Raw genomic sequence first — 48,786 nt, 5'->3', positions numbered from 1 at the left:
CCCCCCCCCCCCCCCCCCCGGCCCCCGCCCCCGCCGCGGCCGCCGCCCGGCCCCCCCCCCCCCCCCCCCACCCCCCGCCCCACCCCCCCGCGCCCCCCCCCACTTTTCCGCGTGCGCTCAGGCGTAGAGCTTGACGAAATTCTCCAGGGACCGTTCGATGTCGCCGCGCAGCGCCTTGGCCACCGCCGATCCGATCGGCCCGAACAGCGGCGCGCCACCGAGATCGATGTCGACGCTCACCTTGGAACCGCTGCCCGCGGGCTCGACCAGCAGGCCGAGACCGAACTTGGTGCCGCCGATCCCGGCGCCGGTCAGCGCGAGCCGGCGCGGCGGTTCGGCCGTGCGCACGGTCCAGGTGACCTTGTTGCGGAACCCCTTCACGCGCGCGATCCCGACGAGCACGGTGCCCGGGGTCAGGTCGTCGGGCAGCTCGCCGCGCCACGCCTCGTGAATGGTCAGCCAGTCACCGAGTGCGGGCAGGTCGGCCGCGTGCGCCCACGCCTGGTCCGGCGGGACGGGGACATCGACGGAGAGCTTCAGTTTCGCCACGCCCGGATGGTATCCGGTACCCGTGGTTCCACGACGGGCGGTCCGGGCCCGGCGCGTCAGAATAGTGCATGGTCCAACCCATCCGGGCCGGAATTATGATGGCGGACAGGATGATCCACGACGAGGTCCGCGCGGTGCTGCTACTGTGTGCGAGTCGCAGGCAGCGGGGCATGTGAATCGGATATTCGCGCCCGCCTCGCGGTCGTGCGCACGCCTCCCCGGGCCGACCGGTGAGGGACCCACCGACCCAGCCGTGTGTGGTCGACGACGACGAAAGATCTGATGAACTCAGGAATCGCGGTGCTGTTACTCGTCATCGGAGCGCCGCTGTTGCTGCTCGCGCTGGCCGTGACGATCCTGGCCATGCGCAACGAACGCCAGCAACGGCGCCGCGCCGACGCGGCCATCCGCGAACGCATCGCGTGCGAGAACGCCCTGATCCAGCTGGCGAACACCACCCTGCCCGCGATCACCGACGCGGTCCGGCGCCACGACATCCCCGCCGTCGCGGTGGATGTGCCCGTGGAACTGCGGGACTCGCGCGTCGCCGAGGCGCTGCAGCACATCGCCACCGGCCACGCCGAGGACCTGCGCACGGTCACCGAGGAAACCAGGGCCATGGTCGAGCGCTACGGCGAGCAACGCCGCCTCGCCGAGGTGCAGGCCGCCGAAGAGGCGGCCAAGGCCGAGGTGGCGGCGTCCTCGCGGGCCGCGACCAGCGCCGCGGTGCGCTCGTTCGGCACCTCGGTGGTCAGCCTCGGCACCGACCTCGGCCAGGTGGTCAGCGCCGCCCTGCGCGAGCACCGCGACGACGCGATCTACGAGACGCTGACCCGCATCGACCACACCGTGCAGCAGATGATCCGCCAGGCGCAGTCCTACGTGATCGTCTCCGGCGGGTTGCCGGGCCGTCGCTGGCCGCAGCAGTCGCTCACCGACGTGGCGGGCGGCGCGACCGGACGTGTCAGGGAGTTCCTGCGGGTGCGGTCCGGGCAGTCGGATCGTGTGGTGATCAGTCGCGCGGTGGAACCGCTCGTGCACACCCTGGCCACCCTGCTGGACAACGCGTTGCGGTATTCGCCGCCGTCGTCGTTCGTCGAGGTGGGATTCCAGGAGGGGCACCACGGCGTCACCGTCATCATCGACGACGCGGGCATGCGGATGAGCCCGGAGCAGCTCGAGGACGCCCGCCAGGTGCTCAGCGGCGAACGCGCCGTCGACATCCACGATCTCGGCCCGGCGCCCAAGGTCGGGTTCCCCGGTATCGCGGCGCTGGCGCGCCGGTACGGGTTCTCCGTGCACGTGGACGGCCCCAACATCTTCGGTGGCATGCGCGCGATGGTCTATGTGCCCTCGGCCCTGCTCGTCAGCGGCGCCGCGCCGCGCCTGCCGGAGCCCGAACTCGCCGCGCCCGCCCATGTTCCGGTGCCCGTCCCGGTACCGGCCGAGAACGAGACACCGGGAGCGGAGATCCACGAGATCACCAGTGGGGGACTACCCAAGCGCCGCCGCAGGCCGGTCGCGCCGGATCGGGCGGGGGTGCCCGGCGAATCGGGGCAGCCGCGCCCGGAACTCGCCGCTGCCTGGCACAGCGGTTCCCGTAGCGGCCGCGCCGCGGCCGAGCGAACGACGGAAGGAACAGCCGATGAGCACACCGGTGGCCGATAGCACGAACCGATTGGCGTGGCTGCTCGAGGATCTGCAGATCCCCGGCGTCCGTTTCGCGGTGCTGCTGTCCGATGACGGACTGCGGATCGCGCACTCCCGTGGCGTCGCCAAGGACGACGCCGAACGGTTCGCGGCGGCGGCCTCCGGGCTCCGCTCGCTCGGCAAGGCGCTCGGCGAGTTCTGCGGCGGCCCGTCGAACGCGGTGCGCCAGAACATGACCGAGTACGACGAGGGCATGATCATGATCACCGCGGCGGGCGCGGGCGCCCTGCTCGGCGTGGCGACCACGGTCGACGTCGACGTCGCGCTGGTCGCGCACCGGATGAACGAACTGGCCTCCCGGGTCGGCCACGAGATCGGCAGCGCGCCCCGCAACGGTGGCCGGTAATGAGCCGGGGCAGGCGGGATCCCGACCTGGTCAGGTCGTATGTGCGCACCGGCGGCCGGGTTCGGGCCGCGCATGAACTGGATCTGGTGACCCTGGTCCGCGCCGTCGCCGACGCGCGCCCCGATCATCGCCCCGACGAGCGCCGGGTCCTCGCGCTGACCAGCCGACGTGGCGCGCTCTCGATCGCCGAGCTGTCGGCGTATCTGGACCTGCCCGCGTCGGTCGTGAAGATCATCGTGTCCGACCTGCTCGACAGCGGACATCTGCACTGCCCCACCCCGGCTCAGGTGAAGCCGGAACTCGCGTTGATCAAGGAGGTGCTGCATGGTCTCCGTGCCATCGCGGGCTGAGGTCGATTACGTCGCCGAGACCGTGACCCGGTCGGTGAAGATCCTCGTCGCCGGAAATTTCGGCGTCGGCAAGACGACCTTCGTCTGTGGGGTGTCGGAGATCCGGCCGCTGCGCACCGAGGAGACCATCACCGAGGCCAGCATCGGCGTCGACGACATGGCCGGGCTCGGCACCAAGGTGCAGACCACCGTCGCGCTCGACTTCGGCCGGATCACCCTGAATCCGCAACTGGCGCTGTACCTGTTCGGCACGCCGGGCCAGGAACGCTTCGCGCCGCTGTGGGAGGAGCTCGCGCGCGGCGCGCTCGGCGCGTTGGTGCTCGTCGACACCCGGCGCATCGAGAAGGCCGACGACGTGCTCGCCGCGCTGGAACTGCGCGGCGTGCCGTACGCGGTGGCGGTCAACGAGTTCGAGGGTTTCCGGCGCTATCCGCTCGAGGAGGTCCGCGAGGCACTGGACCTGGCGCCCGAGACCCCGGTGGTCGCGGTCGACGCCCGGCGCCGTGATCACGGCCTGCGCGCCCTGATCACGCTGGCGGAGTACCTGTTCCAGCGGCAGGAAGCGGCGGCGGTGTCATGACGCTCGACCTCGCGGTCGGTGCGCGGGTGCCCATGTACGCGCCCGAGTTCGCCGCGGACCCGCAGGCGGCTTACCGCGAGATGCGGCAGCGCTTCGGCGCCCTGGTACCGGTGGAGTTGTCGCCCGGCATCAGGGCCACGCTCGTGATCGGCTATCACACGGCGGTGCGGATCCTCAACGATCCCGAGCACTTCCCGGCCGATCCGCGCATGTGGCAGCGCAACATTCCGCAGGACTGCCCGGTGCTGCCGATGCTGCAGTTCCGCCCCGCCGCGTTGCGCACCACCGGCGCCGAACACACCAGGTATCGGCAGGCCAATGTCGCCGCGATCGCCGGGGTCGACCTCTACGCGATGCACAGCACGGTGGAGCGGTTCGCGATCCCGCTGATCAACAGCTTCTGCGCGACCGGATCGGCGGACCTGCTGAGCCAGTACGCGTTTCCCCTGGTGTTCCAGGCGCTCAACGCCATGCTCGGCTGCACGCCGCAGATCGGGCAGCGCGTCGCCACCGGGATGGCGCAGATCTTCGAGGGCAACGACGCCGAGGCGGGCAACGAGCTGCTCGCCACCGCGCTGGCGGACCTGGTGACACTGCGTCAGCGCGAGCCGGGTGACGACGTCGCCACCCGCCTGCTGACCCATCCGGCCGCCCTCACCGACGAGGAGCTGGTGCATCAGCTGCTGGTGCTCTACGGCGCCGGGATCGAGCCGATGCTGAATCTCGTGGTCAACACGCTGCGGCTGATGCTCACCGATCCGCGCTTCGCCGGCGATGTGCTCGGCGGCAGCAAGTCGACCCGTGACGCCCTCGACGAGGTGCTCTTCACCGATCCGCCGCTGGCCAACTTCTGCATGACCTACCCGCGCCAGCCCATCCTGGTGGACGACACCTGGTTGCCCGCGCACGAACCGGTCGTGATCAGCATGTCGGCGTGCAACAACGATCCCGCCATCGCCGGGCGCGACGTCGTCGACAACCGGGCACACCTGGCGTGGAGCGCCGGCCCACACGGCTGCCCCGCCAAGTCGGTGGCCTACCTGATCGTGCAGGACGCGATCGACCAGTTGCTCGACGCCCTCCCGGAAATGCGGCTCGCCGTGGACGCCGAGGAACTGGTATGGCGTCCCGGACCGTTCCACCGGTCACTGGCCGCACTGCCGGTCGAGTTCCCGAAGACCCCGCCGCTGCCGATGCCCTGACCTCGCCGTCAGGCGGTGCGCAGGGCCGGTCCGACGAACCGTTCGACCAGCAGGCGCTCGGCCGCGGCGTCGGGCAGCGGCCAGGTGAGCAGCGACAACACCACCCGGACGATCCAGGCCGCGGCCGCCTCGTCGGGGGCGATGTGGGTGAGTGCGGTCGCGATGCGGCCGAGTTCCGGTGCGCCCGCCAGCAGGTCATCGGTATCGGGGGAGCGGTGCCGGATCAGCCACTGCCGCAGGACCGGGTCGGCGCGAATCGCGGCGACGGCGGCCAGGATCGCCTCGACGGGCCTGCGCCGTTGCGGCACCCGCGCGACGGCGGCTTCGACGCGTGCGGCGACGCTCGCCGCCGCCCGGACCATCACCGCGCGCACCAGACGCGGCTTGCCGCCGACGTGCCGGTACAGCGTCGCGCGCGAGCAGCCCGCCGCAGCGGCGATGTCGTCGGTGGTGACCTGATCGATGCCGTGTTCGAGGAACAGTGCGAGAGCCGCCTGTTCGATGCGGTCGACCGCGACGGCGCCGCGGTCACCGCCGGTGAGCCAATCGGACGGCATTGCCCCTCTTTCTCGTGCTGAGACAGTTCGCGAGATATGTCTAGCGCACTTCGGCATGGCCACGGCCCCCTTTTTCCGCTCAGCCGGGTGGTCGTTCACGTGGGCATCGCTGTCTCGAACTGAGACAGGTGTTGCCGGGACGGCTCGCGCCGGGGACCGTGAGCGCCGACGAACCGACCAGGAAAGGCGGCGGCCATGACCACCGAACTCGCGGCGATGGACCCCTTCGACCCAGCGGTGCTCGATGACCCCTACCCGCTCTATCGCGCCCTGCGGGAGCACGTTCCGGTCCACCGGGTCCCAGGCACCGACTTCTTCCTCGTGTCCACGTGGGCCGCGGTCGCCGAGGCCACCGCCCGCCCGGCCGACTTCTCCTCACACCTGACCGGCGTGCTCGTCGCACGACCCGGCGCTGCGCCGACGACCTTCGACCTCGACGCCACCGGCCAGGCCGTGCATGTGCTCGCGACTGCCGATGCCGATGTGCACGCGGTGCATCGCGGCATCGTCGGTCCCGCGCTGGCCAAGCGGGTGCGGGGCATGGGCCCGACGGTCTCCGCGCTCGCCGAACAGCTGTGGGCGGAAGAACTCGACGGCGACCGGATCGACTGGGCGACCGGGATGGCGGATCGGCTGCCGCTGGCGCTGATCGCCGAACTCGTCGGCCTGCCCGGCGCCGATGTGCCCCGCCTGCTCGGGTGGGCCTACGACTCCACGGAGATGCTCGGCGGCATCGTGCCCGACGGCCGGATGACTGCGCTGATCACCTCGGCCGCCGAACTCGCGCACTACGCCCACGAGGCCGTCGGCGCTGCGAAAGCCCGGGGCGCCGCGACGGATTCGCCCGCGGCGCTGATCGATGTGCTCGCGGCGGCACTGGCGGCCGGTCGGATCGACGAGCAGCAGGCGGTGCTCATCCTGGTGCAGTTGATCGGTGCGGGCGGTGAGTCGACCGCGGGGCTGATCGCGGCGGCGGCCCGGCTGCTCGCCGAGGACCCGCGGCTGCAAGCGCGCGTGCGCGCCCGTCCGGACCTGCTGCCCGCGTTCCTGGAGGAGACGTTGCGGCTGGAGTCGCCCTTCCGCGGCCACCACCGGCACGTTGTCGCCGATACCGAGTTGTGTGGAATCGACCTGCCGGCGGGCAGCCACCTGCTGTTGCTCTGGGGCGCGGCCAACCGCGACCCCGCGCGTTTCGCCGAGCCGGATCAGGTCGACCTGGCGCGCCCCCGTGGCCGGGCGCACGCGGCCTTCGGCGCGGGCGCGCACTTCTGTGTCGGCTCGGCGCTGGCCCGGCTGGAAGCCACCGCCGCTCTCGGCCTGCTGCTCGAACGCAGCACCCAGTTCAGCCTGATCGAGGATGCCCCGCCCCGCTGGGTCCCGAGCCTGTTCGTCCGCCGCCACGCCGCGCTGCCGCTGCGGATCACCCGCTGAGCCACCCGGCACCGGTGGCCGAGCCGCCACGCCGCGCGGGTGACGTCGTGGCGTGCGCCGGATCAATTCCGCCGGCGCCGCGCAACATTCGCAGCCCGTCGACAGGCGGGCGCGGGTGCGCTGACTCATCGCGGCCCGCCGCGCGACTCGGGATTCCCGCCATTTTCCGGCAACCGGCCGCGCGGCCGTGAGCTGGTGGATTAGCTGAACGCTTGCCCGCGGATCGAACCGGTCGGGTTGAAACACGGATGCTTCGCAACTTCGCAGACGGCTGCAAATTGTTGCGTCGTACTCGCCGGTAGTCGAATTCGTCGTCGGAGAACTCCTTGACGGGTTCATCGGGCCGCCCTACCGTTCCCCATCACAGTTCGATATCGAAGTGTTCTGCAGCGTCACCCGAAAATGGTTTTCCCGGACGGTATGTCGGCCCCTGCCGTCCATCCGAGTGCATTTCAAGGAGTACTGAGAGTGCGAAATCGAATTCTGTCCGTCGCCGGTGTCATGGCCTTGGCGCCCCTGGCGAGTCTGCTCGCTCCCGCGGCCGAGGCCGGGGCGCACGGCTGGGTCACCGGACCGGCCAGCAGGCAGGAACAATGTGCCAAGGGGCTCGTCCCGTGCGGTGCGGTGAAATACGAACCGCAGAGTGTCGAAGGGCCGAAAGGCCTCACCAATTGCAGCGCGAACAAATATCCCGAACTCGACGACGACAGTCTCGGCTGGGTGTCGCAGAAGGTGTCCGGCCGCACGACGTTCACCTGGAAGAACACCGCCAATCACCGCACCCTCAATTGGGAGTATTTCCTCGGCGACACCCGTATCGCGGTGATCGACGGCGGGAACGAACAGCCCACGATGGAAGTCACGCACACCATTGATCTGTCGAATTATTCGGGACGCCAGAAACTGCGCGCGGTCTGGAACATCGGCGACACCGCGGCGGCCTTCTACAGCTGTGTCGACCTGGAGATCGGCGGCTCCGGTAGCGGCACGACCACGCCGAGACCGACCACCACGAAACCGACAACCACGAAACCCACAACCACCACGGCGCCCACGCCGACCACCACACCCCCGGCCACCACCCCGGCGCCGACGACCACCCATCACCACCCCACGACGACCACCGCCCCCGCGTCGACAGCCTGGCGCCACGGCGCGACCTACGCCGTCGGCGACAAGGTCACCTACCAGGGGCGGACCTATACCTGCAGGCAGGCTCACACCGTCCACGATCCGAATTGGACCCCGCCCAACACGCCGGCCCTCTGGTCCCCGGCGTAGCGATTCGTTCGTGTGTTCTCCCGACATCGGTCCCGCGATGGGGTGAGGATGGGGGTCGACTCGCCGGCCTCGCGTTCGGCCGGCCCCCGCAGCACAAGGACGTGAGATATGAGTGACCGGAAATTCGCCTTCGCCGTCGCGGCCGCCGGGACAGCGTTGCTGGCCGTGACCCTCGGTTCCCCCTCGGCCGGTGCGGCGGTCTCGCAGCTGACCGTCGATCCCGGCCTCAGCGTCGGGAGCGCAACCAATTACGGCACCGGGTGCACCCATCACCTGGTGGCCCGGCTCAGCGTCGGCATCGAGCCCGTCTCGTTCTACGACAACGGCACGCTGCTGGCGGTGGTCACCCCGACCGACGGCATCGCCGACCTGACCTGGGTGCCCGCGAGCACCGGCACGCACACCCTCGCCGCGCTGCAGGGCGGAGTGGGCCGCGGCGCCGACGTCCATGTCGGCCGTGGCTACCGGTTCGGGGAGTCCTGCGTGGTCACCGGCGGCTGAGACAACACCGCGATGGCCCGGTTCGGCGGAACCGGGCCATCGTCGTCGTGGCGCTACTTCTTCGCCGCGACCTTCTTGTCCTCGCCCTTCTTCTTGGTCTGCTTCTTCACCGATTTCGGCGCCGCGCCGTTGGTGTCGGCTTTGCCGCCGGTCGGCGCGACCGCGGTGACGACCAGATCGTCGTCGGCGGTGTCGACCCGGACCGTCGCCCCCGGTTCCAGCCCGCCGTCGAGCAGCAGCCGCGACACCCGGTTGTCGAGTTCACGCTGCACCGTGCGCCGCAACGGCCTGGCGCCGAACTCGGGCTGGAACCCGCGCTCGCCCAGCCAGTCCACCGCGGAGTCGCTGATGTCGAGCTCGATGTCCTGGGCGGCCAGCAGGCGGCGGGTCTTGTCCAGGATCAGGTTCACGATCCGCTCCAGCTGCGTCTTGTCGAGGCGGTGGAACACGATCTGCTCGTCGATGCGGTTGAGGAATTCCGGCCGGAAGTGCTGGCGCAGGCGCTCTTCCAGCTGGGGCACGACCGCATCCAGGTCGCCTTCGGGCGCGGCCAGGATCAGATCCGAGCCGATGTTGGAGGTCATGATGACGATCGTGTTCTTGAAATCGACGGTGCGGCCCTTGGAATCGGTGACCCGGCCGTCGTCGAGCAGCTGCAACAGCACGTTGAACACGTCCGGGTGCGCCTTCTCCACCTCGTCGAACAGGATCACCGAGTACGGCTGCCTGCGCACCTTGTCGGTGAGCTGGGCGGCATCGTCGTAGCCGACGTATCCGGGCGGCGCGCCGACGAGCCGGGAGACCGTGTGCTTCTCCTGGAACTCGCTCATGTCGAACCGGATCAGCCGGTCCTCGTCGCCGAACACCGCCTCCGCCAGCGCCTTCGCCAGTTCGGTCTTGCCGACGCCGGTGGGGCCGAGGAACAGGAACGAGCCGATCGGCCGGTTCGGATCCTTGAGCCCGGCCCGCGCGCGGCGCACCGCCTCGGCCACCGCGACGATGGCCTCGTCCTGTCCGATGACGCGTTTGTGCAGCACGTCCTCGAGCGCGAGCAGGCGCTGCTTCTCCTCGGCCGTCAGGTCGGCGACCGGAATGCCGGTCTGCCGCGAGATGACCTCGGCGATGGCGAGCACGTCGACCTCGGGCTCGGCCGCAAGCTCACCGGACTCCTCGAATTCCTCCTCCTTGGCCGCGATCTCGGCCTTGAGCGCGGTGGCCTTCTCGTAGTCCTCGTTGTTGACGGCGGCGTCCTTCTCCCGGTACAGCCGCGCGATCTCCTCGCCCCTGGCCTTGGCCTCCGGGTCGGGGGTGCCCGATCGCAGCCGGACCCGCGCGCCCGCCTGATCGATCAGGTCGATCGCCTTGTCGGGCATGAACCGGTCGGTGATGTAGCGATCCGACAGCTGGGCCGCGGCCACCAGTGATTCGTCGGAGTAGCGCACCTGATGATGCTCTTCGTAGACATCGGCGAGCCCGCGCAGGATCTCGATCGTGTCCTCGACCGACGGTTCCGACACCAGCACCGGCTGGAAGCGACGCTCGAGCGCGGCGTCCTTCTCGATGTGCTTGCGGTACTCGTCGATCGTGGTCGCGCCGACCACGTGCAGGTCGCCGCGGGCGAGCGCGGGCTTGAGCAGATTGCCCGCGTCCATCGAGCCCTCGCCTCCGCCCCCGGCGCCGACGATGGTGTGCAACTCGTCGATGAACACGATCTGCTCGTCCTTGTGGGCGCGCACCTCGTCGAGGATCTTGGTCAGCCGCTCCTCGAACTCCCCGCGATACTTGCTGCCCGCCACCAGCGAGCCGATGTCGAGCGCGATGACCCGCCGGTCGGCGAGTGTGGCGGGCACGTCGTCGTTGACGATGCGCTGCGCGAGCCCCTCGACGATGGCGGTCTTCCCGACGCCGGGATCGCCGATGAGCACCGGATTGTTCTTGCGCCGCCGCGAGAGGATCTCGATGGTCTGCTCGATCTCCTCGGCCCGGCCGACGACCGGGTCGACCAGCCCTTCGCGGGCCTCGGCGGTGAGATCGCGGCCGTACTCGTCCAGCGTCGGCGTGTCCGACTTGCGCTGCCGCTTGGCCGGCGCGGCCGCGCCCGGGGTCGCCGGGCCGGAGGAGTTGCCGCTCTGGGTGGCCGCGATGCCGGCCATCAGCGCCTGGGCGGCGACGCTGTCCGGGGCCGACGCGATACCGAGCAGAATGTGTTCGGGGCCGATGTAGCTGCTGCCCGCCTGCGCGGCCTGGCGCTGGGCAGCGCGCAACGCCATCTTCGTGGCGGGGCTGAGTGTGATGTCGGACAGCTCGTCCGCACTGGGCGCGCCGGTGTCGAGATGGTCCTGCATCTGTTCGGCAACCTGGTCGGGGTCGAGGCTGAGCTCGGCCACGATGCTGCGGCCCGGCTCGGCTTCCGTGGCCGCGTAGAGCAGATGCTCCGGGGTGATCTCCGGATTTCCCCACTCCTGGGCGGCCTCGCGCGCCGTGGCGATCAGCGCCTTGGCGTTGTCGGTCATGAGTCTGCCCAGGTCGATCCGTTGCACCGGCGGTTTCGCCGACATCCCCGGCCCGAAGAATCGCTGGAAGATGTCGTCGAAGGAATTCATCGAACTACCCGGCCAGCTCGCTGTCATGTCCCACCTCTTCGCTCGTCGTGCCGCGTCGCGGCGACTTCCTGCAGATCGGGTTGGTACTGCTGGCAATACTTCGGCATCCCCCGGCGGGGTGCAAGGAGTTGGACAGTTTCACATCGGCAACATCGCGGGGTATGGCGCACGAACCAAATTCCGGTGGAACCCGTCCCAAACCACCGGTTTTGTCCGATTCTTGATCGTGGAGCGGCACGGCGAGGTAGCGTGACGAGCCCGACCGAGCTGGTCGAACAGGTCGACGGGAAGAGCACGGAGTTTGGTCACCGACGTCATCGATGTCACCGCGGATTTCACCATCGCGCGGCAAGCCCTGTGGAATGTGCTGCTGGATCCGCAGAGCTATCCACGGATGTTCACCGGCATCGGCAGTTGCGAACAGGTGGAGGGACCCGACGGCGCGGTCCTCTGGCAGGTGCGGATCGGATCGGCCGCGGCCGGAATCGAGAACCACGATTTCATCCTGGAGATCGGGCGCTGGTACGAGAGTTTCGAACTGCGCTGTTCGGCCCTGGGCAGCTTCGTGGCGGTCCGGCTGCGTGGGGACGAGCGGCGCACCCGGCTCGACATCACCCTCTTCGCCGCCGCCAACGTGCACCCCGCCCTCGCCGAGTGCGGCAATTCCGCGGTCACCGACTGGGTCAAGGCGGGGTTGCGCCGCACCGCCGATGTCATCGCGGGCACCCGCTCCTCGGTGGTGATCAACGCCGAACGCTCGCCGCTGCGCCGCAACGCCGGGGTGGCGCGCAGCATCGCCGCCACCGGACTGGTGCGCGCCGAACCGCGGTCGATGGTGCGCCAGCTGCGCTCGCTGACCAAGTGGGGGTTCAACCTCGCCGGCGGCTATGCCGCGGGCGCCGCCCACGCCCCGGACCGGCTCGCGCTGATCGACCCGCACGGCACGCGCACCTTCGCCGACATCGACGCCGACTCCACCGCGCTGGCGGCGGCGATGTACGCGCAGGGCCTGCGCGCCGGTGATGCCATCGGCCTGCTGGCGCGCAACCACGCAGGAATGGTCGAAACCATGGTCGCGGCGGGCAAACTCGGCGTCGACGTGGCCCTGCTCAACGCCGGGCTGTCCGGTCGGCGGATCGAGGAGATCGTGCAGCGCCACCGGCTCAGCGCGGTCTACGTCGACGGGCGGCTGGAGACGCTGATCCGCTACCTGCACAGCGCGGTGCCCCGCATCACCACCGACGCCGAGCCGCCCGATCCCGAACGCACCACGATCGCGGGCATGATCGCGGCGGCGGCCACCGACTTCCCGGTGCCCGCGCATCCCGGCCGGCTGATCGTGTTGACCTCCGGCACGAGCGGGTCACCGAAGGGCGCGCGCCGCCCGCACGCCAAGGGTTTCGGCACCATCGCCGCGCTGCTGTCCCGGATCCCGCTGCGGGTGGAGGAGGTGATGCTCATCCCGGCGCCGCTGTTCCACACCTGGGGTCTGGCCGGATTGCAGCTGAGCACCGCGCTGCGCGCCACCGTCGTGCTGAGCGACGGTTTCGACGCGCTCGACTGTCTGCGTGCCATCGCCCGGCACCGGATCACCACCCTGATCGTGGTGCCCACCATGGTCGAGCGCCTGCTCGACGTGCCCGAGGCGGTGCGCGCGGACATCGACCTGTCCAGCCTGCGCCACGTCGTCAGCTGCGGCGCGCCGCTGGCGGGCGCCACCGTGCTGCGCTTCCTCGACTCCTTCGGCGACGTGCTCTACAACGTGTACGGGTCCACCGAAGTGTCATGGGCCAGCGTCGCCACCCCCGCCGACCTGCGTGTCTCACCGACCACCGCGGGCCGCCCGCCGCTGGGGACCAGGGTGGCCGTGCTCGGCCCCGACCTGCGACCGGTGCCGGTCGGCGTCACCGGGCACATCTTCGTGGCCAATCACATGCTCTTCGACGGCTACGTCAACGCGGCGCCGCCGGAGGAGGCCGACGGCATGCTCGACACCGGCGATCTCGGCTACCTGGACGCCGCGGGCCGGTTGTTCGTGGCGGGCCGCGACGACGAGATGATCATCTCCGGCGGCGAGAACGTCTTCCCGCGGCCGGTGGAGGAGGCGCTGGCGCATCTGCCGCAGATCTCCGAGGTGGCCGTCGTCGGCGTCCCCGATCGCGAGTTCGGCCAGCGACTGGCCGCGTTCGTGGTGAAACGCGAAGGGGCGGGTCTGGATTCGGACATGGTGCGCACCTACATCCGCAACCGGCTCAGCCGCTTCTCCGTCCCGCGCGATGTCACCTTCCTCAACGCCCTGCCCCGCGGGGAGACCGGCAAGATCCTCAAACGCGTCCTGGTGCCGACGGAGTCAGCGCTGAGCGAGTAGCAGCCGCAGCGCCCGCTCGAGCGCGGCCGTGGCCGCCTCGCCGGACAGGCCGCGCCGGTCCTGCAGATGGTGCCGCGCGGGCCAGGCCAGCGCGCCGTCGACCAGGTCGAGCAGTTCGTCGTCGCCGCCGAGTTCGGGGGCGAACAGCGCGGCCAGTGTCGCGCGGATGCGGTCGTCGGTGCGGCGCATCCGCGCGTCGATGGCGGCGACCGTGCGCGATTCCTGCAGACCGGGCAGCCGGGGTGTGCGCTGCAGGTCGAAGATCGCGCCGCTCTGGCGCGCCGCGAGCGCGATCCGTTCGGCCAGCGGCAACGCGGGATCGGGCTCGACCAGACACGCCTCGACCATCTCGGACTGCCGCTCGACGGCGGCGATCAGCAGGGCCTCGCGATCGGGAAAGTGCACGAAGACACTGCGTTCGGAAGCCCCTGCCCGCGCGGCGATCGTGCGGGCGGTCGGCGCGAAATCACCGTCGGTGATCGCGGCGAGCAGCCCGTCGATGATGGCTTCCCTGGTCTTCTCCGGATCGCGGCGCCGCCGCGGCGGACGTGCCTGCTGCTCGTCCGCCGCGTCGGTCCCGTGCCCTGATCTCATCGCCCCATCACAGCACAGACCGGGCGGGACCGGTCTACTCGCTCGGCTGGGGCGCCGTCCGGTTCATCACCGAATGGGTGCGGGAGTAACCGAAATACACGATCAGGCCCACCACCAGCCAGGCCAGGAACCGCAGCCAGGTCTGCCACGGCAGCGAGTAGATGAGGTAGGCGGAGAAGCCGATGCCGATCAGCGGGATCACCGGCATGAGCGGCAGCCGGAAGGAGCGCGGTGCGTCGGGCCTGGTGCGGCGCAACACGATCACCGCGACACAGACCACGATGAAGGCCATCAGGATGCCGATGTTGGTGAGCTCGGCGACGGTGTTGATGGGCAGCACGCCGGCCAGGATCGCCGCGCCGATACCGACGATCCAGGTGACCCGGGTCGGCACCTTGCGGGTGGGGTGGGTCTTGGCGAACCACTCCGGCAGCAGCCCGTCTCGGCTCATCGCGAACCAGACTCGGGTGACGCCGAGCATGAACGTCAGCACCACGGTGATGATGCCGACGATCGCGCCGATCGCGATGATGTTGGCGACGCCCGGCATCCCGACCGCTTCGAACGCGGTGGAGAAGCCGCTGGTCGGGCTGATCTCGGTGTATTTCTGCATGCCGGTGAGCACCAGCGTGGCCAGCACGTACAGCACCATCGCGATGGCCAGCGAATAGATGATCGCCTTGGGCAGGTGTTTGCGCCCGTCGACGGATTCCTCGGCCGCGGTGCTCATCGCGTCGTAGCCGAAGACCGCGAAGAACACCGTGGCCGCGCCCGTCCAGACCGCGCCCGCGCCGAACGGGAAGTACGGGTCGTAGTTGGCGCTGTCGATGTGGAACACCCCGAGCGCCACGATCAGCACCACCAGCGCGACCTTGATCCCGACCGCGACCGTCTCGAACCGGCCGACACTGCCGATGCCCCGCGAGAGGATCCACGCGGTGCCGAGGCAGAACAGCACGGCGAACAGGTCGATGACCCGCCCCTCGCCGGTGTCGGGCGCGCCGAGCATCCACTCCGGCAGCGTCAGGCCGACCTGGTCGAGCAGGAACCCGAAATACCCGGACACCCCGATCGCGACCACCGCCGCCACCGCGATGTACTCGAGCAGCAGATCCCAGCCGATGAACCAGCCCGCCAGCTCGCCGAGCGAGACGTAGCCGTAGGTGTAGGCCGAGCCCGCCTTCGGGACCATGCCGGCGAATTCGGCGTAACACAGCGCCGCCGCGGCGCTGGCCACACCGGCGATGAGGAACGACAGCAGCACCGCCGGCCCGGTCACCGAATGGGCGACCGACCCGGCGAGGGTGAAGATCCCCGCGCCGATGATGCCGCCGACGCCGATGGCGGTGAGCTGCCACAGGCCGAGCGATTTGGCGAGCCGTTCATCGCTCGGAATCTCGTCCTCCACCTCGACGAGCGGTTTGCGGCGCATCATCTGGGCGCGCAACTCTGCGAATGACATTCGCGTTCCTTCCGTCGGCACGCATCGCCGCTGCGCGATGCACGCACCCGAGTACACCGCCATCGTTCGACCGCGGGCACCGAGAGTGAATATTGTTCAGCGCCCACCGGCGAGTGCGCGCAGGAAGAACCCGAGGTTGGCGGGCCGTTCGGCCAGCCTGCGCATGAAATACCCGTACCACTGCTCACCGTAGGGGATGTACACGCGGACATGGTTTCCCGCGTCGGCGAGTCGCTGCTGTTCGTCGGCGCGGATGCCGAACAGCATCTGGTACTCGTACTCCTCGGTCTTGCGTTGCGCCGACACCACGGCCACACCCGCGGCCGCGAGCACCGCCGGATCGTGCGAGGCGATCATCGGATATCCGGATCCGGCGGTGAGGATCGCCAGGCAGCGCAGATACGAGGCGTCGACCTCGGCGCGGTCCCGGAACGCGACCGCCGCCGGCTCGTCGTAGGCGCCCTTGCACAACCGGATTCGCGATCCCGGCCCGGCCAGGGCGCGGCAGTCGTCCTCGGTGCGGCGCAGGTAGGCCTGCAGGACGGTGCCCAGCCACGGGTAGTCCACGCGCAGTTCCCGCACGATCGCCAGCGTCGAGTCGGTGGTGGTGTGGTCCTCGGCGTCGACAGTGACCCAGACGCCCGCGGCTTCCGCGGCGGCGCAGATCTGGCGGGCGTGCTCGCGGGCGATCGCGTGCCCGTCACCCGGGAGCGCCTGTCCGAGGGCGGACAGTTTCACCGAGACCTCCAGCGGCCGAACGGCGCCCGGCGCCACTTCGGCCCGCGAGAGCCGGCCGAGCGCGGCGATCAGCTCGCGGTACTGCGCCACGGTCGCCTCGGCCGTGGCCAGGTCGGTGGTGTCCTCGCCGAGATAGTCGACGCTCACGAAACGGCCGGAGCGCAGCAGGGTCTCGGCCGCGCGCACCGCGTCGGCGGTGGTGGTGCCCGCGACGAACCGCGACACCACCGACCTGCTGACGGGCAGCCGGGTGATCGCGCGCTCGAGCCGCGGTGAGCGGGCGGCCGCGAGCAGCGGCGAACGCAGCAGGGTCGACATCACCGGACCTCCGTCTCGGGTGCCTGATGGGGATAGCGGTGCTCGGTGGGTGGGGTGAAGGTCTCCTTGATCGTGCGCGCGGAGGTCCAGCGCAGCAGGTTCTGCGCGGACCCGGCCTTGTCGTTGGTGCCCGAGGCGCGGGCGCCGCCGAAGGGCTGCTGGCCGACCACCGCGCCGGACGGCTTGTCGTTGATGTAGAAGTTGCCCGCCGCGAAGGTGAGTCGCTCGGTCGCCGCGGTGATCGCGGTCCGGTCCTCGGCGATGATCGAGCCGGTCAGCCCGTAGGCGCTGCCGCGGTCGACGAGGTCCATGGCGTCGTCGAAGCCGGTGGGGCCGCTGTCGTCGTAGACGTGCACCGCCAGGATCGGGCCGAAGTACTCGGTGCGGAAGACCTCGTCGGCGGGATCGTCGCCGACGACGATGGTGGGCTCGACGAACCAACCGACGCTGTCGTCGCCGTGCCCGCCGGCGACCACGGTCAGCCCCTGGGTGGCCTTGGCCCGCTCCAGCGCGGCCGTATTGCGCTCGAACGCGCGCCGATCGATCAGGGCCCCACCGAAATTGGTGAGGTCGGTGACATCGCCGTAGCGCAATTCGGCGGTCTTCCCGATCAGATCCTCCGACATCCGTGCCCACACCGAGCGCGGGATGAACGCCCGCGAGGCCGCCGAACACTTCTGGCCCTGGTAGTCGAACGCGCCGCGCAGCAGCGCGGTGGTGAGCACCGCCGGGTCGGCCGAGGGGTGCGCGAGCACGAAATCCTTACCGCCGGTCTCGCCGACCAGCCGGGGATAGCCGCGATAGCTGTCCAGACGGCGCGCGACCTCGCGCCACAGGTGCTGGAAGGTGGCGGTGGAGCCGGTGAAATGCACACCGGCCAGGCGCGGATCGCCCAGCACCACCTCGGAGATCTCCGGGCCTGGACCGTGCACGAGGTTGATCACTCCGGGCGGCAATCCGGCTGCCTCGAGCAGTCGCATCGTCAGATAGGCCGCGACGGCCTGGGTCCTGGCCGGTTTCCACACGACCGTGTTGCCCATCAGCGCGGGCGCGGTGGGCAGATTGCCCGCGATCGCGGTGAAGTTGAACGGGGTCACCGCGTAGACGAAACCCTCGAGCGACCGGTACTGCATCCGGTTCCACACGCCGGGAGAGGAGATCGGCTGCTCGGCCAGGATCTGGCGGGCGAAGGAGACATTGAAGCGCCAGAAATCGACCAGCTCGCACGGTGCGTCGATCTCGGCCTGATAGGCGGACTTGGACTGCCCGAGCATGGTCGCCGCGGCGAGGGTCGCCCGCCACGGTCCGGCGAGCAGGTCGGCCGCGCGCAGGAAGATCGCGGCGCGGTCGTCGAAGGACATGGCCCGCCAGGCCGGTGCCGCGGCGGTGGCCGCCTCGACCGCCGCCGCGGCCTCGGTGGTGCTCGCGTCGTGCAGGGTGCCCAGCACCGCGGCATGGCGGTGCGGCTGCACCACATCGAAGCGGGGACCGTCGCCGCGCCGGTGGCGGCCGCCGATCACGTGGTGGATCTCGGTCGGCGTCGCCGACAGGTCGGCGAGCGCGGTGCGCAGCCGGGTGCGTTCGGGGGTTCCCGGGGCGAAGGTGCCGACCGGCTCGTTGACCGGCGGCGGGGTGGTCGCGATGGCGTCCATGACGGCGGCTCCTGCGTCTGTGGGTGGCGGGATGTGACGTAGTCAACACCGGTACTGGGCGGTCATAATCGTCTGATCGGATGAAGAACCAGTCGAATGTTCGTCCGATCGGACAAAGGAGGGCGGCATGCCGGAGGCGGCCACCACGCTCGGCGAACTGCTCGCCGCGCTCGACCACACGGTCGCGACCCTGGTCGACGCACCGGCGGGGCCGGCGGTCGCGGTGCGTACGGTCGCGCTGGCCGAACCCGCCGATCTCCCCGAGCAGCTCGAGACCTCCGGTCCGCTGCCGCAGGTGTACCTGCTCGCCGGAGTCGACGCCCTGGCCACCGCGGGCTGGCTCCGCGCGGTCGCCGCGCGCGAGCCCGAGCACCGGCCGCGCGTCCTGATGACCAAGGGCGCCAACGACTCTCCCGAGGTCCGCGCGGCGGCCGCCGAGGCGGGCATCGCGCTGGTCCATGTGCACCGGCAGGCACGGTGGGATCAGGTGTTCGGGCTGGTGCGCCGGATGCTGACCCGCCCGCCCGGCCTGCGCGCCACCGACGACGAGCCCGACCTGCTCGCGGCCGATACCGACCTGTTCGGGCTGGCTCAGGTCGTCGCCAGGGAAACCGGGGGCATGGTCTCCATCGAGGACCCGCAGTCCCACGTGCTGGCCTACTCGGCCTCCGACGCCTCCGCCGACCAGCTGCGCATCCGGTCCATCCTGGGGCGCGAGGGCCCGGCCGACTATCTGCGGATCCTGCGCGACTGGGGCGTGTTCGACCGGGTCCGCGGTGGCGACGAGGTCGTCGACGTCCCCGAACATCCCGAACTCGACATCCGCCGCAGGCTCGTCGTCGGCATCCGCCGGGGGACACCGGCCCGCATGCTCGGCACCATCTGGCTGCAGCAGGGCGACCGGCCGCTGCGGCCCGACGCCGCCGAGGTCCTGCGCGGCGCCTCGGCGGTGGCCGCGCGGATCATCGCCCGCAGCCTGGACGCGCCGTCGACGGAGGCGCTGCTGGTGCGTCGGCTGTTCGGCGCGCACGGCGAGGGTGTCGACGTACCGTCGGTGGCCGCCGCGCTGCACCTGCCCAGCGCCGGGCCCGCGGCCGTGATCGGCATCGCGGCGCTCGGTCCGGTCGCCGAGCTGGCCGCATCGAGCGGGCTGATCCGCCTGCACGCCAGTGCTTTTCGCGAGGACTCGGTGACCGAGGCGATCGGTGACCGGGTCTACGTGCTGCTGCCCGCCTATCACTCCGAGCGGGCCGTCGGTTCGTGGGTGCGGCGCCTGGTGACCCAGTTGGAGCAGGCGCGCGGGCTGGTCGTGCGCGCCGCCGTGGCCGCCCCGGTGGCGGGACTGACCGCGGTGGCCGGGGCCCGCGCGGAGGTCGACCGCGTGCTGGACAGTCCGGCGACCGGCGGTGACCGCGTCAGCACCCTGGCCGAGGCGCGCACGGCGGTGCTGCTGGCCGAGATCATCGGGCTGATCCGGGACCGTCCGGAACTGCACGACCCCCGCGTTGCCGCGCTCGATGCCTACGACCGGGAGCACTCGACGGAATTGCGCACGTCGGTAGGCGCGTATCTGCGGGCGAACGGCGAGGTGAGCGCGGCCGCCACGGCGCTGCGCGTGCATCCGAACACGCTTCGCTACCGGCTGCGCCGCGCCGAAGCCGTCCTCGGGCTCGACCTGGCCGACCCGGACGATCGGCTGCTGCTCGAGATCCAGCTGGCCGCTCTGCCGATTGCTCGGACCTAACCACGCTATTGCAGTTATGCTGCAATAGCGACGCGGGTCGCACCGCCGGTGACGGCGGCCGATGATCGTCTGAATGAGGTTGTGCAGTGGTGGATGGTGCGCACGGGGACCGGTTCGCGGTGTCGCGGCGGGGACTGCTCGGGGTCGGGGCGGGTGCCGCCGCCGCGGTCGCCGTCGGCTTGACCGCGACCGGATGCGCCGACGAGGCGGCCGGTATCTCGCCGTCGACGACGCAGACCGACCCGACCGAGGCCATCGCCGAGGCCCATCGCGCGCTTGCCGACACATTGCCCTTCGGCGACACCGCCGACTTCGCCGACGCCGATCGCGGCTGGATCGCCTCCCTCGAACCGGGCACCGTCACCGACGCGTCGGGAAAGGTGGTGTGGGACAACGAGTCCTACGACTTCCTCGCCGGATCCTGTCCGCAGTCGGTGAATCCGAGCCTGTGGCGGCAGGCCCAGCTCGCGGTGAAGCAGGGCCTCTACGAGATCGCGCCGGGCTTCTATCAGATCCGCGGCCTCGATCTGTCGAACATGACCCTGATCGAGGGCGACACCGGGGTGATCGTCATCGACCCGCTCATCTCGGCGGAAACCGCGGCGGCCGGGCTCGCCCTCTACCGCGAGCACCGCGGCGACCGGCCGGTGACGGGCCTGATCTATTCGCATTCCCACGTCGACCATTTCGGTGGCAGCTACGGCGTGATCACCCCGCAGGACGTGGCCGCAGGCCGCTGCCCGGTGATCGCGCCGTCCGGGTTCCTCGAGCACGCCGTCGCCGAGAACGTCTACACCGGCACCGCGATGGCGCGCCGCTCTGCCTACATGTACGGCGCCGCCCTGCCGCGTGGCCCGAAGGGCCAGGTCAGCGCCGGGCTCGGGCAGACCACCTCGACCGGAACGATCAGCCTCGTCCCGCCGACCGTGCACGTCACCCGCACCGATCAGGAGGAGATCGTCGACGGGGTGCGCATGGTCTTCCAGCTCACCCCCGGCACCGAGGCGCCCTCGGAGATGAACTTCTACTTCCCCGACCGCCGCATTCTGTGCATGGCCGAGAACGCCACCCACACCATGCACAACATCGTCACGCTGCGCGGCGCGCTCGTCCGCGATCCGCACGTGTGGGCGAAGTACCTCACCGAATCGATCAATCGCTACGGACGCGTGTCGGATCTGGTGTTCTCCTCCCATCACTGGCCGATCTGGGGCACCGAGCGGATCGTGGAGTTCCTCGGGCTCCAGCGCGACATGTACGCCTATCTCCACGACCAGACCCTGCGGCTGCTGAACCAGGGGTACGTCGGCGCCGAGATCGCCGAGATGATCACCATGCCGCCCGCACTCACGCGGTCGTGGTCGACGCGCGGCTACTACGGCTCGGTCAGTCACAACGTCAAGGCCGTCTACCAGCGGTACATGGGCTGGTTCGACGGGAATCCCGCCCACCTGTGGGAGCATCCTCCGGTCGAGAACGCCCGTCGCCACGTCGCCGCCATGGGCGGGGCCGCCGCCGCGCTGCAGCAGGCGCAGCGGGCCTACGACGACGCCGACTACCGGTGGGTCGTGCAACTGGTGAACTACGTGATCTTCGACGACCCGGCCAACGAGACCGCGAAAGCCTTGCAGGCCAGCGCTTTCGAACAGCTGGCCTACGGCGCGGAGAACGCCACCTGGCGCAATTTCTACCTCAGCGGCGCGCACGAACTGCGCCACGGCCCGTTCGGCACGCCGACCACGGCGAACTCCGCCTCCCTGGCGGCGGCGCTGAGCGTGGAGCAGGTGTTCGACGCGATGGCGCTGCGCCTCGACGGTCCCAAGGCCTGGGAGGTGCGGATGAGCACGGACTGGCGGATCAGCGACGAACGCGACCGGGTCCACCGCGTGGAACTGCGCAACGGTGTGCTCGTGCACCACGACCGGTTCCCCGGCGACCGGCTGCCCGCGCCGGACGCGACGCTCACCCTCACTCGCGCGGTACTGATCCGGGCCCTGCTGGGACGCGGCGACCTGAAGAAGGAGGTGGCCGACGGCGCCATCGTCATCGACGGCGATGCCACCGCGCTCGCGAAGCTGCCCGCCCTGATCGACAAGCCGGACCCGGACTTCGCCATCGTCACGCCATAGGTGTCGCACGCGCCGGAGCCCTCGCACCGGCGCGTGCCGCCCCGCGGAGATCAGGACCCGGTGGGCACCTCGCCCACGGCCTTGGCCGGATCGATGATGCCGAAGACCTCGCCCTGCGGCGCCTGCAGAATGCCCATGCGGCCGAACGGGCTGTCGTCGGGGCCCATGATCACCGACGCGCCGAGTTCGGTGGCCTTGGCCAGCGCGCCGTCGGTGTCGTCGACCTGGATCCAGGTGAGCCAAGAGGTCGGCGTGCTCAGGGCGGAGGCGTCCATCATTCCGCCGACCTCCTCGCCGCCGCTGGGCAGCTTGAAGGTGGAGTAGGTGAAGTTCTCGCCGTCGCCGATCTCGGTGTAGCTCCAGCCGAACACGGCACGGTAGAAGTCGTGGGCCTGCTCGTAGCCGCTGGTGTGCAGCTCGTTCCAGCAGTAGGCGCCGGGCTGATTGAAGATCCCGGCACCCGTATGGGCCTTGGCTTCCCAGACGCCGAATACCCCGCCGGTGGGGTCGGCCCCGATGAACATGCGCCCGACATCGAGCACGTCGAACGGCGGCATGAACACCTGCCCGCCCGCCTCGCTCACCTTCTCCGCGATCTCGTCGGCGCGCTCGGCGGCGAAGTAGGTGGTCCAGGTGGACGGCATCATCCGCATGTTGTCGGGTTTGGGGCCGATGCCCGCGGCCGGTCGGCCCTCGAGCGTCGCCATCAGGTACCCACCGGCGTCGGCGGGCCCGTCCTGAACGGTCCAGCCGAACAGGGCGCTGTAGAAATCACGGGCGGCTGCGGTGTCGTCGACCTGACAGTCGATCCAGCAGGGCGTGCCCTGCGGCCAGGCTTCGTCACGTGTCGGCATGTCGAACGTCCTCCTCGGCGATGGGATGGGAAACCGGCCGGAACCGCTCCGGCATGGGCTCAGTCAACCACCAGCCACCGACACCGCGCGGGCGTTCGCGCCCGACCCGCAGGCCGCTGAACTGGAACAACGCGTAGTCACTGCGACAGTCCGAGCGGGCCGAGGCTGACGGCGTGCGGTCGTTAGCGCTGTTACAGTTTCCGCGCTGATCCTGCGGTGCTTCAGGTCAAACGGTGCAGACGAACCGGTCGGGGAGCGACACAATGGCGGGTAGAGGTTCGGAACGCGGGTTCGTCCGGATGGCGGTGACGATGCTCGCGCTGATAGTCGTGCTGGGGTGTGGTGGTGGTCCGGCGGCGGGTCAAGCGCCGGAGACGCCCGCCGCGCGCTGGACCGCGCAACACGACGGACCCGGCGCCTACCCGGAGGTCCGGGTGGAGCGCGGCGTCGAGATCGCCATGAGCGACGGCGTCGTGCTCAAGGCCGATGTCTACCGTCCCGCCGACGCGGCGGGCGTGATCGAGACGCGACCGCTGCCGACGATCGTCAGCCTCACGCCCTACTCGAAACTGATGACCGGCCTGATCGAGTCGGCCGCGGCGGTGCCCGGTCTGCAGGCCACCGCCGTCGACATCGTGCGCAGGCTCAATCTGTCGACCACGCCGATCAGCGGGTTCGGCGATCTGATGCAGGCCCTCGACGGCGGCATGATCCAGACCATGCTCGGCGTCGACCGCAAGCTCATCAGCAGCGGCTACACCGTCGTCGTCGCCGATGTGCGCGGAACCGGTCTGTCGCAGGGCAAGTGGGACACCCTCGGCGCCAGGGAGCAGCTCGACACCCGCGAGGTGATCGAATGGGCCGCGCACCAGCCGTGGTCGAACGGGCGGATCGGGATGAGCGGGGGCTCCTACTCCGGGATCAACCAGCTGCGCGCCGCGGAGAACGCGCCCGCCCCGCTGCAGGCGATCTTCCCGGTGGAACCGGGCAGCGACCTGATGCGCGACGTGGTCGCGCCCGGCGGCGGCGTCGGGACCACGTTCCTGCCGCTGTGGCTGAACTCGGTGAACCAGCTCAAGCTCGTCCCCGATGTCGCGTCGATGGCCGACGGCAGCTTCGACTGGACCTGGTTCCACGACCGGCTCGCCGATCCGACCACCAACTTCGATCTGCTCGCGCAGTCGCTGCTCACGCCGTCCCTGGACGAGATGCCCTCGGCCCTCGACGGCGCCCTCGACGACACCTCGGCCTTCCGCGAGGCGATCATGGGGCACCCCGAGCAGGTGACCGTGCCGACCTTCGTCTACGGCGGCTGGCACGACATCTTCGCCAACAGCGCGACCAAACTGTACGAGCAGATCCCGCTGCCCGCCGGCCGCAAACAACTCGTCGTCGGCGACACCTATCACGCGAATCCCGGTGCGGGAACGGGTGTTCCGGGCGCGCCGCCGCGGCTGGACGTGCTGCAGCGCGCCTGGTTCGACAAGTGGCTCAAGGACATCGACAGCGGTATCGAATCCTTCGGGCCGGTGACCGTGAAACAGCAGGGCGGCAGCTGGGTGACGCTGCCCGAGTTCCCGATGCCCGGCGTGACGCACCGGCGGGTCTACCTCTCGGCGGCGCCGAGCGGCAGCACCGAGGACAGCCGCCACGACGGATCGCTGAGCGCCACCGGCCCGACTGCCGTCGAGAACCTCACCGTCGCACCGGGTCTGAGCACCATCTGCTCGCGGGACGCGGCGCAGGGCTCGGCCGGCATGACCGCGGCGCTCGACATCTGCGCCAAGGACTCCCGGATCGCCGAGCGCAACGCGCTCACCTTCACCAGTGCGCCGATCACCGAGCAGACGGTGATCTCGGGCCCGATCAATGTGCGGCTCAACACCGTCCACGACACGGCCGACGGATTCTGGAACGTCACCGTCAACGATGTCGCCCCGGACGGCACGTCGACGGTGCTCACCACGGGTCAGCTGACCTCCTCGATGCGCGCCATCGACGAACGGCGCAGCGCGCGCTCGGTCAACGGCGACCTCACCGCCCCGTTCAATCCGCTGACCGTCGACCGCCTGCTCCCGGTGGAGCCGGGCGCGCCGACCGACCTGGACGTGGCGGTCATCCCGACCCAGGCGGTGCTGGCGCCGGGGCACCGACTGCGGATCGATGTCTACGCGGGCAACGCGCCCAAGGCGCTGCCGTTCCGGCCGATGCTCAACGCCACCGAGCTGGCGCCCCAGCACGTCCGGCTGGATCCGGCCGCGCCGAGTTTCGTGAACCTGCCCACGGACCGGCCGATTCCCTGATCGGCGCGTACGTCGTGCGTGGGCACGTACGGTGGGGTGAGCCGTTCGCCTGGAGGAGGTCGCCGTGGTTCAACCCGTGATCGTGGTGATGGGCGTGTCCGGGTGCGGGAAGACGACGGTCGGCGCGCTCACCGCGCAGCGGCTCGAGGTGCCCTACGCCGAGGGCGACGATTTCCACCCCGTCGAGAACATCGAGAAGATGGCGGCGGGGATCCCGCTCACCGACGAGGACCGCTGGCCCTGGCTCGACACCGTCGCGACCTGGCTCGGCGAGCACGAGGGCACCGGTGGTGTCGCGTCGTGCTCGGCCTTGCGCCGCTCCTACCGCGACCGCCTACGCGCCGGTGCCCCGCACACCTATTTCGTGCACCTGGCCGCGACCAGGGAAGAGCTGCTGCGCCGGATGACCGGCAGGCTCGGCCACTTCATGCCGACGATCCTGCTCGACTCCCAGCTCGACACCCTCGAGCCGCTGGAAGCCGACGAGGCCGGGGTCAGTCTCAACGCCCTGGCCCCGCCGAACATCCTGGTCACCGAGGCGATCGAGGCCTGGCGCGCCGCTCACCGCTGAAGCAGCGGGTGCAGCTGTTCGACCGGCGCGAGCAGCAGGCCACCGCCGACGACCAGCGCGGCCAGGCACAGCACGGCGAAGAACAGCACCCACAACAGCGCGGGCAGATGGGTGAGCCGCGCCAGCTGGTCGGCGTCGGAGTCGGTGCGGCCCGGCTGCCTGCGCCTGCCGCGTTGCAGCTCGATCACCGGCCGCACCGCCGCGGCCAGCAGGAACCAGGCCGCCAGATACGCGAACGCCCCCTGCAGCTGGTCGGTGCCGAACCACGAGACGCCGAAGACGAGCGCGCCGAGCACGGCGACGGTGAGCAGGCCGTAGATGTTGCGCACCTTGATCAGGACCGCCGCCAGCATCAGCAGTGTCGCCCAGAGCATCAGCGTCACCCGGCCCGAGCCGAGCAGCGCCGCGTAGCCGAGGCCGAGCGCCGCGGGTGCGGGATAGCCGGCCGCGGCGGTCAGGATCATGCCGAGACCGGTCGGCTTACCGCTGGACACGGTGAGCCCGGAGGTGTCGGTGTGCAGGGTGATCGCGTGCAGCCTGCGGCCGGTGAGCAGGGCGACCAGCGCGTGCCCGCCCTCGTGGACCACGGTCACCGCCGCCCTGGTGAGCCGCCACAGCGGCCGGTATCCGACCAGGATCAGCGCGGCCGCGGCGGTGACGAGCACCAGCCACCAGGCGGGCGCGGGTTGGGTGGCGAGGAGACGGTCGAGCAACGAGCTGGCGGATCCGGTGGGCACCGCCGCACTTTAGCTGTCCACGGCGTCGGGCGGGCGCTCGCGCGAAACCTGCGAGGGCAGCGGATGATCGGGCTCGAGGGCAGGCAGGCCGTCGATGCTGGCGGAGTTGTCGCCCGTGATCCGGCGGGCGAAGTCCGCGTCGGTGCGGCGGGCGTGCGCCTCGTCGAGGACGGCGCGCTCCTCGACGAACTCGAGGGCGGGCACCGACCAGCCGCACGAGTCGGCGATCCGGTCCACCGAAATCGACACGATCGCACGGATTCCGGGATGCTCGGTGCCGAAACGGTCACGCAGCGCGGCGAATTCGGCCGAGTCGGGACGCACCATCCGGCCGGTGCCGAACAGGCGCACGATACGGGCCGGGCGGGTGAACGAGCAGAACATGACGGTGATCCGGCCGTTGTCACGCAGGTGCGCGATCGTCTCCACGCCGCTGCCGAACAGGTCGAGGTAGGCGACGGTGTGGTCGTCGATCACCGCGAAGGTGTCGCGATATCCCTTGGGCGAGACGTTGACATGGCCGCCCGCCGACGGCGCGGTGCCGACGAAGAACATCGGCTGTTCGGCCAGGAAGGCCCGGAGTTTGTCGTCGATCCGGTCGAACACCTTGGCCATCGCATACTCCCACTCCCGCCGGTTTCCCGCGTCCATCGTATCGGCGGGCCGTTCCCCGCTCGAGCGGGCTCAGCCGTTGATCGCCTTGCGGGTCAGTTCGAGAGACCGGATGCGGGCGTCGATGTCGTAGACGAGGGTGTTGAGCATGAGTTCGTCGGGAGCGGTCTCGGCGAGCAGCTGCGCGGCCTGCGCGCGCACCGTCTCGGGCGAGCCCTGGAGCTGACCGGCCTTGCGCTGCGCGGCGAAGCGGCGCTCGGCCTCACTGCCGGGGAACGCCGCGGCCTGCTCCGGGGTGGCCAGCGCCTGCGGCCTGCCCGAGCGCAGCTGGGCGAAGGCGAGATCGCGGGGCGCGGCCAACCGATCGGCGGCCTCGTCGGTGTCGGCGCAGATCGCCGACGCTGCGACGATCGTGTACGGCTCACGCAGGGTCTCGGAGGGCCGGAAGTTGTCCCGGTAGAGCGCCAGCGCGGCGGTGGTGTTGTCCGGGGCGATGTGATGGGCGAAGGCGAAGGGCAGCCCGAGGACCGCCGCGACTTGCGCGCTGTAGCCGCTCGAGCCGAGCAGCCACACCTGCGGCTCGGCGTCGCGACCGGGGCTGGCGACGATCCCGTGCGGATCGGCACCACGGAAGAAGCCGATCAGGGCGGTGAGCTCACGGGGGAACTCCTCGCCGCCGAGGCCGTCGGCGTTGCGGCGCAGCGCTCGCGCGGTCACCGGATCGGTGCCGGGCGCACGACCGATGCCGAGATCGATGCGGCCGGGATGCAGGGATTCGAGGGTGCCGAACTGTTCGGCGACCACCAGTGGCGGATGGTTCGGCAGCATCACGCCACCCGAACCCACCCGGATCCGCGAGGTCGAGGCGGCCAGGTGCGCCAGCACCACCGCGGGCGCGGCGCTGGCGATGCCGGGCATGTTGTGGTGTTCGGCGACCCAGAAACGGCGAAAGCCCAGTTCCTCGGCATGCCGGGCCAGGCGCGTGGTCGCGTGCAGCGCGTCCCCGGCGGTCGCGTCCGCCTGGACCGGCGCGAGATCCAGAACCGACAGCGTGACCGTGCTCATGAGCCTCCTCGACAGTGAACGTCCCCACCGCAACCAACCCGCGCCGAGCTGCCGGTATTTCCGGCCGGTGGTGCTGGTGACCGGAGCCACGATTGCCAGGCGGTAGCGTGCAGGACTGATCGATGCGAAGGAAGGACACCATCCATGTCAGCTGACGGCCCCGGCCTCACCACCGAAGCCGTCTCGGCGCCCGCCCCGGCGGCCGACTCGGAGGGGTACGCACGCGGGCTGAGCCCGCGCACCATCCAGATGATCGCCATCGGCGGTGCGATCGGCACCGGCCTCTTCTACGGCGCCGGCGCGGCGATCGAACAGGCCGGACCCTCGCTGATCCTGGCCTATCTGGCCGCGGGTCTGGCGATCTTCGTGATCATGCGCGCGCTGGGGGAGCTGCTCACCTACCGGCCGGTGTCGGGCAGTTTCGCGGAGTACGCGCACGAATTCCTCGGGCGTTTCGCCGGATTCGCGACCGGCTGGTCGTACTGGGCGGTGTGGGTCTCCACCTGCATGGCCGAGATCACCGTGGCGGGCAAGTACGTGAAGTACTGGTTCGACATCCCGGAGTGGGTGACCGCGCTGGTGGTGCTGGCCGTGCTGTTCGCGGCGAACCTGATCTCGGTGCGGATCTTCGGTGAGGGCGAGTTCTGGTTCTCGGCGATCAAGGTGACCGCGATCCTGGCGATGATCATGATCGGCATCGGCGTGCTGGTGTTCGGTTTCGGGCACGCCGCGGACCCGACGGTGACCAACCTGTGGGCCGACGGCGGCGTGTTCCCGCACGGCTTCGGCCAGACACTGCTGGTGCTGCAGATCGTGGTGTTCGCCTACGTGGGTGTGGAACTGGTCGGCGTGACCGCGGGCGAGGCACGCGACCCGAAGACCACCCTGCGCAAGGCCATCAACACCCTGCCGTTCCGGATCGGTCTGTTCTATGTCGGCGCGCTGGTGGTGATCATGTCGGTGGCCAGCTGGCGCAGTTTCCACGCGGGCCGCAGCCCCTTCGTGGAGGTGTTCGAGCAGATCGGCATCCCGGCGGCCGCGGGCATCATCAACTTCGTGCTGCTCACCGCGGCGTTGTCCTCGTGCAACTCCGGCATCTACTCCACCGGGCGGATGCTGCGCAGCCTCGCCCTGCGCGACGAGGCGCCCGCGAAGTTCGCGGCCCTGAGCAAGCAGTCGGTGCCCTTCACCGGTATCTGCGCCTCGGCGGCGGCGATGGTGATCGGCGTCGTGGTGAATGTGGTGTCCCCGGACAAGGCCTTCGCCTACATCACCTCGGTGAGCACGGTCGGCATCATCGTGGTGTGGAGCGTGATCCTGGTGTGCCACCTCAAATATCGCGCCAAGGTCAGGGCAGGTGAGCTGCCCGCCAGCGACTACCGGCTGCCCGGCGCGCCCGTGACCACCTGGGCGGCACTGGGTTTCCTCGGCCTGGTCGTGGTGTTGCTGCTGTGGACCGAGGGCGGCCGGACCGCGTTGCTGGTCGGCGCGGTGTGGGCGGCGCTGGTGTGCGCGGGCTACTACGCCTTCGGCCGCCGCGGCGCGTCGCACACCGCCTGAGCCGGCCCCCCGTTTGCTGGAAAGCCGCTGGCAGACAAGCGTTTTCTGTCATACCCCACCGGTATCGTCGAAGGGTCACACAACGAGCCCGGCGGCGAGTGTGGCCGGGCGGTGCGAGAACGGGGGCACGGGGATGAGTGACGACGACCGTGGCGAACTGCAGCCACCGAGCAGGCATGGCACCACCTGGCGCGAATCGGAATACCGGGTGCTGGCCGACGACCTGCGCGCCGGGGCCGACCTGGCGCGCACGGCGCGGACGGTGGGGCGCACCGAATCCGCGGTGCGCGCCGCCCTGCGCAATTTCGTGCCACCGGAGGAGCGGGTGCCCACCGCCGAGCGCGAACACTGGATCCGGCGGCGCCTGGTCGCCGAACCGGAATGGGACTGGTGGGCGGTGGTGGTCGAGCACCATCGGCGCTCCCGCAGCGGACTGTGGTTCACCCGCCACGAACACTGCGCCCGGATCGGCTGGCGCCGCCGCACGCCGATGACGGCGCTCGCCCAGGAACTGGGCACCTCCGAGCTGTCGGTCGCCGAGCTGCTACGCGCGCTCGGCCTGGTCGAGAGCATCGAGGAGGCGGCCGAGCGGCTCGGCGCCACCCCGGGACTCGCCCTGGCCAAACGCGTGGCGGCCCGCCGCGACGACGCGGTGGGCGCCCGCTGGATCCTCGTCATCGACGGCGCCGCGGGCACCACGCGGTCCCGCCACGCGCCGGTCCGCCGCCAGGTCTCCCTGCACGAGACCAGGGCCGCCGCCGAGAGCGAACGCGACCGGGTGCTGGCCTGGCACGCCCGCGTCGGCGCGGATTCCCCGGCGGCGTCGGTGTGGTGGACCATCGCCGAACGCGGCCTCGGCGCCACCACCGGGCCCACCCGCTGCGGAGTCTTCGACCCCGCGGAACCGCCGGGCGGCCCGGTGCGGGCCGAGGCGCTGACGGTGGGCGACGTGATCCGCGTCGCCGTGCCCGACGGCGGCTTCCTGCAGGACCGGATCACCGCGATCACGCAGGCCGGTGCCGGAGCGCCGATCGTCGTCGATCTCGCGCCGGTCGCCAACTCCCGGGTCCGCCGGGTGGTGGAGTTCGCGCCCGGCGAGGTGGTCGACGTGGTGCGCGGCCTGGCGGAACGCGCGAGCTGACCGCCGCCGGACGTCGGGGCGGTCGTGCGATCGCCTCGAGGTCCTGGTGCGCCGGGTCAGGACCGCCGGGAACCGGTGACCCACACGGGCCCGGTGAGCAACCAGATCACGGTGATCACCCCGAGGGTGCCGAACACGCCCGAGAGCTGTTCGCGCTGCTCGGCATCGGCCACCGTGTAGCCGAGGGCGAGGGTGAGCGCGCCCGCGATGGCGGCCGCGCCGAGCCAGCGCAGGAAGTCGGCCCACTCCTTGCGGGTGCGTTCCGGCCCGTACTTCGGGACCGGCACCGGCGCGGGCCCACCCGCGAAACGGTAGGCGAAGCGCTCGTCGAGCCACTGGATCATCCGGTGCCCGAACATCACCGTGCAGCCCAGATAGATCCCGGCCAGCCGGTGCGCGAATCCCACCTCGCCGCCGCGGTGCAGGTCGATCGCGACCGCGATCACCAGGACCACGTCCAGCACCGGCACCAGTGCCAGGGTGACCATGCCCGCTCGCCGCAGCCGTGCGACGTAGCGCAGCAGCAGACCGCCCACCACCAGCACCCAGAAACCGACCTCGCACGCGGCGATCGTCAGCAGCACGGGGTTGTTCAGTTCGTCCATTCCTCTACTCTGCGTGGCACACCGCGGCGCGGTCGTCCCGCTGGGGGACCCCACGCCGTCCGTCCTTCGGGGGACCCGGCGGCCGGACCCGGTGTGCTGGAATGAAGCTATGCCGCTGCCGTCCCGCCTGTCCCCGAGCAGGCTCGCGGTCGTCGCCGACAGCTCGACCGCGGCCGCGGTCGGCGTCTTCCTGGTCGGCCTGCTGCTGTGGGCCGCCGGCGGCTGGGCGATCGTCGCCGACCGCGACACCTATCCCGCGGCGCTGAAACTGGCGTTGCTGTGCGCGGCGTTCGCGATCCAGATCAGCGCGCAGTTCCGGCCGGGGCTCGCCTTCGCGCTGATGATCGCCCTGCTGGCCCTCGATTTCGGGTTCAGCCCGTCGCTGCCGCTGTGGATCGCGCTGACCGATGTGATCTTCCTGGCCGTCAGCACCGGCTCGGACCGGCTCGGCACCCTGGTCAGCTGGTTCGCGCTGCTGGTTCCGGTGCTCGGCGCGATGGTGGCGCTGGCCCTCGGCGGCGTGCGGGCGGGCCTGTATGTCGGCCTGATCGGGATCGCGCTCACCTGGTCACCGCTCGGCTACGCGCGTGCGGTCCGGGCCTCCCACCGCGCCGTCGACGTCGAACGACGCGCGGCCAGGGCCGATCTCGCCGCGCGCGACGCCGAGCGTGCCGCCGCCCTCGGCGAGGAGCGCCGACGGCTGGCCAGGGACCTGCACGACACGGTCGCCGGGCACCTGTCCGCCGTCGCGATCCTCGCGGAAGTGGCGCAGAAGGATCCGGGCAACCTCGCGGTCCTGCGCTCGATCCGCTCGGGCAGCCTGGCCGCCCTCGACGAGATGCGCGCGACGATCGACCTGCTGACCGCCCCCGACGACACCACCGTCACCGCTCGGCTGTCCTCCCTCGACGGGCTGATCGACGCGGCGCACGCGGCGGGCGGCACGGTGACTCTGCGCCGCGAAGCCGATCTGCCGCTGCCCACCACCGTCGAGGCCGTGATCACCCGCATCCTCGGTGAGACCATCGCCAACGCCACCAAGCACGCGCCGGGCGCGCCCCTGGACATCGACGTCCGTCGGGACGGCGACCGGGTGGTGGTGACCGCGACGAATCCGATCACGCCAGGCACCACGGAAGGAGAGGGAAACGGAGTGCGTAACATGATGTTTCGCGCCGAGTCGGTGGAGGGAACCCTCACCGCGGGCCGTGCGGACGGCCGCTGGCGGGTGCGGGCCAGGATTCCGCTGGTGCAGCGATGACGGTGACGGTGGTGGTGGCCGACGATCACGCCACGATCCGGGCAGGCATCACCATGCTGCTCGAGTCCTCCGGGCAGGTCAGGGTGATCGGGGAGGCGGCCGACGGGCTCGCGGCCCTGCGCCAGGCCCGCGCGCTCCAGCCCGATGTGGTCCTGATGGACGTGCGCATGCCGCGCGTCGACGGTCTAGAGGCCACCGCGGCGGTGATCGCCGAGACGACCGCGAAGGTACTGGTACTCACCACCTTCGCCATCGACGACTACGTTCTCGGCGCGCTCGCGGCGGGCGCGAGCGGCTTCCTGCTCAAGTCCGTCGGCGGCGACGAGCTGGTGCGTGCCGTGCTCGCGGTGGCCGGGGGCGACGCGGTCCTCGACCCGAAGGTGACCCGCGCGGTGATCGCCGCTCTGCCCCGGCCGACGGTCGCGGAGCCACCCGACTTGTCGGCCCTGACCGAGCGCGAGCGTCAGGTGCTCGCCGGGGTGGGCGCGGGCCTGTCCAACCACCAGATCGGGACCTACCTGCGCATCGGTGAGGCCACGGTGAAAACCCATGTCTCCCGGGTGCTGACCAAACTGGGCGTGCAGTCCCGGGTGCAGGCCGCGGTGCTCGCGACCCAGGCCGGTCTCACGCTGCTCTGACCGTTACCCCAGCACCGCCCGGATCACCTCGGTGCGCAGCGGATAGTCGAACTCACCCGTGGCGGTTTCCGGCCGGGTGCGCAGGTAGTCCCCGATCCGGCCGAGCAGCGCGGCCCGCTCGTCGGCGGGGATCACCACGGTGTGCGAGTGCGTCCCGATGGTCTCCACCAGCGAAGCCGCGGTGCGCCGCTGTGCGTGCGCGAACTCGGTCTTCTCGAAGGCGGTGAACAGCGGATGGCCGGGAAGCGGTTCGTCCGCGGGCGGCGGCGGCATCGAAGCCTCCGAACGCGCCACCCGCTGCAACCCCGCGACCCACTCGACCCCGCCGTCCTCGATGTTCCAGAACGCGGCGAACACCCCGTGGGGTCGCAGTACGCGCGCGATCTCGGGGAACGCGCGCGCCTGGTCGAACCAGTGGAACGCCTGTCCCGCGACGACCGCGTCGACCGCGTCGTCCGGCAGCGGAATCGCTTCCGCGGTGCCCGCGAGCGCCGGCACCGACGGGCATCGGCGGACGAACTCGGCGCGCATCGCGGCATCGGGCTCCACGGCGACGGCCTCGGCGCCGAGCGCGCGCAGCCCGGCGGTCAGCTTGCCGGTGCCCGCCCCCAGATCGAGCACGGTGGGGACCTCGATGGCGCGGATCGGTTCGAGTGCCCACCGGATGGCCGCGGCCGCGTAGTCCGGCCGGTGCTCGGCGTAGGTGGCCGCCTGCGCCCCGAACGATGTCGCCCGCCGCGCCCAGCGCTCCCGGTCCGCCGAATCCCCGTTTCCCCGCACAGTCCGACGATACCGCTGTGGGCGCGCACGTGGCGCAGTCGTGGTCTCGCCGGAAGTGACCGGCGGCCGGGCAGGGTTCGCTCGGCGGTCGGCGCGGAAACCGATTGCTCGGCAGCAGGTTTCGTGTCAGCCCGCGGTGTCTGCCGGCCCGGCGGGTTGCCTCGCGCCCGGCATCGTCGCCGCCGCCGCGAACAGCAGGACGGCCATGGCCAGCAGGGTGACGAACACCAGGTGGACGGCGTGCGCGAGCTCGGTGGGGTCGGGCCGGTCGACGGCGTCGACCTGGGAGTTGACGATCGCGCCGAACACCGCCACGCCGACCGCGCTGCCGATGGACCGAGCGAACATGGTCGCGGAGGTGACCACGCCGCGCTCCGACCACGCCGCGCTGGTCTGGGCGGCGATCAGGGTCGGGTTGGCGATCAGGCCCATGCCGGCGCCGATCACGAAGCAGGTGCCCGCGATCTGCCACGGGCTCGACCCCACGCCGATCGGCACCAGGGCCGCACACCCGAGCAGCGCGATCGCGCCGCCGATCAGCGCCGTGGCCCGGAAGCCGATCCGCAGGTACAGCGTGCCCGCCTGCGAGGCGGTGATCGGCCAGCCGATGGTGAGCGCGCCGACGGTGAGCCCGGCGATCGTGGCGCTGGTGCCGAGCACGCCCTGCGCGAAGGTCGGCACATACGAGGTGAGACCGAGCACGATCGCACCGATCAGCAGTGACACCGCGCTGGCCGCCACCACGACGCGCCGGGTGAAGATCCACAGCGGCAGAATCGGATTCACCGCCCCGCGCTCCACGAATCCGAAGGTCACCAGCACGATCGCGCTGCCGGCGAAGAGGCCGACGCTCACCGGCGATCCCCATGCCCAGGCCTGGCCGCCCTCGAGCAGCGCGAGAATCACCGCACCGGCGCCGAGGGTGAGCAGTGTGGCCCCGAGATAGTCGACCCGCTGACGTGGTCCGCGTGGCGCGGTCTCGGTGAACTTGCGCAGCAACATGAATCCCGCGATGCCCGCCAGCGGGAGATTGACCAGGAAGATCCACCGCCAGCTCGCGAAATCCGCGAACGCGCCGCCGAGCAACGGCCCGAGCACCGCCGATCCCGCCCACACCCCGGCCAGATACCCCTGCACCTTCGCCCGCTCCGGCAGCGTGTAGATGTCGCTGGCGATCACCATCGTCATCGGCTGCACGGCGCCGGCGCCGATACCCTGGATCGCCCGGAACACGATGAGCGCCACCATGTTCGTCGCCAGCCCGCACAGCAGTGAGCCGAGCGCGAACACCGCGATCCCGAACAGGATCACCGGCTTGCGCCCGACGGTGTCGGCGACCTTCCCGTAGATCGGCACGGTCACGGCCTGGGTGAGCAGATAGATCGAGAACAGCCACGGGAACAGCGCGAACCCACCGAGATCGGTGGTGATGGTGAGGACCCCGGTAGCGATGATCGTCGAGTCCAGCGCCACCAGACTGGTCGACATCATCAGGGCCCCGAGAATCGCCCCGCGTTCGGAGCGCAGTCCGACGGTCGAGCGCGCGGTATCGATCGCCATCCCACTCCTTCCCTTACCTCAGCTAATGATTGCGACGCTAACGGTCGGTGACCGGCGTCGGGGGCGGAACGGGGGAGGTGTGACGGGATCGGGGCCGCTCACTCCGCGGCGGCGAAGGTCGCGGCGATCTCGGCCGCGGTCACCTTCGCCAGTTCGACGAAGAACGGCACCCGCTCGTCGATCATCAGCGTCACCGGTCCGCGCAGGCCGAGGGCGAAGCGGCAGTGCCCCCGCGGATCGAGGATGGGCAGGCCGATGGTGCGGAAGCCGGGATCCAGTTCGCGGTCGTTGAACGCGTAGCCGCGTGCGCGCGTGGCGACGAGTTCGGCCCGCAGTTCCTCGGCGCTCGACACCGATCGTTCGGTGCCCTCTTCGTAAGGGAGCGAACGCAATTCGTCGTCGCTCACCTCGGACCAGGCGAGCAGCGCCTTGCCCAGCGCACTGGCGTGCAGCGGGAGCCGCACGCCCTGCAGTTCGTGGCCGTCGGTCTCGCGCCAGCGGCTGGTGCCGAGCAGGACGGCGTGGATGCCGTGCCGGGTCGCCACCGAGCCGGTGGCGCCGGTGGTCGCCGCGAGCTGCTCGAGCGCGGGCTCGGCGAGATAGATCTTGTGCTGGCGATAGGCGATCTGGCCGTATTCGGCGAGGGCGCCGCCCATCCGGTAGCGGCTCGACGCGGCGTCCTTCTCCAGGAACCCCGCCTGCACGAGCGCGCCGAGCAGACGATGGGTGGTGCTCACGGCGAGCCCCTGCGCCCGCGCGACCTCCGAGACACCCCGCTCCTCACCGCCGCGGAAGCAGTCGAGGACCGACAGGGCTCGCGTCACGGTCTGCACGCTGGTGTTCTCCACGAACCCGACGGTAACACAGCGGTTCGCCGCAACCCTGTCGGTCATTCCGCTATTCGGAAAGGGTGGGCGTGGTAGTTCGGGAAACACGCCATAAAGCGCAGGATCGACGCCTGTCAAGCTTTCCAATCTGCGGAATGGCATCCCTCGTTCGGCGCCATCGCCGCTTCTACGCTGCCAAGGCATCACCCGCTGATCCCCGAACAGGAGCCCCGATGTCCCGCAGGCTGCCGGCCTTCACGCGAATCGCGCTCGCGATCGCCCCCGTCGTCGCCCTCGTCGCGGCGTGTGGCTCCGGTTCCACACCCGAGAACGCCGCCGAGGCGTCCTTCGTGCTCGAGATCGCCGATCCGGGCAACTCCGGACCGCTCGCCGTCGGCAAGCGCGACGGCACCTTCGACGCCGCACTGGCCCCGCTGGGCGCCAAGGTCCGATGGGTCACCACCACACCGGGTTTCAGCTCCATGCTGAAGCTGTTCAACACCGGGGAACTCGATGTCTCCGGCGCTGCGTTCAGCCCGGTGGTCGGTGCGCTGTCCAAGGACGTCGGGGTGAAGATCGTCGCCGTGGCCGACCCGGCCGGGCAGGACCAGAGCGGCATCATCGTCGGCCCCGAGTCGGGCGTGACCTCGGTGGCCGGACTCGTCGGCAAACGGATCGCGGTGAACCCGGCGGGCAAGGGCGAATACATCACGCTGAAAGCGCTGGCGCAGGCCGGGATTCCCGCCGACAAGGTGACCAGGGTCCCGCTCCAGCAGAAGGACGCGGCCTCGGCCTTCGCCACCGGCAAGGTCGATGCGTGGGCGTCGTTCCTGGTGCCCTACCAGGAGGCCAAGGCCGCGGGAGGGCGCGAGATCGCCACCGAGAAATCGATCGGCTCCACCGACAACACCGTCGTCGTGTTCCGCACCGAGGTACTCGAACAGCGCCCCGATGTCGCCGCGAAGTATCTGGAAGTGCTGCGCGACCTCACGGCGAAGCAGAAGGCCGCGCCCGCCGATTTCGAGAACGTCTTCGAGAAGACCGGGCCGCGCGCGCTGACCGGGGATCGGCTCGCCGACGCACTGCGTGTCGGCGCCGAGGTGTCCGTGCCGCGCCTGCCCGTCGAGTCCGACGCGGCCGATCTCGCCGATGTCGTGAACACCTTCGCCGACAACGGCGTCATCAGCCGCCGGATCACCGCCGCCGACATCTTCTACGACCTGCGCGCCGAGCTCAGCCCGGAGCAACTGGCCGCGCTGAAGGACAAGTGACATGACCACGCTCGAACTCGCCGCGCCACGGGCCAGTGTGCCCAGGCGGCGCCCGCGATGGCTCTCCCTCGCGCTGCGCGCCGCCCTGCCCGCGGCCCTCGTCCTCGCCTGGTGGGTGGGGTCGGCGACCGGTGCCCTGTCCCCGCGCGTGCTCGCCGGGCCCGCCGCGGTCTGGTCGGCCCTGCTGGAGCTGGCCGAGAGCGGCCAGCTGCTCGACTTCGCCCTGGCCTCGTTCGGCAGGGCCGCCGCGGGCGTCGCGCTCGGCGTCGGCGTAGGCCTGGTGTTCGGGCTGCTGTCGGGCCTGTCCAGCCTGGGCGAGGAACTGGTCGACTCGACGATGCAGATCGTGCGCGCTGTGCCCTTCCTCGCGCTGGTGCCGCTGTTCATCTCCTGGTTCGGCATCGACGAGCTCTACAAGGTGCTGCTGATCGCCGTGGCGACCACCGCCCCGATGTACGCCTACACCTACCTCGGCGTCCGCAATGTCGACCGCAAGATGGTCGAGGCCGCCCGCGGATTCGGCCTCACCGGCACCCGGCTCGTGGTCGAGGTGATCGTGCCCGCGGCGCTACCCGGCATCCTGATGGCGTTGCGGGTGTGCCTGTCGATCAGCATCACCGGCCTGATCGCGGCCGAGCAGGTGGGCACCCAGCAGGGCGTCGGCTATCTGGTGACGCTGGCCCAGGAATACAACCGCACCGACTACATGGTGCTGTGCGTGGTGCTCTACGCGCTGCTCGGTCTGGTGTTCGACGCACTCGTACGGCTCGCGGAACGCTACGCGATGCCCTGGCGCGCTCAGGTGGCGATCCGATGACCACGACCACAGCCGCACCCGTCACCCCCACCGCGGACCGGCGCGAACCGGTCGCGGTCTCGATCACGGGGCTGCGCAAGACCTTCGGGACCAAGACCGTCCTCGACGGCATCGACCTGACCATCCGGCGCGGCGAGTTCGTCGTCCTGCTCGGTCCGAGCGGCACCGGCAAGACCACGCTGCTGCGCCTGCTCACCGGGCTGGAGACGCCCGACGCGGGCGAGGTGCTGGTGCCCGCCCGCCGCACCACCGTCTACCAGGAGCCCCGGCTCATCCCGTCCAAGCGGGTGCTGGCCAATGTGCTCGTCGGTCTGCGCCGCGGCCGGACCCAGCGCGAGGCCGGCCTGCGCGCCCTGCGCGAGGTACACCTCGACGGCAAGGCCGGGCAGTGGCCCGCCACCCTGTCCGGTGGCGAGGCCCAGCGCGCCGCGCTGGCCAGGGCGCTGGTCCGGGAACCGGAACTGCTGCTGCTCGACGAGCCGTTCGCGGCGCTGGACGCCCTCACCCGGCTGCGGATGCAGGACCTGGTCGGCGATCTCGTCGCCCGGCACCGGCCCGCCGTGCTCATGGTCACCCACGATGTCGACGAGGCGATCCGGCTGGCCGACCGGGTGATCATCCTCGACCACGGCCGCTTCGCCGTCGACGACGTGATCGACCTACCGCACCCGCGTGATCACGCGGCCACCGAAACCCTGCGCTACCGCACGCGATTCCTCGCCCACCTCGGCGTCGGACCAGAATCAAGGAGCACGTCATGACCGAAACCCTGTGGTACACCCGCTGCCCGGTGCCGACCGCGAGCGGCCTCGCGCACAGCCTCGGCTGGCTCGGCGCGACCGCGGCGGACGCTGGCCTGGAATTCGGCGTCCTGCAGGACGCGGGTCCCGAACTGGCCGGCCACCACTTCCTGCACGAGCTGCCCGGGCTGATCCGCGAGGGCGGCAATGTGCCCGCGCTGGCGGCGCGCGCCCAGGGGTCGCCGACCCGGTTGATCGGTCTCACCTGGATCGACGAGGCACAGGCGATCCTGGTGGGGCCGGATTCGCCCGTGCGCGGCGCCGCCGGACTGGCCGGGCTGCGGGTCGGCGTTCCGGCGTGGGCCCAGGACAGGGCCCGCAGCTTCCCCCGGGCGATGGCCCTGCACGGTTTCGCCAACGCGTTGCGCCCGGCCGGGCTCACGCTGGCCGACGTGCGGATCGTCGAACTCGATGTCGAGCGGGATCCCCAGGTGCGCACCGCGATCCAGTCGTCGAGCCGGTCGACCACGTGGGGTGTCGAGGAATTGCTCGCGGGCCGGGTCGACGCCATCTACGTCAAGGGCGCCCGCGCGGCGGAGGTGGCGACGGCGAACGGGCTGCGCGTCGCGGTCGACCTGGACGCCTCGGCGACCGAGCGCCTGCGGGTCAACAACGGCACCCCGCGCCCGATCACCGTGCACGCGGACCTGCTCGAATCCCGGCCCGAGGTCGTGATCGGCTTCCTCGCCCAGAGCTTGCGGGCCGCCGACTGGGCGGCCGGTGACCTCGACGGGGTCCGCGCCGTCCTGCAGCGCGAAACGCTGTCGGGCCCCGAGGGTGTCGTCGCCGCCTACGGTGCCGAGTTCCATCGCGGCCTGCACCCGTCGCTCGCCGCCGACCGGGTGGAACTGCTCGGCACGCAGAAGCAGTTCCTCTACGCGCACGGCTTCCTGGCCGCCGACTTCGACCTCGAATCCTGGGTCGCCCCCGAGCCGTTGGCGCGGGCGCGCGAACTCGTCGCCGCCGAGCGGGTGCCCGCATGAGCGAATTCGTCTGGAGACTGCCGAGCCGCGGCGACGGCCGCCGCGCCCGGCCCGCCCTGCGCGGCCGCGGCGGCTTCGGCCCACCGCCACCGCGCACCGTGGCCACCGACGTACGCCCCGGCCGCTTCGGTCCCTTCGACGACCTGGCCCAGATCGTCGACGCCGCCGAACTCACCGGCTTCGACGGCGTCCTCGCGCCCTACGACCCGCTGGGTGAGGAATCCTGGATCGTCGCGGCCGCCGCCCTGCGCGCCACCCGCTACGCGCATGTCACCGTCGAATTCCAGCCCGCCTTCGGCACTCCGGTGTACGCGGCCAAGATGTCGGCCACCCTGCAGCGGCACGCTCGGGGACGGCTGCGCTGGCGGCTCGCGGTGGACACCGACGCGGCCGAGACCCGCGCCCGCGGTGACCACGTCGGCGGCGACGAGCGCTACCGGCGCGCGGCGGAATTCCTCACCGTCGCCCGTGGCGTCTGGAACGAGACCGAGGTCGCCGCGGCCGGATTCGCGGGCACCGGGTTCGAGTACTCGGGCCGGTACTACGACGTCGTCGACGGCGGATTCCGCGGCATCCTGTCCGGGCTGCCGTTCCCAGCGGTCCACCTCAGCGGAACCTCGGCCGCGGCGTTGGACCTGTCGGCCACCCACGGCGACGTCCACGTCTTCGGCGAAGAACGCGACGGAATCGCCGGCGCCGTCGCGGAACTGGGGGAGCGGGCCGACGCGGCGGGCCGCACGGTGGGTGTCGCGCTGGAGTTGCCGATCGTCGCCAGGGAGACCGAGGACGAGGCCTGGGCCAGGGTGCACCGGCAGTGGGCGGAATCGGGCCGACCCGGCTCGGCGGCCGAGCACGCACTCGGCGACGGCCGCTGGGCGGGCTTCGACGCGCTCGGCTACGACCGGCCGATCGGCCTGGTCGGCAGCTACGAGCAGGTCGCCCGCCGGCTCGCGGCCTACGAACTCGCGGGCGTGCGGACCTTCGTGCTCGCCGGCCATCCGAACATCGAGGAGATCCACCGCGCGGGCGAGCATCTGCTGTTCCGCGTCGACCCCACCGGCCGCACCCGCACCACCGCGCAGGAGATCACCGCATGACCATCGACGTCTACTGGCGCATCGGTATGGAGGGCGACCACGCCTCCCTGCGCACGCCGCGCCGCTACAACCGCGGCAGCGCGGGCGGCTACGAGCCGGGCAATATCGCCCCGGCCATCCGCGGCGGGGCGCTGGACGAGTACAGCTATCTCGACCACGTGGCCGCCGTAGCCAAGGCCACCGAATCGGCCGGCTTCCTCGGCGGCCTGCTGCCCTCGTTCCCGGTGACCGACGACCCGTGGGCCGTCGCCGCCGCGCTGGCCGCCGAGACCACCACCTACCGCTTCATGGTGGCCTTCCAGCCCGGCTTCCTGCACCCGGTGCAGGCGGCCAGGATGTCGGCCAGCCTGCAGCGGGCCACCGGCGGCCGCCTCGTCTACAACATCATCAGCGGAGGCGGCGGGCCCGCCCAATTGTGGTGGGGCGACAAGGTTTCCCACGACGACCGCTACGCCCGCACCAGCGAGTTCCTCGACGTGCTGCGCGGCGTCTGGGACGGCGAGCCGTTCGACCACGACGGCCGCTTCTTCCGCACCGACGGCGCCGCGCTGCCGCCGGGCCTGGCTGGTCAGCCGTTCCCCGAGGTCTTCTTCTCGGGCTCCTCCGGCGCCGCCGTGGCCGCCGCGGGCCGCCACGCCGACTACTACCTGTCCTGGCTCGAGCCCTTCGCCGACCTGCGCGCCAAGTTCGACGGAGTTCGTGCCGACGCCGACAAGCTCGGGCGCACACCGAAGTTCGCCGTCCGCATCGACATCGTCGCCCGGCACACCGAGGAGGCGGCCTGGGCCGAGATCGAGAAGGGCTGGGCCTTCGTCGACCGCGCGGCCGCCGACCGGGCCGCGCAGGGCGACTCGGTCGGCGCCGCGCGCATCGCGGGATGGGTGCCCGAAACCATCACCGGCTACCGCGATCTGGAAGTCCAGCCCAACGTCTGGTGCGGCTTCAGCCTCATCCGCGGCGGCCCCGCCTTCGGTCTCGTCGGCAGCTACGAGCAGGTGGCGCAACGCCTCGACGAACTGATCGCGCTGGGCGTGGACGCCTTCATCCTCGCGGGCAACCCGCACCTGGAGGAGGCGTACCGGGTCGGCGAGGAAGTTCTGCCGCTGCTCGGCCGCTCCAGGCTCACCACCCCGTCCACCGAGACCGTCCTCGCGACGGCCCGATAACGCAGGAGACACCCCGATGACCACCACCGAAACCCGTGTGCCGGAAGCCGTCACGGCCTTCGTCGACGCGGTGACCCGTGACGCCGAGACCGCGTTCCGGGTCTTCCGCGAGACCGGTACCGTCACCGGCAACGGCACCGTCAACTTCGTCGAGCGGGTGCCGGGCGAAGAGATCGCCGTCGCCCTCAACGCACCCGGGCCGTGGGCCGACGACCAGCGTGTGGCGCCCGTCGTCGCCACCTTCGACGGGGAAGTGCTGTCCGGCACCGGATCCGCCGGCTTCGTCACCGGCTACGCGAAGGTCTTCCGCGCGCACCCGGAGATCACCTCCGTCGTGCACATCCACACCCCGTGGCTGGGTGGCTGGGCGCAGACCCACCGCACCCTGCCGATCCGCTACGCCGCCTCCCAGCGGCTGACGCTCTCGCGCGAGATTCCGCCGCACATCGACCGCACCATCGGCGCGGGCGAGTTCATCCTGGACCGGCTCGAGCGCGATCCGCATCTGGTCGCGATCTTCGAGGCGAACGGCGGTGCCAACGTGATCGGCCGCGCGGGCCTGCTGGAACTGGCGAAGTTCGTGGTCCTGCTCGAGGAGGGTGCGCAATACCAGGCCATCGCCGAAAGCCTCGGTGGCTCGGTCGAATTCGATCCGTCCAACCTCGCCGTGCAGTGGGGTCGCAGCGGCCTGGCCGAGCAGGCCCGCCGCCTCGGCCTGATCGGAGACGCGCGATGAGCCTGCGGGTCGGCTACTTCCCCCACAACAACTCGCTGTTCGTCCTGCGCCACCGCGGTGTGCTCGAGCGGCTGCTGCCCGACGTGGAATGGGTCGATCTGCGCGCCCTGCCGCAGGCCGCCCGCGTCGACCCGAAGACCGGTCTGCCCGGCGAACATTCGGACTGGCTGTTCACCGAGGGCGGCTACGACATCATCGGCACCGGCTTCACCCCGCCCCTGACCGCCCTGGCGAATCAGCGTGACATCGTCTACCTCGGCATCTCGGGCCCGCGTGTGGAGAACGGCCGACTCGTCGCCACCGCGAGCAGCGGCATCACCTCCGCGGCGGACCTGGCCGGCAAGCGGGTCGGCATCGCGCACGGCTCGTGGCAGACCACACTGTTGCTGTTCGCCCTCGACCGGGTGGGCCTGACCTGGGCCGACATCGAGCCGATCGACGTCGACGTGCACGGCGGCGGGGCGGCGCTGCTGGCCGGGGAGCTCGACGCCTGGGTCGGCACCTATCCCGGCCTGCGCGAGGTCGAGGCCGCCACCGCGCTCACGACGCTGGTCGACACCGCCGCGGTGTTCAGCCATCCGTCGCTGTGGTTCACCCGCCGCGACCTCGCCGAGGGCGACCGGTCCGCCGTCGCAGCGGTGCTGACGGCGCTGCGCGAATCGGATGCCTGGATCACGGCGAATCCGCGGGCGGCCGCCCAGTACTTCGTCGACGACGCGCGCTCGCGCGGCGTACCCGCCGACCTGGATGCCTGGGAGGCCGCGCTGCGCGGACGCCCGTTCGGCGTGCACCCCGTGAGCGCGGAGTTCCTCGACGAGCAGCAGCGTGCCGCCGATCTGCTGGTCGCCAACGGCCTGCTGCCGCGCCCGATCGACGTGCGTTCCGCGCTGCTGCCCTGGGTCGGCGAGCTGCTCGCCGAGCCTGCGGTCGCCCCGGTCTGAGCCGGAGACGGCGATGCCCCGGTACCGCGTCGGTACCGGGGCATCGTGCTGCGGGGGTGGATCAGCGTGCGGGTTGAGGGTTGTTCCGGTCCTGACTGATCCGACGGTATTCAAACCAATAGGTCAGGGAAACGGTCGCGTAGGATGCCACGACCGCGGCCGCGGTCACCAGCGGAATCGCGACGATCAACAGAATCAGCAAAGCCATGCTGCCCTCCTCGCGGTACGGTAGATGAGCGATGAAGGTGGTGGTCAGCGCCTCGTCGCGCCGTGTGGTGAACATGCCCCGCCCTGTCGATCGTAGGGGCACGGCGCGAGGAGGGCACGGCTCGACGGCTGTGACGGCGGTCATGGTTTCGCCGGAGTGTCGTCCACGCCATCGAAGCGGCCTGAGGTTGAATGTTCAATAGATCTGGGGTTCTACCGCGTCACGAGTTCTCGACATCGGCTTCACCGTGAACATCCGACGAAGGAGCAACGATCGTGAGCATGATCCTGGCTGTGCTGGACAGTGCCGTTCTCGCCCAGGTCGGCAACCCCACGCCGGAAGCCCCGCCGATGGCGGACAAGATCCTGCAGTTGGGCCGGTACTTCACCTGGATGATCCTGCTGTCGGGCGTCACCGCCATCACCTATGGCGGCGGCCGCTTCGCCTGGGAGAAGTGGAGCGGCGGCGGCCTGCAGTCGCCGAAGATGATCGCCAGTGCCATGGCGGGCGGTGCCGTGGCGACGAGCGCGGGCACGATCATGAACGCCGTGATCGGGGCCTGACCCCCGGTCCCGTAGCGCCGTTCCCGGACTAGGGTCGAAGTGTGCGTATCTTCCTCGCCGGCGCCACGGGCGTCATCGGAACACGGTTGGTGCCCTTGCTGGTCGCCGCCGGTCACGAGGTGGCCGGGCTGACCCGCTCGGCGAACAAGGCGGCCGCGCTGCGGGCCGCCGGAGTGCGGCCGGTCGTGCTCGACGTCTACGACGCGGCCGGACTCACCGCGGCGGTCGTCGGGTTCGCGCCCGAGCTGGTCATGCATCAGCTCACCGATCTGCCCGACGATGTGGACATGCTGGCCACCTCCGCCGAGGCGAACGCGCGCATCCGCAGCGAGGGCACCGCGAATCTGCTCGCCGCCGCGGCGGCCGCGGGCGCGACACGCTTTCTCGCGCAGAGCATCGCGTGGGAACCGCCCGCGGGTCGCGGTGCCGTGATCGCGGCCCACGAGTCCGCGGTGCTCGACGCGGGCGGTGTGGTGCTGCGCTACGGCCAGTTCTACGGTCCCGGAACCTATTACGAGACGACGCCACCGGAACATCCACGGATCCATGTCGATTCTGCGGCGGCGCGCACGCTGGAACTCCTCGACGCGCCTTCGGGGACCGTGGTCGTCGTCGAACCGGTCGAATAGCCACGAAAGCGGTATTGCCCGTCACTCGATAGTCGGCACCTATCATGACGGGATGGAGCTGCGTCATGTCCGGTACCTGCTCGCCGTCGCCGACCACGGCAACTTCACCCGGGCGGCCGAGGCGCTGCACATCTCGCAGCCGACGCTGTCGCAGCAGGTCAAGCAGCTCGAACGGCTCCTCGGCGTGCAACTGCTCGACCGCTCCGGGCGGGTCGTCCGGCTCACCGACGCGGGTGCGGCGTACGCGCGGCACGCCCGCGCCGCGCTGCGTGACCTCGAGGCGGGGGAGCGGGCCGTCCACGACGTCCAGGACCTGAGCCGGGGACATCTGCGGGTGGCGACCACTCCCACCATCACCGCCTATCTCATCGGTCCGCTGCTGCACGAGTTTCATCGCGCGCACCCGGAGGTGACGGTGACGGTCACCGAGGCCACTCAGGACCGGATCGAGGAGGACCTGCTGGCCGACGCGCTCGACCTCGGCATCGCGTTCAGCGGCGCTCACGCGCCCGGGATCGGCGCCGACGCGCTGTTCACCGAGAACCTGAGCCTGGTGGTCGGGTCGGCGCACGCGCTGGCTACGCGGTCGGCCCCGGTCTCGATCCGGGAGCTGGCCGTGCAGCCGCTGGCGCTGCTGAGCCGGGACTTCGCCACCCGGAACCACATCGACGACCATCTCGCCGCCTCCGGTATCGCGCCGCGCACGGCGATCGAGGCGAATTCCATCAACGCGCTCGTCGAATGCACCCGCCGCGGCACGCTCACCACCGTCCTGCCCGACGCGATCGCCCACGCGCACCCCGACCTGCTGCCGGTCGCCCTCGATCCCGCGCTGCCGAGCCGGACCGTGGAACTGCTGCGACGTGACACGGCATACCACTCCGCCGCGGCACGGGCTTTCACCGCGATCGTCCGGCGTGCGGCGGGAAATTTCCAGTGATGGGCGGAGTCAGCCGAGCAACCAGTCCGGCACGGGATCGAGCCGGGGGAACAGCGCCGAGGCCTGGGCGACCAGTCGCGTGGGGCGGTCGGTGTCCGTGGTGGCTTTGCCGCTGGTGAGGATGGCGCCGGCGAGCCCGCGGGCGGGATCGGCCCAGCCGTACTGGGTGGTCAATCCGCTCCGGCCGAAATGGAACTCGGTGTGGCGGCCGAACTTCGAGCGCCGGCCGCCGAGCTCGAATCCCGCCCGGCTCACCCGCCCCGCCGCGCCCGGCATCCGGGCGGCGGGGCGGATCGCCTCGCGCAGGCTGTCCGGCCGCAGGATGCGCACACCGTCGAGTTCGCCTCCGCGCGTGAGGATCTCGTAGAACCGGGACAATTCCTCGGCCGTGGTGACGAGATTGCCGGAGGGGAGTTCCGCGGTGAGGAAGGCGGCGTTGTCGGCCTTGGACGCGTTGTCCATCCGGCCGCCGAGTGCCTTGCGCGCCAGGAAGCCCGCCAGCCGGGAGGGCGGCGGGCCGGTCTTGACGCTGGGCACCACCGTGTCGACGTCGGCGGGGTCTACGCCGAAGTTCGTCCACCGGAAACCGAGTGGTTCGAGGACCTGTTCGGACAGGTGCTCGCGCATCCGTTTCCCGGTGGCCCGCTGGACGAGCAGCCGCTGGATCAAGCCGCCGGTCAACGCGTGGTAGACGCGGAACCGGCCCGGCGGCCAGCTCGGCACCAGTTCGGCCAGTACGGTCACGGCGAGTTCCTCGTCCATGACCGCGGCGGTGCCGGAGTGCGGCGCGGTGACGAAGGGGATCCCCGCCGAATGCGACAGCACGTCACCGATGGTGATCCGGTCCTTCCCGTGTGCCGCGAACTCCGGGATGTATCGGCAGACAGGATCAGCCGGGGCGAAGGCGCCCTGCTCGGCGAGCATGGTCATGACCGTGGCGGCCACGCCCTTGGCGGTGGAGAACCCGCAGAACGGGGTCCGTGGTGTCACGAGCACCTTCTCGGCGTCGGCCGGATCGGTCGGCGCGTTCCCCCACCCGTGCCCGATCGCGCGGTTCAACACCACCTTGCCCGCGCGACGCAGGCAGACCTGGATCGCCGGGGTGGTCCCCATCGCGTACCAATCCCGCACCGAAGCCCACAGCGCCTCGACGGCGGGTGAGGGCGACTCGTCCTCCTGGCCGCGCGTCGTCACCGCGTCGAGATCGTCGGAGACCGGGACCAACCTGCCAGGAATCGCACCCATCCAGCCACCCTACCGACGCCGTAGGGCGGCCCGGAGGGGTCCGGATCAGGGGAACCGGCCGCGCAGGACGCAGAACTCGTTGCCCTCGGGGTCGGCCAGCACGACCCAGGTCTGTTCGCCCTGGCCCACGTCGGCGCGCCGGGCGCCGAGCCCGAGCAGACGCTCGACCTCGGTGTCCTGGTCGGTATCGGTGGGATTGACGTCGATATGGAGCCGGTTCTTGACCGTCTTGCCCTCGGGCACCCGAATGAAGGACAGAGTCGGGGGCACCGGGCCCGGCCGCTTCTTGCCCTCGGGAACGAGCGGTGAGCCGATGGAGACGTACTCCTCGCCGTCGACCTCCTGCACCTCGTAGCCCAGGACCGCGCACCAGAAGCGGGCCAGTGCCCCCGGGTCGGCGCAGTCGATCGCGAGTTCGGTGAACTTGCTGGTCATCTCGAGAGTCCCCGTCCTGTCGTGGTGCACCTCACATCGAGGCTAACCGTGGGGCATCGACCTGTCCGCCCAATTTCGCTGCGCCGACCGGACACGGCGACGGCAGCGTTCAGCCGTCGACCTCGACGAGGACCGAGCGGTCCGCGGCCGACACCCCGCGCCGGGCATAGGCCCGCACGTCGGCGTCGGGATCGGTGACCGCGGAGGCGAGCGCGTCGACCGCGGCCGCACTGCCCGGCCAGGTCGACAGCGCCAGCAGCTGCAGCAGATGGTTCTGGATGACGTCGCGCGCCGCGCCGATCCCGTCGTAATACCCCGCGCGCCCA

46 protein-coding genes and 1 pseudogene are annotated in these 48,786 nt (G+C 70.8%); 28 read left to right on the top strand and 19 right to left on the bottom strand.

What is annotated here, in order from left to right; all coding sequences use genetic code 11:
• Nucleotides 1-117: 117 nt before the first annotated feature.
• Nucleotides 118-549 carry a type II toxin-antitoxin system Rv0910 family toxin gene (locus QH270_RS12785; protein ID WP_280341306.1) on the bottom strand — a complete coding sequence of 144 codons (432 nt, stop codon included), beginning with the start codon at nucleotides 547-549 and terminating at the stop codon, nucleotides 118-120.
• A gap of 282 nt (nucleotides 550-831) precedes the next feature.
• Here QH270_RS12785 and QH270_RS12780 point away from each other — a divergent pair, with 282 nt between their 5' ends.
• The 5 genes from QH270_RS12780 to QH270_RS12760 are packed head-to-tail and all read left to right on the top strand — an operon-like array spanning nucleotide 832 to nucleotide 4,737.
• The gene (locus QH270_RS12780) at nucleotides 832-2,217 is read left to right on the top strand and encodes an ATP-binding protein (protein WP_280341305.1); all 1,386 of its coding nucleotides are present in this window, start codon (nucleotides 832-834) and stop codon (nucleotides 2,215-2,217) included.
• Nucleotides 2,195-2,605: a roadblock/LC7 domain-containing protein gene (locus QH270_RS12775; protein ID WP_110038567.1), complete on the top strand. Its 411-nt coding sequence runs from the start codon at nucleotides 2,195-2,197 to the stop codon at nucleotides 2,603-2,605. Before QH270_RS12780 ends, QH270_RS12775 begins: the two co-directional genes overlap by 23 nt.
• Nucleotides 2,605-2,955 carry a DUF742 domain-containing protein gene (locus QH270_RS12770; RefSeq protein WP_110038568.1) on the top strand — a complete coding sequence of 117 codons (351 nt, stop codon included), beginning with the start codon at nucleotides 2,605-2,607 and terminating at the stop codon, nucleotides 2,953-2,955. Before QH270_RS12775 ends, QH270_RS12770 begins: the two co-directional genes overlap by 1 nt.
• The gene (locus QH270_RS12765) at nucleotides 2,930-3,535 is read left to right on the top strand and encodes a GTP-binding protein (RefSeq protein ID WP_280341303.1); all 606 of its coding nucleotides are present in this window, start codon (nucleotides 2,930-2,932) and stop codon (nucleotides 3,533-3,535) included. The genes QH270_RS12770 and QH270_RS12765 overlap by 26 nt, the downstream gene beginning before the upstream one ends.
• The gene (locus QH270_RS12760) at nucleotides 3,532-4,737 is read left to right on the top strand and encodes a cytochrome P450 (protein WP_280341301.1); all 1,206 of its coding nucleotides are present in this window, start codon (nucleotides 3,532-3,534) and stop codon (nucleotides 4,735-4,737) included. Before QH270_RS12765 ends, QH270_RS12760 begins: the two co-directional genes overlap by 4 nt.
• 8 nt (nucleotides 4,738-4,745) lie before the next feature.
• On the opposite strand, the gene QH270_RS12755 is transcribed toward QH270_RS12760, so the two are convergent.
• Entirely contained in the window at nucleotides 4,746-5,294 is a 549-nt protein-coding gene (locus QH270_RS12755; RefSeq protein ID WP_280341299.1) for a TetR/AcrR family transcriptional regulator, read from the bottom strand.
• 195 nt (nucleotides 5,295-5,489) lie between these two features.
• Between QH270_RS12755 and QH270_RS12750 the strand changes: the two genes are divergently transcribed.
• The 3 genes from QH270_RS12750 (at nucleotide 5,490) to QH270_RS12740 (ending at nucleotide 8,507) form a co-directional block, all read left to right on the top strand.
• On the top strand, nucleotides 5,490-6,725 hold the full coding sequence (locus tag QH270_RS12750) for a cytochrome P450 (protein WP_280341296.1): 1,236 nt from the start codon (nucleotides 5,490-5,492) through the stop codon (nucleotides 6,723-6,725).
• Between the two features lie 468 nt (nucleotides 6,726-7,193).
• Nucleotides 7,194-8,006, top strand: coding sequence for a carbohydrate-binding protein (locus QH270_RS12745; protein WP_280341293.1), 813 nt, complete (start codon nucleotides 7,194-7,196; stop codon nucleotides 8,004-8,006).
• Nucleotides 8,007-8,114: 108 nt separating this feature from the next.
• Nucleotides 8,115-8,507, top strand: a complete 393-nt coding sequence (locus QH270_RS12740) for a hypothetical protein (RefSeq protein ID WP_280341291.1) — start codon at nucleotides 8,115-8,117, stop codon at nucleotides 8,505-8,507.
• Nucleotides 8,508-8,560: 53 nt separating this feature from the next.
• On the opposite strand, the gene QH270_RS12735 is transcribed toward QH270_RS12740, so the two are convergent.
• The gene (locus tag QH270_RS12735; protein WP_280341288.1) at nucleotides 8,561-11,137 is read right to left on the bottom strand and encodes an ATP-dependent Clp protease ATP-binding subunit; all 2,577 of its coding nucleotides are present in this window, start codon (nucleotides 11,135-11,137) and stop codon (nucleotides 8,561-8,563) included.
• A 274-nt stretch (nucleotides 11,138-11,411) separates the two neighbouring features.
• Here QH270_RS12735 and QH270_RS12730 point away from each other — a divergent pair, with 274 nt between their 5' ends.
• The gene (locus tag QH270_RS12730) at nucleotides 11,412-13,478 is read left to right on the top strand and encodes an AMP-binding protein (protein WP_280341285.1); all 2,067 of its coding nucleotides are present in this window, start codon (nucleotides 11,412-11,414) and stop codon (nucleotides 13,476-13,478) included.
• On the opposite strand, the gene QH270_RS12725 is transcribed toward QH270_RS12730, so the two are convergent.
• The 4 genes from QH270_RS12725 to pruA form a co-directional block, all read right to left on the bottom strand.
• On the bottom strand, nucleotides 13,461-14,072 hold the full coding sequence (locus QH270_RS12725; protein WP_280341283.1) for a TetR/AcrR family transcriptional regulator: 612 nt from the start codon (nucleotides 14,070-14,072) through the stop codon (nucleotides 13,461-13,463). The two genes, QH270_RS12730 and QH270_RS12725, sit on opposite strands and share 18 nt — an antisense overlap.
• Before the next feature lie 34 nt (nucleotides 14,073-14,106).
• Nucleotides 14,107-15,534: an amino acid permease gene (locus QH270_RS12720; protein WP_280341280.1), complete on the bottom strand. Its 1,428-nt coding sequence runs from the start codon at nucleotides 15,532-15,534 to the stop codon at nucleotides 14,107-14,109.
• Nucleotides 15,535-15,630: 96 nt separating this feature from the next.
• The gene (locus QH270_RS12715) at nucleotides 15,631-16,590 is read right to left on the bottom strand and encodes a proline dehydrogenase family protein (RefSeq protein ID WP_280341312.1); all 960 of its coding nucleotides are present in this window, start codon (nucleotides 16,588-16,590) and stop codon (nucleotides 15,631-15,633) included.
• Nucleotides 16,590-18,242, bottom strand: coding sequence for an L-glutamate gamma-semialdehyde dehydrogenase (gene pruA, locus QH270_RS12710; RefSeq protein WP_280341277.1), 1,653 nt, complete (start codon nucleotides 18,240-18,242; stop codon nucleotides 16,590-16,592). The genes QH270_RS12715 and pruA overlap by 1 nt, the downstream gene beginning before the upstream one ends.
• 127 nt (nucleotides 18,243-18,369) lie before the next feature.
• On the opposite strand from pruA, the gene QH270_RS12705 reads away from it, so the two are divergent.
• Entirely contained in the window at nucleotides 18,370-19,986 is a 1,617-nt protein-coding gene (locus QH270_RS12705) for a PucR family transcriptional regulator (protein WP_280341274.1), read from the top strand.
• Nucleotides 19,987-20,201: 215 nt separating this feature from the next.
• The gene (locus QH270_RS12700; protein ID WP_280341310.1) at nucleotides 20,202-22,115 is read left to right on the top strand and encodes an alkyl/aryl-sulfatase; all 1,914 of its coding nucleotides are present in this window, start codon (nucleotides 20,202-20,204) and stop codon (nucleotides 22,113-22,115) included.
• A gap of 50 nt (nucleotides 22,116-22,165) precedes the next feature.
• On the opposite strand, the gene QH270_RS12695 is transcribed toward QH270_RS12700, so the two are convergent.
• A complete protein-coding gene (locus QH270_RS12695) occupies nucleotides 22,166-22,969 on the bottom strand; it encodes a VOC family protein (protein ID WP_280341271.1) in 804 nt (267 codons plus the stop codon).
• 263 nt (nucleotides 22,970-23,232) lie between these two features.
• On the opposite strand from QH270_RS12695, the gene QH270_RS12690 reads away from it, so the two are divergent.
• Nucleotides 23,233-25,272 carry a CocE/NonD family hydrolase gene (locus QH270_RS12690; protein ID WP_280341268.1) on the top strand — a complete coding sequence of 680 codons (2,040 nt, stop codon included), beginning with the start codon at nucleotides 23,233-23,235 and terminating at the stop codon, nucleotides 25,270-25,272.
• A gap of 88 nt (nucleotides 25,273-25,360) precedes the next feature.
• On the top strand, nucleotides 25,361-25,843 hold the full coding sequence (locus tag QH270_RS12685) for a gluconokinase (RefSeq protein WP_280341308.1): 483 nt from the start codon (nucleotides 25,361-25,363) through the stop codon (nucleotides 25,841-25,843).
• Here QH270_RS12685 and QH270_RS12680 read toward each other — a convergent pair.
• From QH270_RS12680 to QH270_RS12670, 3 genes are all read right to left on the bottom strand, one after another.
• A complete protein-coding gene (locus QH270_RS12680; protein WP_280341265.1) occupies nucleotides 25,834-26,580 on the bottom strand; it encodes a M50 family metallopeptidase in 747 nt (248 codons plus the stop codon). The genes QH270_RS12685 and QH270_RS12680 overlap by 10 nt on opposite strands.
• Nucleotides 26,581-26,589: 9 nt before the next feature.
• The gene (locus QH270_RS12675; RefSeq protein ID WP_280341263.1) at nucleotides 26,590-27,195 is read right to left on the bottom strand and encodes a pyridoxamine 5'-phosphate oxidase family protein; all 606 of its coding nucleotides are present in this window, start codon (nucleotides 27,193-27,195) and stop codon (nucleotides 26,590-26,592) included.
• A 69-nt stretch (nucleotides 27,196-27,264) separates the two neighbouring features.
• The gene (locus QH270_RS12670) at nucleotides 27,265-28,257 is read right to left on the bottom strand and encodes an LLM class flavin-dependent oxidoreductase (RefSeq protein WP_280341260.1); all 993 of its coding nucleotides are present in this window, start codon (nucleotides 28,255-28,257) and stop codon (nucleotides 27,265-27,267) included.
• A gap of 144 nt (nucleotides 28,258-28,401) precedes the next feature.
• Between QH270_RS12670 and QH270_RS12665 the strand changes: the two genes are divergently transcribed.
• Both QH270_RS12665 and QH270_RS12660 read left to right on the top strand, forming a co-directional pair.
• The gene (locus QH270_RS12665; protein WP_280341257.1) at nucleotides 28,402-29,817 is read left to right on the top strand and encodes an amino acid permease; all 1,416 of its coding nucleotides are present in this window, start codon (nucleotides 28,402-28,404) and stop codon (nucleotides 29,815-29,817) included.
• Nucleotides 29,818-29,950: 133 nt separating this feature from the next.
• Nucleotides 29,951-30,958, top strand: a complete 1,008-nt coding sequence (locus tag QH270_RS12660) for a hypothetical protein (protein WP_280341254.1) — start codon at nucleotides 29,951-29,953, stop codon at nucleotides 30,956-30,958.
• Between the two features lie 56 nt (nucleotides 30,959-31,014).
• Here QH270_RS12660 and QH270_RS12655 read toward each other — a convergent pair whose 3' ends face one another.
• A complete protein-coding gene (locus tag QH270_RS12655) occupies nucleotides 31,015-31,563 on the bottom strand; it encodes a hypothetical protein (protein WP_280341251.1) in 549 nt (182 codons plus the stop codon).
• A 109-nt stretch (nucleotides 31,564-31,672) separates the two neighbouring features.
• Here QH270_RS12655 and QH270_RS12650 point away from each other — a divergent pair, with 109 nt between their 5' ends.
• Together QH270_RS12650 and QH270_RS12645 are read left to right on the top strand one after the other, a co-directional pair.
• Nucleotides 31,673-32,824 (top strand): sensor histidine kinase, encoded by a 1,152-nt coding sequence (locus tag QH270_RS12650; RefSeq protein ID WP_280341248.1) that lies wholly within the window; start codon nucleotides 31,673-31,675, stop codon nucleotides 32,822-32,824.
• Nucleotides 32,821-33,462, top strand: a complete 642-nt coding sequence (locus tag QH270_RS12645) for a response regulator transcription factor (RefSeq protein ID WP_280341245.1) — start codon at nucleotides 32,821-32,823, stop codon at nucleotides 33,460-33,462. Before QH270_RS12650 ends, QH270_RS12645 begins: the two co-directional genes overlap by 4 nt.
• Before the next feature lie 3 nt (nucleotides 33,463-33,465).
• Here QH270_RS12645 and QH270_RS12640 read toward each other — a convergent pair whose 3' ends face one another.
• The 3 genes from QH270_RS12640 to QH270_RS12630 form a co-directional block, all read right to left on the bottom strand.
• Nucleotides 33,466-34,242, bottom strand: coding sequence for a class I SAM-dependent methyltransferase (locus QH270_RS12640; protein WP_280341242.1), 777 nt, complete (start codon nucleotides 34,240-34,242; stop codon nucleotides 33,466-33,468).
• A gap of 126 nt (nucleotides 34,243-34,368) precedes the next feature.
• Nucleotides 34,369-35,802: an MFS transporter gene (locus QH270_RS12635; protein WP_280341239.1), complete on the bottom strand. Its 1,434-nt coding sequence runs from the start codon at nucleotides 35,800-35,802 to the stop codon at nucleotides 34,369-34,371.
• 98 nt (nucleotides 35,803-35,900) lie between these two features.
• Complete coding sequence (locus QH270_RS12630; RefSeq protein WP_432420351.1) at nucleotides 35,901-36,695, bottom strand: IclR family transcriptional regulator; 795 nt, start codon at nucleotides 36,693-36,695, stop codon at nucleotides 35,901-35,903.
• Nucleotides 36,696-36,862: 167 nt separating this feature from the next.
• On the opposite strand from QH270_RS12630, the gene QH270_RS12625 reads away from it, so the two are divergent.
• From QH270_RS12625 to QH270_RS12590, 8 genes are read left to right on the top strand one after another with little or no spacing between them, the layout of a single operon-like run.
• Complete coding sequence (locus QH270_RS12625) at nucleotides 36,863-37,900, top strand: NrtA/SsuA/CpmA family ABC transporter substrate-binding protein (protein WP_280341235.1); 1,038 nt, start codon at nucleotides 36,863-36,865, stop codon at nucleotides 37,898-37,900.
• Nucleotide 37,901: 1 nt separating this feature from the next.
• On the top strand, nucleotides 37,902-38,717 hold the full coding sequence (locus tag QH270_RS12620) for an ABC transporter permease (protein ID WP_280341232.1): 816 nt from the start codon (nucleotides 37,902-37,904) through the stop codon (nucleotides 38,715-38,717).
• Entirely contained in the window at nucleotides 38,714-39,478 is a 765-nt protein-coding gene (locus tag QH270_RS12615) for an ABC transporter ATP-binding protein (RefSeq protein WP_280341229.1), read from the top strand. The genes QH270_RS12620 and QH270_RS12615 overlap by 4 nt, the downstream gene beginning before the upstream one ends.
• Nucleotides 39,475-40,500, top strand: coding sequence for an ABC transporter substrate-binding protein (locus QH270_RS12610; protein ID WP_280341226.1), 1,026 nt, complete (start codon nucleotides 39,475-39,477; stop codon nucleotides 40,498-40,500). The genes QH270_RS12615 and QH270_RS12610 overlap by 4 nt, the downstream gene beginning before the upstream one ends.
• On the top strand, nucleotides 40,497-41,597 hold the full coding sequence (locus tag QH270_RS12605; RefSeq protein ID WP_280341223.1) for an LLM class flavin-dependent oxidoreductase: 1,101 nt from the start codon (nucleotides 40,497-40,499) through the stop codon (nucleotides 41,595-41,597). The genes QH270_RS12610 and QH270_RS12605 overlap by 4 nt, the downstream gene beginning before the upstream one ends.
• Nucleotides 41,594-42,763, top strand: a complete 1,170-nt coding sequence (locus QH270_RS12600; RefSeq protein WP_280341220.1) for an LLM class flavin-dependent oxidoreductase — start codon at nucleotides 41,594-41,596, stop codon at nucleotides 42,761-42,763. Before QH270_RS12605 ends, QH270_RS12600 begins: the two co-directional genes overlap by 4 nt.
• Nucleotides 42,764-42,779: 16 nt before the next feature.
• The gene (locus tag QH270_RS12595; protein WP_280341218.1) at nucleotides 42,780-43,499 is read left to right on the top strand and encodes a class II aldolase/adducin family protein; all 720 of its coding nucleotides are present in this window, start codon (nucleotides 42,780-42,782) and stop codon (nucleotides 43,497-43,499) included.
• Entirely contained in the window at nucleotides 43,496-44,440 is a 945-nt protein-coding gene (locus QH270_RS12590; protein ID WP_280341216.1) for an ABC transporter substrate-binding protein, read from the top strand. The genes QH270_RS12595 and QH270_RS12590 overlap by 4 nt, the downstream gene beginning before the upstream one ends.
• A 61-nt stretch (nucleotides 44,441-44,501) precedes the next feature.
• On the opposite strand, the gene QH270_RS12585 is transcribed toward QH270_RS12590, so the two are convergent.
• Entirely contained in the window at nucleotides 44,502-44,723 is a 222-nt protein-coding gene (locus QH270_RS12585) for a hypothetical protein (protein WP_280341214.1), read from the bottom strand.
• A 206-nt stretch (nucleotides 44,724-44,929) separates the two neighbouring features.
• Here QH270_RS12585 and QH270_RS12580 point away from each other — a divergent pair, with 206 nt between their 5' ends.
• From QH270_RS12580 to cynR, 3 genes are read left to right on the top strand one after another with little or no spacing between them, the layout of a single operon-like run.
• Nucleotides 44,930-45,211 (top strand): hypothetical protein, encoded by a 282-nt coding sequence (locus tag QH270_RS12580; protein WP_110038598.1) that lies wholly within the window; start codon nucleotides 44,930-44,932, stop codon nucleotides 45,209-45,211.
• A 41-nt stretch (nucleotides 45,212-45,252) separates the two neighbouring features.
• Entirely contained in the window at nucleotides 45,253-45,840 is a 588-nt protein-coding gene (locus QH270_RS12575; protein ID WP_280341212.1) for an NAD-dependent epimerase/dehydratase family protein, read from the top strand.
• A gap of 52 nt (nucleotides 45,841-45,892) precedes the next feature.
• Nucleotides 45,893-46,780, top strand: coding sequence for a transcriptional regulator CynR (cynR, locus tag QH270_RS12570; protein WP_280341209.1), 888 nt, complete (start codon nucleotides 45,893-45,895; stop codon nucleotides 46,778-46,780).
• Between the two features lie 9 nt (nucleotides 46,781-46,789).
• Here the strand turns inward: cynR and QH270_RS12565 are convergent, their stop codons facing one another.
• The 3 genes and pseudogenes from QH270_RS12565 to QH270_RS34525 form a co-directional block, all read right to left on the bottom strand.
• Nucleotides 46,790-48,025 carry a serine hydrolase gene (locus tag QH270_RS12565; RefSeq protein WP_280341204.1) on the bottom strand — a complete coding sequence of 412 codons (1,236 nt, stop codon included), beginning with the start codon at nucleotides 48,023-48,025 and terminating at the stop codon, nucleotides 46,790-46,792.
• A 45-nt stretch (nucleotides 48,026-48,070) separates the two neighbouring features.
• Nucleotides 48,071-48,460: a VOC family protein gene (locus tag QH270_RS12560; protein WP_280341201.1), complete on the bottom strand. Its 390-nt coding sequence runs from the start codon at nucleotides 48,458-48,460 to the stop codon at nucleotides 48,071-48,073.
• A gap of 109 nt (nucleotides 48,461-48,569) precedes the next feature.
• Nucleotides 48,570-48,786, bottom strand: a pseudogene (locus QH270_RS34525) (hypothetical protein); the annotation flags it as partial.

It is taken from the genome of Nocardia neocaledoniensis (genome assembly GCF_029868625.1).
Lineage (GTDB): Bacteria > Actinomycetota > Actinomycetes > Mycobacteriales > Mycobacteriaceae > Nocardia > Nocardia neocaledoniensis_A.
This window is presented reverse-complemented; position numbering and strand designations above follow the sequence as displayed.

Bases quoted from the DNA above. Each gene is read 5' to 3' on its own strand.
- QH270_RS12620 (WP_280341232.1), top strand. From the start codon at position 37,902: ATGACCACGCTCGAACTCGCCGCGCCACGGGCCAGTGTGCCCAGGCGG.
- QH270_RS12615 (WP_280341229.1), top strand. From the start codon at position 38,714: ATGACCACGACCACAGCCGCACCCGTCACCCCCACCGCGGACCGGCGC.
- QH270_RS12670 (WP_280341260.1), bottom strand. From the start codon at position 28,257: ATGAGCACGGTCACGCTGTCGGTTCTGGATCTCGCGCCGGTCCAGGCG.
- QH270_RS12590 (WP_280341216.1), top strand. From the start codon at position 43,496: ATGAGCCTGCGGGTCGGCTACTTCCCCCACAACAACTCGCTGTTCGTC.
- QH270_RS12580 (WP_110038598.1), top strand. From the start codon at position 44,930: ATGATCCTGGCTGTGCTGGACAGTGCCGTTCTCGCCCAGGTCGGCAAC.
- QH270_RS12750 (WP_280341296.1), top strand. From the start codon at position 5,490: ATGACCACCGAACTCGCGGCGATGGACCCCTTCGACCCAGCGGTGCTC.
- QH270_RS12705 (WP_280341274.1), top strand. From the start codon at position 18,370: ATGCCGGAGGCGGCCACCACGCTCGGCGAACTGCTCGCCGCGCTCGAC.
- QH270_RS12765 (WP_280341303.1), top strand. From the start codon at position 2,930: ATGGTCTCCGTGCCATCGCGGGCTGAGGTCGATTACGTCGCCGAGACC.
- QH270_RS12635 (WP_280341239.1), bottom strand. From the start codon at position 35,802: ATGGCGATCGATACCGCGCGCTCGACCGTCGGACTGCGCTCCGAACGC.
- QH270_RS12660 (WP_280341254.1), top strand. From the start codon at position 29,951: ATGAGTGACGACGACCGTGGCGAACTGCAGCCACCGAGCAGGCATGGC.
- QH270_RS12585 (WP_280341214.1), bottom strand. From the start codon at position 44,723: ATGTTCACCACACGGCGCGACGAGGCGCTGACCACCACCTTCATCGCT.
- QH270_RS12610 (WP_280341226.1), top strand. From the start codon at position 39,475: ATGACCGAAACCCTGTGGTACACCCGCTGCCCGGTGCCGACCGCGAGC.
- QH270_RS12735 (WP_280341288.1), bottom strand. From the start codon at position 11,137: ATGACAGCGAGCTGGCCGGGTAGTTCGATGAATTCCTTCGACGACATC.
- QH270_RS12565 (WP_280341204.1), bottom strand. From the start codon at position 48,025: ATGGGTGCGATTCCTGGCAGGTTGGTCCCGGTCTCCGACGATCTCGAC.
- QH270_RS12775 (WP_110038567.1), top strand. From the start codon at position 2,195: ATGAGCACACCGGTGGCCGATAGCACGAACCGATTGGCGTGGCTGCTC.
- QH270_RS12600 (WP_280341220.1), top strand. From the start codon at position 41,594: ATGACCATCGACGTCTACTGGCGCATCGGTATGGAGGGCGACCACGCC.
- QH270_RS12685 (WP_280341308.1), top strand. From the start codon at position 25,361: ATGGGCGTGTCCGGGTGCGGGAAGACGACGGTCGGCGCGCTCACCGCG.
- QH270_RS12770 (WP_110038568.1), top strand. From the start codon at position 2,605: ATGAGCCGGGGCAGGCGGGATCCCGACCTGGTCAGGTCGTATGTGCGC.
- QH270_RS12690 (WP_280341268.1), top strand. From the start codon at position 23,233: ATGGCGGGTAGAGGTTCGGAACGCGGGTTCGTCCGGATGGCGGTGACG.
- QH270_RS12760 (WP_280341301.1), top strand. From the start codon at position 3,532: ATGACGCTCGACCTCGCGGTCGGTGCGCGGGTGCCCATGTACGCGCCC.
- QH270_RS12645 (WP_280341245.1), top strand. From the start codon at position 32,821: ATGACGGTGACGGTGGTGGTGGCCGACGATCACGCCACGATCCGGGCA.
- QH270_RS12675 (WP_280341263.1), bottom strand. From the start codon at position 27,195: ATGGCCAAGGTGTTCGACCGGATCGACGACAAACTCCGGGCCTTCCTG.
- QH270_RS12720 (WP_280341280.1), bottom strand. From the start codon at position 15,534: ATGTCATTCGCAGAGTTGCGCGCCCAGATGATGCGCCGCAAACCGCTC.
- QH270_RS12665 (WP_280341257.1), top strand. From the start codon at position 28,402: ATGTCAGCTGACGGCCCCGGCCTCACCACCGAAGCCGTCTCGGCGCCC.
- QH270_RS12695 (WP_280341271.1), bottom strand. From the start codon at position 22,969: ATGCCGACACGTGACGAAGCCTGGCCGCAGGGCACGCCCTGCTGGATC.
- QH270_RS12630 (WP_432420351.1), bottom strand. From the start codon at position 36,695: ATGACCGACAGGGTTGCGGCGAACCGCTGTGTTACCGTCGGGTTCGTG.
- QH270_RS12725 (WP_280341283.1), bottom strand. From the start codon at position 14,072: ATGAGATCAGGGCACGGGACCGACGCGGCGGACGAGCAGCAGGCACGT.
- QH270_RS12650 (WP_280341248.1), top strand. From the start codon at position 31,673: ATGCCGCTGCCGTCCCGCCTGTCCCCGAGCAGGCTCGCGGTCGTCGCC.
- pruA (WP_280341277.1), bottom strand. From the start codon at position 18,242: ATGGACGCCATCGCGACCACCCCGCCGCCGGTCAACGAGCCGGTCGGC.
- QH270_RS12560 (WP_280341201.1), bottom strand. From the start codon at position 48,460: ATGACCAGCAAGTTCACCGAACTCGCGATCGACTGCGCCGACCCGGGG.
- QH270_RS12715 (WP_280341312.1), bottom strand. From the start codon at position 16,590: ATGTCGACCCTGCTGCGTTCGCCGCTGCTCGCGGCCGCCCGCTCACCG.
- cynR (WP_280341209.1), top strand. From the start codon at position 45,893: ATGGAGCTGCGTCATGTCCGGTACCTGCTCGCCGTCGCCGACCACGGC.
- QH270_RS12780 (WP_280341305.1), top strand. From the start codon at position 832: ATGAACTCAGGAATCGCGGTGCTGTTACTCGTCATCGGAGCGCCGCTG.
- QH270_RS12740 (WP_280341291.1), top strand. From the start codon at position 8,115: ATGAGTGACCGGAAATTCGCCTTCGCCGTCGCGGCCGCCGGGACAGCG.
- QH270_RS12755 (WP_280341299.1), bottom strand. From the start codon at position 5,294: ATGCCGTCCGATTGGCTCACCGGCGGTGACCGCGGCGCCGTCGCGGTC.
- QH270_RS12625 (WP_280341235.1), top strand. From the start codon at position 36,863: ATGTCCCGCAGGCTGCCGGCCTTCACGCGAATCGCGCTCGCGATCGCC.
- QH270_RS12655 (WP_280341251.1), bottom strand. From the start codon at position 31,563: ATGGACGAACTGAACAACCCCGTGCTGCTGACGATCGCCGCGTGCGAG.
- QH270_RS12605 (WP_280341223.1), top strand. From the start codon at position 40,497: ATGAGCGAATTCGTCTGGAGACTGCCGAGCCGCGGCGACGGCCGCCGC.
- QH270_RS12595 (WP_280341218.1), top strand. From the start codon at position 42,780: ATGACCACCACCGAAACCCGTGTGCCGGAAGCCGTCACGGCCTTCGTC.